At 64.5% G+C, this 55836-nt stretch carries 54 protein-coding genes, 2 tRNA genes and 3 pseudogenes (2 of these 59 only partly in view); 28 read left to right on the plus strand and 31 right to left on the minus strand.

Going from position 1 to position 55836, the window contains the following annotated elements; genetic code table 11:
* Positions 1 to 579, plus strand: the end of a protein-coding gene (locus tag ACZI8Q_RS06420) for a DEAD/DEAH box helicase (protein ID WP_463372678.1). 1185 nt of this gene lie to the left of the window's left edge; 579 of the gene's 1764 nt are visible here — the last part of the coding sequence; the start codon falls outside the window, past its left edge; it ends in the stop codon at positions 577 to 579.
* Between the two features lie 71 nt (positions 580 to 650).
* Here ACZI8Q_RS06420 and ACZI8Q_RS06425 read toward each other — a convergent pair whose 3' ends face one another.
* From ACZI8Q_RS06425 to ACZI8Q_RS06440, 4 genes are all read right to left on the minus strand, one after another.
* Positions 651 to 1280, minus strand: a complete 630-nt coding sequence (locus ACZI8Q_RS06425; protein WP_463372679.1) for a hypothetical protein — start codon at positions 1278 to 1280, stop codon at positions 651 to 653.
* A 94-nt stretch (positions 1281 to 1374) separates the two neighbouring features.
* The gene (locus ACZI8Q_RS06430) at positions 1375 to 3351 is read right to left on the minus strand and encodes an ABC transporter ATP-binding protein (RefSeq protein ID WP_463372680.1); all 1977 of its coding nucleotides are present in this window, start codon (positions 3349 to 3351) and stop codon (positions 1375 to 1377) included.
* Positions 3352 to 3435: 84 nt separating this feature from the next.
* Positions 3436 to 4020 carry an AMIN-like domain-containing (lipo)protein gene (locus tag ACZI8Q_RS06435; RefSeq protein ID WP_463372845.1) on the minus strand — a complete coding sequence of 195 codons (585 nt, stop codon included), beginning with the start codon at positions 4018 to 4020 and terminating at the stop codon, positions 3436 to 3438.
* Between the two features lie 176 nt (positions 4021 to 4196).
* Entirely contained in the window at positions 4197 to 7436 is a 3240-nt protein-coding gene (locus tag ACZI8Q_RS06440; RefSeq protein WP_463372846.1) for an arabinosyltransferase domain-containing protein, read from the minus strand.
* A 120-nt stretch (positions 7437 to 7556) separates the two neighbouring features.
* Between ACZI8Q_RS06440 and ACZI8Q_RS06445 the strand changes: the two genes are divergently transcribed.
* A complete protein-coding gene (locus tag ACZI8Q_RS06445; RefSeq protein ID WP_463372681.1) occupies positions 7557 to 7898 on the plus strand; it encodes a hypothetical protein in 342 nt (113 codons plus the stop codon).
* Between the two features lie 24 nt (positions 7899 to 7922).
* On the opposite strand, the gene ACZI8Q_RS06450 is transcribed toward ACZI8Q_RS06445, so the two are convergent.
* Positions 7923 to 8156, minus strand: a complete 234-nt coding sequence (locus ACZI8Q_RS06450; RefSeq protein WP_463372682.1) for a hypothetical protein — start codon at positions 8154 to 8156, stop codon at positions 7923 to 7925.
* On the opposite strand from ACZI8Q_RS06450, the gene ACZI8Q_RS06455 reads away from it, so the two are divergent.
* Positions 8155 to 8346 (plus strand): hypothetical protein, encoded by a 192-nt coding sequence (locus ACZI8Q_RS06455; RefSeq protein ID WP_463372683.1) that lies wholly within the window; start codon positions 8155 to 8157, stop codon positions 8344 to 8346. The genes ACZI8Q_RS06450 and ACZI8Q_RS06455 overlap by 2 nt on opposite strands.
* A gap of 32 nt (positions 8347 to 8378) precedes the next feature.
* On the opposite strand, the gene ACZI8Q_RS06460 is transcribed toward ACZI8Q_RS06455, so the two are convergent.
* Together ACZI8Q_RS06460 and ACZI8Q_RS06465 are read right to left on the minus strand one after the other, a co-directional pair.
* Positions 8379 to 8765: a YchJ family protein gene (locus ACZI8Q_RS06460; RefSeq protein ID WP_463372684.1), complete on the minus strand. Its 387-nt coding sequence runs from the start codon at positions 8763 to 8765 to the stop codon at positions 8379 to 8381.
* Positions 8762 to 9577 (minus strand): DUF3159 domain-containing protein, encoded by an 816-nt coding sequence (locus ACZI8Q_RS06465; protein WP_463372685.1) that lies wholly within the window; start codon positions 9575 to 9577, stop codon positions 8762 to 8764. The genes ACZI8Q_RS06460 and ACZI8Q_RS06465 overlap by 4 nt, the downstream gene beginning before the upstream one ends.
* A 143-nt stretch (positions 9578 to 9720) precedes the next feature.
* Here ACZI8Q_RS06465 and ACZI8Q_RS06470 point away from each other — a divergent pair, with 143 nt between their 5' ends.
* The 5 genes from ACZI8Q_RS06470 (at position 9721) to ACZI8Q_RS06490 (ending at position 15955) form a co-directional block, all read left to right on the plus strand.
* The gene (locus ACZI8Q_RS06470) at positions 9721 to 10488 is read left to right on the plus strand and encodes an ABC transporter ATP-binding protein (protein ID WP_463372686.1); all 768 of its coding nucleotides are present in this window, start codon (positions 9721 to 9723) and stop codon (positions 10486 to 10488) included.
* Positions 10489 to 10491: 3 nt separating this feature from the next.
* Positions 10492 to 13014, plus strand: coding sequence for an ABC transporter permease (locus tag ACZI8Q_RS06475; RefSeq protein ID WP_463372687.1), 2523 nt, complete (start codon positions 10492 to 10494; stop codon positions 13012 to 13014).
* Positions 13015 to 13232: 218 nt separating this feature from the next.
* On the plus strand, positions 13233 to 14408 hold the full coding sequence (locus ACZI8Q_RS06480; RefSeq protein ID WP_463372688.1) for an acyl-CoA dehydrogenase family protein: 1176 nt from the start codon (positions 13233 to 13235) through the stop codon (positions 14406 to 14408).
* Positions 14409 to 14417: 9 nt separating this feature from the next.
* Positions 14418 to 15560, plus strand: coding sequence for an acyl-CoA dehydrogenase family protein (locus ACZI8Q_RS06485; RefSeq protein ID WP_463372689.1), 1143 nt, complete (start codon positions 14418 to 14420; stop codon positions 15558 to 15560).
* Positions 15561 to 15730: 170 nt separating this feature from the next.
* Positions 15731 to 15955 (plus strand): hypothetical protein, encoded by a 225-nt coding sequence (locus tag ACZI8Q_RS06490; protein WP_463372690.1) that lies wholly within the window; start codon positions 15731 to 15733, stop codon positions 15953 to 15955.
* Here the strand turns inward: ACZI8Q_RS06490 and ACZI8Q_RS06495 are convergent.
* The gene (locus tag ACZI8Q_RS06495; protein ID WP_463372691.1) at positions 15942 to 17279 is read right to left on the minus strand and encodes a DUF5691 domain-containing protein; all 1338 of its coding nucleotides are present in this window, start codon (positions 17277 to 17279) and stop codon (positions 15942 to 15944) included. The genes ACZI8Q_RS06490 and ACZI8Q_RS06495 overlap by 14 nt on opposite strands.
* 24 nt (positions 17280 to 17303) lie before the next feature.
* Positions 17304 to 17852 carry a GNAT family N-acetyltransferase gene (locus tag ACZI8Q_RS06500; RefSeq protein WP_463372692.1) on the minus strand — a complete coding sequence of 183 codons (549 nt, stop codon included), beginning with the start codon at positions 17850 to 17852 and terminating at the stop codon, positions 17304 to 17306.
* 222 nt (positions 17853 to 18074) lie between these two features.
* On the opposite strand from ACZI8Q_RS06500, the gene ACZI8Q_RS06505 reads away from it, so the two are divergent.
* Positions 18075 to 19874, plus strand: a complete 1800-nt coding sequence (locus ACZI8Q_RS06505; RefSeq protein WP_463372693.1) for an AMP-dependent synthetase/ligase — start codon at positions 18075 to 18077, stop codon at positions 19872 to 19874.
* A 56-nt stretch (positions 19875 to 19930) separates the two neighbouring features.
* Here ACZI8Q_RS06505 and ACZI8Q_RS06510 read toward each other — a convergent pair whose 3' ends face one another.
* Complete coding sequence (locus ACZI8Q_RS06510; protein WP_463372694.1) at positions 19931 to 20704, minus strand: deoxyribonuclease IV; 774 nt, start codon at positions 20702 to 20704, stop codon at positions 19931 to 19933.
* A gap of 99 nt (positions 20705 to 20803) precedes the next feature.
* On the opposite strand from ACZI8Q_RS06510, the gene ACZI8Q_RS06515 reads away from it, so the two are divergent.
* The 4 genes from ACZI8Q_RS06515 to ACZI8Q_RS06530 all read left to right on the plus strand — a co-directional run bounded on the left by ACZI8Q_RS06515 (position 20804) and on the right by ACZI8Q_RS06530 (position 25454).
* A complete protein-coding gene (locus ACZI8Q_RS06515) occupies positions 20804 to 22009 on the plus strand; it encodes a hypothetical protein (RefSeq protein WP_463372695.1) in 1206 nt (401 codons plus the stop codon).
* Between the two features lie 143 nt (positions 22010 to 22152).
* Complete coding sequence (dhaL, locus tag ACZI8Q_RS06520; protein WP_463372696.1) at positions 22153 to 23892, plus strand: dihydroxyacetone kinase subunit DhaL; 1740 nt, start codon at positions 22153 to 22155, stop codon at positions 23890 to 23892.
* A complete protein-coding gene (locus tag ACZI8Q_RS06525; RefSeq protein ID WP_463372697.1) occupies positions 23892 to 25013 on the plus strand; it encodes a GIY-YIG nuclease family protein in 1122 nt (373 codons plus the stop codon). The genes dhaL and ACZI8Q_RS06525 overlap by 1 nt, the downstream gene beginning before the upstream one ends.
* Positions 25014 to 25100: 87 nt before the next feature.
* Positions 25101 to 25454 carry a hypothetical protein gene (locus ACZI8Q_RS06530; protein WP_463372847.1) on the plus strand — a complete coding sequence of 118 codons (354 nt, stop codon included), beginning with the start codon at positions 25101 to 25103 and terminating at the stop codon, positions 25452 to 25454.
* Between the two features lie 3 nt (positions 25455 to 25457).
* On the opposite strand, the gene ACZI8Q_RS06535 is transcribed toward ACZI8Q_RS06530, so the two are convergent.
* On the minus strand, positions 25458 to 26405 hold the full coding sequence (locus ACZI8Q_RS06535) for an esterase/lipase family protein (RefSeq protein WP_463372698.1): 948 nt from the start codon (positions 26403 to 26405) through the stop codon (positions 25458 to 25460).
* Positions 26406 to 26623: 218 nt separating this feature from the next.
* Between ACZI8Q_RS06535 and ACZI8Q_RS06540 the strand changes: the two genes are divergently transcribed.
* Entirely contained in the window at positions 26624 to 26968 is a 345-nt protein-coding gene (locus tag ACZI8Q_RS06540) for a hypothetical protein (protein WP_463372699.1), read from the plus strand.
* A gap of 57 nt (positions 26969 to 27025) precedes the next feature.
* Here ACZI8Q_RS06540 and ACZI8Q_RS06545 read toward each other — a convergent pair whose 3' ends face one another.
* Together ACZI8Q_RS06545 and ACZI8Q_RS06550 are read right to left on the minus strand one after the other, a co-directional pair.
* Complete coding sequence (locus ACZI8Q_RS06545) at positions 27026 to 28762, minus strand: patatin-like phospholipase family protein (RefSeq protein WP_463372700.1); 1737 nt, start codon at positions 28760 to 28762, stop codon at positions 27026 to 27028.
* Between the two features lie 52 nt (positions 28763 to 28814).
* A complete protein-coding gene (locus ACZI8Q_RS06550; RefSeq protein WP_463372848.1) occupies positions 28815 to 29465 on the minus strand; it encodes an NUDIX hydrolase in 651 nt (216 codons plus the stop codon).
* Between the two features lie 93 nt (positions 29466 to 29558).
* Between ACZI8Q_RS06550 and ACZI8Q_RS06555 the strand changes: the two genes are divergently transcribed.
* From ACZI8Q_RS06555 to ACZI8Q_RS06575, 5 genes are all read left to right on the plus strand, one after another.
* Complete coding sequence (locus tag ACZI8Q_RS06555) at positions 29559 to 30539, plus strand: ADP-ribosylglycohydrolase family protein (protein ID WP_463372701.1); 981 nt, start codon at positions 29559 to 29561, stop codon at positions 30537 to 30539.
* The gene (locus ACZI8Q_RS06560; protein ID WP_463372702.1) at positions 30536 to 31042 is read left to right on the plus strand and encodes an O-acetyl-ADP-ribose deacetylase; all 507 of its coding nucleotides are present in this window, start codon (positions 30536 to 30538) and stop codon (positions 31040 to 31042) included. Before ACZI8Q_RS06555 ends, ACZI8Q_RS06560 begins: the two co-directional genes overlap by 4 nt.
* Positions 31043 to 31089: 47 nt before the next feature.
* On the plus strand, positions 31090 to 31788 hold the full coding sequence (locus tag ACZI8Q_RS06565; RefSeq protein ID WP_463372703.1) for an alpha/beta fold hydrolase: 699 nt from the start codon (positions 31090 to 31092) through the stop codon (positions 31786 to 31788).
* A gap of 8 nt (positions 31789 to 31796) precedes the next feature.
* Positions 31797 to 33647 (plus strand): Na+/H+ antiporter NhaA, encoded by a 1851-nt coding sequence (gene nhaA, locus ACZI8Q_RS06570; RefSeq protein ID WP_463372704.1) that lies wholly within the window; start codon positions 31797 to 31799, stop codon positions 33645 to 33647.
* Positions 33648 to 33865: 218 nt separating this feature from the next.
* Positions 33866 to 33994, plus strand: a complete 129-nt coding sequence (locus ACZI8Q_RS06575) for a hypothetical protein (protein WP_463372705.1) — start codon at positions 33866 to 33868, stop codon at positions 33992 to 33994.
* Positions 33995 to 34069: 75 nt separating this feature from the next.
* Here the strand turns inward: ACZI8Q_RS06575 and ACZI8Q_RS06580 are convergent, their stop codons facing one another.
* From ACZI8Q_RS06580 to ACZI8Q_RS06590, 3 genes are all read right to left on the minus strand, one after another.
* Positions 34070 to 34609, minus strand: a complete 540-nt coding sequence (locus ACZI8Q_RS06580) for a pentapeptide repeat-containing protein (RefSeq protein ID WP_463372706.1) — start codon at positions 34607 to 34609, stop codon at positions 34070 to 34072.
* 58 nt (positions 34610 to 34667) lie between these two features.
* Positions 34668 to 35678, minus strand: a complete 1011-nt coding sequence (locus ACZI8Q_RS06585; protein ID WP_463372707.1) for an MBL fold metallo-hydrolase — start codon at positions 35676 to 35678, stop codon at positions 34668 to 34670.
* Between the two features lie 96 nt (positions 35679 to 35774).
* Positions 35775 to 36206 (minus strand): CoA-binding protein, encoded by a 432-nt coding sequence (locus ACZI8Q_RS06590; protein ID WP_463372708.1) that lies wholly within the window; start codon positions 36204 to 36206, stop codon positions 35775 to 35777.
* 81 nt (positions 36207 to 36287) lie between these two features.
* Here ACZI8Q_RS06590 and ACZI8Q_RS06595 point away from each other — a divergent pair, with 81 nt between their 5' ends.
* Positions 36288 to 36929: a hypothetical protein gene (locus ACZI8Q_RS06595; protein ID WP_463372709.1), complete on the plus strand. Its 642-nt coding sequence runs from the start codon at positions 36288 to 36290 to the stop codon at positions 36927 to 36929.
* Positions 36929 to 37162: a helix-turn-helix domain-containing protein gene (locus tag ACZI8Q_RS06600; RefSeq protein WP_463372710.1), complete on the plus strand. Its 234-nt coding sequence runs from the start codon at positions 36929 to 36931 to the stop codon at positions 37160 to 37162. Before ACZI8Q_RS06595 ends, ACZI8Q_RS06600 begins: the two co-directional genes overlap by 1 nt.
* An 88-nt stretch (positions 37163 to 37250) precedes the next feature.
* Here the strand turns inward: ACZI8Q_RS06600 and ACZI8Q_RS06605 are convergent, their stop codons facing one another.
* The 4 genes from ACZI8Q_RS06605 to ACZI8Q_RS06620 all read right to left on the minus strand — a co-directional run bounded on the left by ACZI8Q_RS06605 (position 37251) and on the right by ACZI8Q_RS06620 (position 43762).
* On the minus strand, positions 37251 to 38825 hold the full coding sequence (locus tag ACZI8Q_RS06605; protein ID WP_463372711.1) for a GMC family oxidoreductase: 1575 nt from the start codon (positions 38823 to 38825) through the stop codon (positions 37251 to 37253).
* Positions 38826 to 38836: 11 nt separating this feature from the next.
* Positions 38837 to 40330 carry an aldehyde dehydrogenase family protein gene (locus tag ACZI8Q_RS06610; protein WP_463372712.1) on the minus strand — a complete coding sequence of 498 codons (1494 nt, stop codon included), beginning with the start codon at positions 40328 to 40330 and terminating at the stop codon, positions 38837 to 38839.
* Positions 40327 to 42486: a choline BCCT transporter BetT gene (betT, locus tag ACZI8Q_RS06615; RefSeq protein ID WP_463372713.1), complete on the minus strand. Its 2160-nt coding sequence runs from the start codon at positions 42484 to 42486 to the stop codon at positions 40327 to 40329. Before betT ends, ACZI8Q_RS06610 begins: the two co-directional genes overlap by 4 nt.
* Positions 42487 to 42688: 202 nt before the next feature.
* Complete coding sequence (locus ACZI8Q_RS06620) at positions 42689 to 43762, minus strand: TY-Chap domain-containing protein (RefSeq protein ID WP_463372714.1); 1074 nt, start codon at positions 43760 to 43762, stop codon at positions 42689 to 42691.
* A gap of 169 nt (positions 43763 to 43931) precedes the next feature.
* Between ACZI8Q_RS06620 and ACZI8Q_RS06625 the strand changes: the two genes are divergently transcribed.
* From ACZI8Q_RS06625 to ACZI8Q_RS06645, 5 genes are read left to right on the plus strand one after another with little or no spacing between them, the layout of a single operon-like run.
* Complete coding sequence (locus ACZI8Q_RS06625) at positions 43932 to 44384, plus strand: YbaB/EbfC family nucleoid-associated protein (RefSeq protein WP_463372715.1); 453 nt, start codon at positions 43932 to 43934, stop codon at positions 44382 to 44384.
* On the plus strand, positions 44381 to 44740 hold the full coding sequence (locus ACZI8Q_RS06630; protein ID WP_463372716.1) for a type VII secretion target: 360 nt from the start codon (positions 44381 to 44383) through the stop codon (positions 44738 to 44740). Before ACZI8Q_RS06625 ends, ACZI8Q_RS06630 begins: the two co-directional genes overlap by 4 nt.
* Complete coding sequence (locus ACZI8Q_RS06635; protein WP_463372717.1) at positions 44740 to 45579, plus strand: hypothetical protein; 840 nt, start codon at positions 44740 to 44742, stop codon at positions 45577 to 45579. Before ACZI8Q_RS06630 ends, ACZI8Q_RS06635 begins: the two co-directional genes overlap by 1 nt.
* A gap of 12 nt (positions 45580 to 45591) precedes the next feature.
* The gene (locus ACZI8Q_RS06640; RefSeq protein ID WP_463372718.1) at positions 45592 to 46515 is read left to right on the plus strand and encodes a hypothetical protein; all 924 of its coding nucleotides are present in this window, start codon (positions 45592 to 45594) and stop codon (positions 46513 to 46515) included.
* Positions 46516 to 46520: 5 nt separating this feature from the next.
* On the plus strand, positions 46521 to 47438 hold the full coding sequence (locus ACZI8Q_RS06645) for a hypothetical protein (protein WP_463372719.1): 918 nt from the start codon (positions 46521 to 46523) through the stop codon (positions 47436 to 47438).
* Between the two features lie 9 nt (positions 47439 to 47447).
* Here the strand turns inward: ACZI8Q_RS06645 and ACZI8Q_RS06650 are convergent, their stop codons facing one another.
* Positions 47448 to 47777, minus strand: a complete 330-nt coding sequence (locus ACZI8Q_RS06650) for a TraR/DksA family transcriptional regulator (RefSeq protein WP_463372720.1) — start codon at positions 47775 to 47777, stop codon at positions 47448 to 47450.
* Between the two features lie 89 nt (positions 47778 to 47866).
* Between ACZI8Q_RS06650 and ACZI8Q_RS06655 the strand changes: the two genes are divergently transcribed.
* Positions 47867 to 49516, plus strand: a complete 1650-nt coding sequence (locus ACZI8Q_RS06655; RefSeq protein WP_463372721.1) for a nuclease-related domain-containing DEAD/DEAH box helicase — start codon at positions 47867 to 47869, stop codon at positions 49514 to 49516.
* A gap of 102 nt (positions 49517 to 49618) precedes the next feature.
* Here ACZI8Q_RS06655 and ACZI8Q_RS06660 read toward each other — a convergent pair.
* The 6 genes and pseudogenes from ACZI8Q_RS06660 to ACZI8Q_RS06685 form a co-directional block, all read right to left on the minus strand.
* Positions 49619 to 50356, minus strand: a pseudogene (locus ACZI8Q_RS06660) (M15 family metallopeptidase); the annotation flags it as partial.
* Positions 50357 to 50386: 30 nt separating this feature from the next.
* Positions 50387 to 50458, minus strand: a tRNA-Trp gene (locus ACZI8Q_RS06665).
* 50 nt (positions 50459 to 50508) lie between these two features.
* A tRNA-Gln gene (locus ACZI8Q_RS06670) sits at positions 50509 to 50579 on the minus strand.
* Between the two features lie 6 nt (positions 50580 to 50585).
* A pseudogene (locus tag ACZI8Q_RS06675) lies at positions 50586 to 51041 on the minus strand (phage terminase small subunit).
* Positions 51042 to 51077: 36 nt separating this feature from the next.
* Positions 51078 to 51275, minus strand: coding sequence for an HNH endonuclease (locus ACZI8Q_RS06680; RefSeq protein WP_463372849.1), 198 nt, complete (start codon positions 51273 to 51275; stop codon positions 51078 to 51080).
* Positions 51276 to 51369: 94 nt separating this feature from the next.
* The gene (locus ACZI8Q_RS06685; protein ID WP_463372722.1) at positions 51370 to 51687 is read right to left on the minus strand and encodes a hypothetical protein; all 318 of its coding nucleotides are present in this window, start codon (positions 51685 to 51687) and stop codon (positions 51370 to 51372) included.
* Between the two features lie 115 nt (positions 51688 to 51802).
* Here ACZI8Q_RS06685 and ACZI8Q_RS06690 point away from each other — a divergent pair.
* Positions 51803 to 52533, plus strand: a pseudogene (locus ACZI8Q_RS06690) (IS3 family transposase); the annotation flags it as partial.
* Here ACZI8Q_RS06690 and ACZI8Q_RS06695 read toward each other — a convergent pair.
* The 4 genes from ACZI8Q_RS06695 to ACZI8Q_RS06710 form a co-directional block, all read right to left on the minus strand.
* The gene (locus ACZI8Q_RS06695) at positions 52502 to 52822 is read right to left on the minus strand and encodes an IS3 family transposase (RefSeq protein ID WP_463372723.1); all 321 of its coding nucleotides are present in this window, start codon (positions 52820 to 52822) and stop codon (positions 52502 to 52504) included. The pseudogene ACZI8Q_RS06690 and the gene ACZI8Q_RS06695 sit on opposite strands and share 32 nt — an antisense overlap.
* Positions 52823 to 52977: 155 nt before the next feature.
* A complete protein-coding gene (locus ACZI8Q_RS06700; RefSeq protein WP_378580586.1) occupies positions 52978 to 53283 on the minus strand; it encodes a transposase in 306 nt (101 codons plus the stop codon).
* 71 nt (positions 53284 to 53354) lie between these two features.
* Complete coding sequence (locus ACZI8Q_RS06705; RefSeq protein ID WP_463372724.1) at positions 53355 to 53696, minus strand: hypothetical protein; 342 nt, start codon at positions 53694 to 53696, stop codon at positions 53355 to 53357.
* Positions 53697 to 53807: 111 nt separating this feature from the next.
* On the minus strand, positions 53808 to 55836 hold the 3' portion of the coding sequence (locus ACZI8Q_RS06710; protein ID WP_463372725.1) for a GmrSD restriction endonuclease domain-containing protein. It continues 125 nt past the right edge of the window; 2029 of the gene's 2154 nt are visible here — the last part of the coding sequence; its start codon lies beyond the right edge, outside the window — the gene reads right to left on this strand; its stop codon occupies positions 53808 to 53810.

Below are 55836 nucleotides of genomic sequence, written 5' to 3' on the forward strand. Positions count from 1 at the left end.
ATCACCGAGAGCCTCACTTCGGACAACCTGGCGTTGTTCCGCAAGATGATCGAGGACTACGAGCGTGAGCACGATGTCCCGCTCGCGGATATCGCTGCGGCTCTGGCCGTGCAGTCTCTCGACGGCGACGCGTTCTTGATGGATCCCGAGCCGCCGCCTCCACCGCGCCGTGAACGCGAGTCCCGTGAGCGTCCGGCACGCCGGTTCGACGAGGGACCGCGGAAGCGCTCGCGTGGGCCGGGGGAGCAGGAACTGTCGACGTACCGCATCGCGGTCGGTAAACGGCATCGTGTCGTCCCAGGCGCCATCGTCGGAGCGATCGCGAACGAGGGTGGACTGCGTCGCAGCGACTTCGGGCACATCAGTATCCGGCCCGACCACAGTCTCGTGGAACTGCCGGCCGACCTGCCACGCGAAACCCTCGAGGCGTTGCGTCGCACCCGCATCTCGGGCGTCCTGATTCAGCTTCAACCCGATCAGGGTCCGCCCAGCGGCCGACCGGGTCGTGCTGGGCGTGACGACCGCGGCGGGGGGCGTTTCAAACGTGATCGCGACGGAAAGCGCAAGCCGCGCAATTAGTTCGGTAGTTCGGTTCGACTCGCGGTTCCGCGGTGTGGAATGTCGCGGTTCCGCGGTGTCGACGTCGGCTGCTATTTCCGTGCTGCGACTTCGGCCGGTAGCGGACCGTCCTCGGGAACGAAGAACGATCCCACTGTCGGGAGCACGTGACATGCGGCCGTGGCGTAATTGACCGTGCCGAAGAGGACCGCTACCACCGTGCCCGAACCGGTGTGCACTGTCGTGGACAGTGACGGGTAGCCACCTGCGGTGGTCTCGTCGAGCGCGTCGATTCCGCCGGCCCCCGTGGTGGTGTTGATCCACGCAACGCTCAGCAGGGACGTCGTCACGACGCCGGGGTACGCGGACAGCGCCTGAAAGCTGACCTTGTCCCCGTGAACCACAGGGTCGGTGTTCGGGGCCATCGTCACGGTGACGGGCGCGCTCGGTCCGCAGCCGAGAGTGGGCGCGGTGTAGAAGAACGGTGTGTGCTCGTCCGCTACGTCGGCGAGTTCCGGTGAGGTCGTGAGGGCCTGCAGTGCCGAGTGAGCCGCCGCGCCTTCGGCCTTGTCGTGGATGGTCCCCACGCCCGGTGGATCGGGGATACCCGACAGGTCGGGAGTGAAGGGACTGGCCGATGCCTGACCTGGCGGGGCAAGTGGGACTGCGATCGCTACTGCGCCAGTGGCGAGCATGCGCAGTATCCGACCCTCGACGTGCACGTGTTACTCCTCATTGCCCCCACCTGGGGCCGGTCCCGACTCGTGGCCGTCCCCGACATCGAACGCCCGCGGAGAACTTACCCGAACGTCAGGATCAGGTGCGTGACCGGGCCAACATCGCGTCCCGCTCGGTGTCGGAGCTCGCGTCCCGCTCGGTGTCGGAGCTCGCGTCCCGCTCGGTGTCGGAGCTCGCGTCCCGCTCGGTGCCGGCCCCCTCGTCGAACTGCGTGCGATAGAGCTGTTCGTAGCGTCCGCGGCGTGCCAGGAGCTGGTCGTGCGTTCCGCGTTCGACGATTCGGCCCGCTTCGATCACCAGAATCAGATCTGCGGCACGCACGGTGGACAGTCGGTGTGCGATCACGATGGAGGTTCGCCCCACCAGAGCCTCGCCGAGCGCCTCCTGGACTGCCGCTTCGGAGGTGGAATCGAGGTGTGCGGTCGCCTCGTCCAGGATGACGACGCGGGGGTGGGCCAGGAGAAGTCGCGCGATGGTCAACCGTTGTCGTTCGCCACCCGACAGTCGATAGCCGCGCTCGCCGACGACGGTGTCGAGTCCGGCCGGCAACGATGCGACGAGGTCGGTGAGTCGTGCCCGCTCGAGCACGTCGGCGAATTGGTCGTCCGTGGCTTCCGGATAGGCCAGGAGAAGATTGGCCCGAACCGTGTCGTGGAACAGGTGGCCGTCCTGTGTGACCATGCCGACGGTGGCTCGCAGCGAATCGGTTGTGACGTCGCGGACGTCGACTCCTGCGATCTCGATCGAACCGTGGTCGACATCGTAGAGTCGCGGGACGAGCTGTGCGATGGTGGACTTTCCTGCGCCGGACGAACCGACGAGCGCGACCATCTGCCCCGGCTCGGCCCGGAACGAGAGGCCGTGCAGCACCTCGACGCCGCCGCGCGTGTCCAGCGACGCGACTTCCTCGAGCGAAGCCAGCGACACTCGCTCGGCGGAAGGATAGGCGAACTCGACGTTCTCGAATTCGACCGAGGCAGGTCCGGCCGGAACGGGGACCGCGGTGTCCTTCTCCTGGATCAGGGGCTCGAGGTCGAGAATCTCGAAGACTCTCTCGAAGCTGACGAGGGCACTCATCACATCCATGCGTGCACTGGCCAACGACGTGAGAGGTGAATAGAGGCGGGTCAGCAGCATGGCCATCGCCACGACCGCGCCGGCGTCCAGGACCTGGCGCAGGGCATAGAACCCTCCCAGTCCGTAGACGAGTGCGAGTGCCAGCGCGGAGACGAGAGTGAGTGCCGTGACGAATACCGCCTGCAACATGGCGGTCCGGACCCCGATGTTGCGTACCCGGCGAGCACGGACCGCGAACTCGGTCGACTCCTCGGACGGTCGGCCGAACAATTTCACCAGCGTCGCGCCCGGTGCCGAGAATCGTTCGGTCATCTGCGTACTCATCACCGAATTGTGGTTGGCGGCCTCGCGATTGAGCTGCGCGAGCCGGGCACCCATGTGACGGGCGGGCAGCACGAAGATGGGAAGCAGAAGGAGCGCGAACAGCGTGATCTGCCACGAGATTCCCATCATCACGACCAGCGTGATGATCAGCGTGACGATGTTGCTGACGACGCCGGACAGGGTGTCGCTGAACGCTCGTTGAGCGCCGATCACATCATTGTTGAGGCGGCTCACCAGCGCGCCGGTGCGCGTGCGGGTGAAGAACGCGACCGGCATACGTTGAACGTGATCGAAGACTGCGGTGCGCAGGTCGAGGATGAGATCCTCGCCGATCCTCGAGGAGAACCAGCGCGTCACCAGCGCGAGAACGGCTTCGAGCAGTGCGATACCCGCGATCGACATGGCGAGGCGAACCACCAGACCCACGTCGTCACCGTCGACGATGGCGTTGACGACCCGTCCGGCGAGTACCGGTGTGGCAACAGCGAGTGCCGCCGTGGCCACACTGAGCAGTAGAAACCAGATGAGACTACGGCGGTGCGGTGAAGCGAACCTTCCGATTCGGCGCAGTGTTGCCCGCGAGAAAGGACGTCGGTCCTCCTGTGCATGCATCGCGTTGTACATCGCGTTCCACGCGGTGACTTCCATGCTCATGCCGGTGCTCCTCATCGCTCGTCTCCCACGCTAGGGGAGGGCTCTGACACCGACCGTAGAACCTGAAGTGAACTTCAGGTCAAGTCACGTGGCGATGTCGACCACCACGCGGGCCGGGCTGGTAAGTGCGTGAACCGAGAACGGTCGTCCCTTTTCGGAGACTCCGATGAACGATTGAGTGACGCCCTCGAACACCAGAGCGCCGTTGACATCGGTGACCACGCCGCCCGGAATGCCGGCGACCGGGTCCGGTCCGGAGTACGGTTCGACCTTGCTGTCGAAGGGGTAGGCGGAACCGGTGATCCGCACCTGAAGAATCGCCTGTCCGCCGACGTCGATGGGACGGCCGCTGCCGTCCTGAGTGGCGACGTCGACGTACTCGACGTTCCATCCGGGGGTTCCGGTGCCACCGAGTTCGTACACGACACGGTTGAATCCCTCGTGCTCACCGACGCGGATGTCGGTGACCGACAGAGCGGCATCGGGAGAACTCTGCGACTCCTTCGGTGAGGTGTCGGTGGGGGCCGTGTCGTTCGCGGCAGTGGTGGTCGGCAGCACGGACGATGCCGCGGTGGTGGCAGATTCGTTCTCGGCACAACCGCCGAGCACGAGCGCGCACGCGGCTATCGCTGCGAGTGGGGCAAGGCGCCTGGGTGTCGTCCGAGTCATCATCCGATCGTAAGCCCGCAGGGGTCGCAAGTGATCGACCGACGTGCGCTCGGGTTGTTGTCACCAGGTGATGTCGATCGGTGCGTGCGTCACCAGGTGACGTCGATCGGTGCGTGCGTCACCAGGTGACGTCGATCGGTGCGTGCGTCACCAGGTGACGTCGATCGGTGCGTGCGTCACCAGGTGACGTCGATCGGTGGAGGACTCCACAACCCCGAGCGGGTGACGGTGGTGGTATCGATGTCCGCGGGAACGGTATCGGGATCGAGGGGTTCGTATTGTTCGAGGGATCCCCAGTCTCGGCCGAAGTCGTTGCTCAGATACGTCGGAACGGTCCGTGCTTGCGTGGTCATGTTGATCCAGCCCAGTGGACCGCCGCCGTCGTGTCCTTGCCAGAGATTGGTCATGGTGACGGCGGGCCGATCCGGCAGGATCCGGTACTCGGGGATTTCGGCGACACCGTTGCGGTGATCGAATGGCCGTTGGCACGGAAACTGGAGTGCGACAGACCAGTCGATCATCGCGGGTGTGTCGCTTCCGACAACATCGTCGAGTGTCCGAGTATGCGGCACTCTGGGCGGGGTGAGTGCCACCCAACCCTTCGCTCCGGTGTCGGTGTCTTTCGCGACCAGTCGTATCGCGTCGGTGCCTTCGGGTGCCTGGTCCAGTGGAACACGGAGGTTTCGCCACGACGGGGTGGGTCCGATATCGAGGGGCCGCGCCGAGCCGAGCGTGTCGACGGTTGCGTCGTCCCCTCGCTTTCCGAACTCGACTGTGACTTGCGAGCCCGGTGTCACCACACCGTCCGAGTCGACCGACCGGACGCTGCCGGCCGCAGCGATCGTGATCAACTCTCCCCGGTCGGGTAGCGAGTACCACTCGGAGGTCAGTGTGGCCGGGCCGGGCGCGCCGAAGCTGCCGAGTACGGGTGTGGTGGCGGGGTCGAGTCCGAACGGCAGTGCGACCTCGCTTCCGTTGATTCCCACCGCGCCGGTTCCGCCGCCGGTTCCGGCGCCCGGCCGTGTCGAATTGGTATCGGTTTCCTCGGTGAGGGTGCTCGAGATGCTCTCGTCCGACGTCGCCTCGTCGTCGGCGGTCAGATCGGTTGCGACTCCGTTCGGAGTGAATCCGGTGTTCTGGGCTGCGAGGGCTTCGCCTGGTGGTGCGGTGATCGGTTGCAGGACGGATCGATTGGGGTCGGTTTCGACGAGGACGTCCTCGGCCACGCCACAGCTGTTCCCGGCGAGGGCTCCGATGTTGGACTTCGCCAGTGAGAACGCGGGGTACTGGTCGATGGCGCCTTTCGCCAGGGACAGCACGCTGACCGCGACCATCGCGGCGGCGGCGATCGTCAAGGGTGGCGCGGACAACAGGAAGCCCGGCCTTCTCGGCTGCTTGTGGAAGGGTTCGCGCAGGTAGAACCACCCCGCGACTGCGAGTGCGAGTACGGTCGCGCCGAGCAGCATCGTGCTGACACCGAGGCCGGCGACGCTGACCGGTTTGTCCCACCACGGAACACCCCACGCCGAGACGTACCACCAGGAATTGCTTCCGGTGAAGCACACGGCGAGGACAAACAGTACGGCTGCGACGAGAAGTGCGCGGTTGCGTGCCGATCGCACCACTGCCGGGCCCACGGCCACGGCCGTCAGAACTGCCAGTGCACCCGCCAAGCCGGCGAAAACGCCGAACTGGTGGGTCCATTTGGTGGGTGTGAACGTCATCAGTGCCACGGCGGCGATGCTGATTCCGACAAGTCGGTGCCCCGGGCCGAGCGCGACGCCGGGAATGCGCCCACCACGACGCATCATCACCGCGAGCGTTGCACCGATCGACAACAGCATGGCGAACACAGCGAACCGCCGCGTCAACGATCCGTCGGCGCCCATGTTGAGCAACCAGTCGTACCGCTTGTATTCGTGGAACCACGGCTCGGACGGGGGTACCGCGTGTACGCGCTGCATTTCCATGACCGCGGCCAGGGTTTGGTCCGAGAAGCAGGCGACGAGGACAACCAGACCTGCCGCCACCAAAGGTCCCAGCAGGGCGAGGTAGCCGACCTGCTTGGCCCGGGCGGCGATGATCTGCTGGATCGGGCGGGCTCCGGCGATCAACGCGCCGAAGCAGATGATCCCGGATGGGCCCGAGGTGAGCGTGAAGGCCGCGACCAGCAGTGCCACCGCCGCCGGCAACAGACGGCGGGTCGCGATGGCACGTTCCACGCAGCACCACGTCAGGAGGGCGCCGATGGCGATCGCGGGCTCGGGGCGCAGTCCGTTGTTGTACGGCAGCCAGAACGCCAGGAAGATCAGCCCGCCGGTCCACAGTGCCACCCGATTTCGTCCGACGGCGACGCCCAGCCGCGGCACCACTTCCCGGCTGATCACGAGCCATCCCACGATTCCCAGAATCAGGGCTGGCAATCGCACCCACGGACTTGCCGTCGAAATCGATGCGAGCAGTCCGAACAGGTCGTAGTACGGCGTGCCGAACGGGGCCTCGGGAACACCGAACCACCGGAAGTAGTTCGCCATGTAGCCCGATTCGATCGACGACCGGGCCATCGTGAACTGGTAACCGTCATCGGAGGTGGTGGCACCGATGAAGTGCCACAGCACCAGCGTCCCGATCACGACGGCGTCGGTGATGCCGAATCGCCACCACGTCGAGGGAAGGAATCGGCGGGCGGATCGTCCGTCGAGTGTGTCTATGCGGTGTAGTGCGAACAGGGCGATCGCCACCGAGAGGACCGCAAGAACCATCGCTGCGAGTTTCAGGGTGCTCGGCGTCGAGGAGAATCGTGAATCGATGTCCGCATGAACCGACAACCCGGCCGGAGCCGGCCCCGACAGGTCGGTGAACACGCCGACCATTTGTGGTCGCAGGTCGCCGGAGACCACGATGGCGTCGTCGAGCCACGACGGGCTCACCGTCGTTTCGGTCGCGGTTGCCGCTACCGAGACGGTTCCTCGTGCGGCCTGGGCCGCAGGTGCGGAGAGCAGCACTCGGTTGCGCTGAACGATCTCGAACAGTGACCCCTGTTCGTCGGGTACGACGCGGGCGAAGAACCCGTACTGCTGCGCACCCTTCCCGTCGGTGGGCGCCGACGATACGACCACACCTCCCGTGTCTGTCAGGGCGCCGATGGCGTCACCCGGGATCTGTACGTCGAAGGTCAATGGCGCGTACGAGACCAGCGGTGCGTCCACACTGGTGAGTTCTCCACCGGACGGCCACGACATGCTTGCCGCGTCCTGCTCGACGGGGAGGAAGGGCACCGCCATCGCGCACAGCGCACCGATCAGGGAGCTGATGATTGCGATCCGGCGGGTGATATGCCGGTCACGGCGGGAGGGCCGCCGTTCGGTTACCTCAGGTGCGCTGGAATCAATGCTGGACGCACGCGTCCCCGCCATACTGTCGACCACAGGGTGCCACTGTATCGACAGCGCGGGCATCCGGCATTCTCACGTACGTCCGCGCTGGAGGCGTTAGATTGGTGCCCGCCGGATATACAGCAGCGACGGGAGTGCCGAATGAAGCGTGTGGCCGCGGCCCTGGCTGCGACTGCAATGTGGTCGCTGACCGCGTTGTCCCTCGCTGCGTGCGGCGGCGACGACGGGAATCAGGCGCCCGCTACCGATGAACGCCCGTCCGCATCGGTTGCGGACACGGATTCGCCGTTCTCCGGCCGGAACGACTCACTCGACCCCAACGATCCCAACAGTCTGTGTTTCGGGGCTTCGCCCGATATCCCGAGTCCATACGAGGGCTGCCCCGGTTACAGCCCGGCGCAGGAGAGTCTGGTGAGGAACTTTCCGGCTCCGTCCCCGAGTGTCAGTGCTTCGAATACCCCCGAGAACGCTCCACCCGAATGATCAAGTCGGCACGCTCGCCGATTCCTACTGATGTGAGGACATTCCGATGAAGAAGTACTCGTTGATTCTTGCCGCTGCGGCGATGCTCTTCTTGCCGGCGTGCAGCGACGACGGCTCCGACACCACCACCACCACGACTACGACCACGAGTGCGACGACCACGGACGAGACGACCACGAGTGGGGCAGCGCCGACGTCCAGCTCTGCCGGCGTTCCGGGGCGCTCGCCTGCTCGGAATGTTCCTGCTCCTTCGTCCATGCCGAATCCGAACGGTGACGGGTCGATGGTGCCGTGTGAGGGGACGATCTGCACCAATCCGAATCACGGCGCGGGTACCGATCCGGAGGAGAACGGTGGGGCGGTGATGCCCAATCCGAACGGTGACGGGTCAGAGGTGCCGTGTGAGGGGACGATCTGCACCAACCCGAATCACGGCGCCGGGAACTGATCCCGCGGAGAACGGTGAAGGGTGTTCGGACGTCAGTTGTTCGGAAACGTACCGTCCAGGTACAGCCATTCGCCGTTCTCTTTCACGAACCGGCTTCTTTCGTGCAGCGAACCTCGTGTGCCGTCGTGGCGAAAGTGGGCCCGGAATTCGACGGTGCCCGCGTCGTCCATGAGGCCGCCGCGGTCGGTGGCCAGAATGTCCAGGCGTATCCACTGCTGGTCCGGATCGAGGTCGACGGTCTTCGGTCTCGTTCGGGGGTGCCATGTCCGCACGAGGTAGTCGGCGTCGCCGACTGCGAACGCCGTGAAACGTGACCGCATGAGACGTTCGGCGGTCGGGGGCGTGGTCTCGCCGCTGTGGAAGCGGCCGCAGCACAGGTCGTAGGGCTCACCGAGCCGGCAGGGGCAGGTAGTTCTCACCGTTCCAGTATCGCGGAGTCCGGCTTGCCCGAGTACTGGCGCATCGCGAGGCCGCTTACACCCCCGATCACGATCAGAAGGATCGCGACCCAGTCGGGGTCGTTGTCCGTCACGAGCATGGCGATGCCGACGGCTGTCACGAACGGTGGCAGAAAGTCGATCAACCCTGTCCACGGCGGTCCCGGTTCCGACGTGTCGCCGGCGGCAGCAGCTTCGCGTGCGCTGATGTAGTCCGGATACCACTCGGTGAATGCCACGGCGAACAGCAAGGTGCCGAGCGGGATGATCCATCCGGTCCAGAAGCCGTTCGGCTGTTCGAGAACGGCGTCCGCGAACAGACCGACCAGAGCGTTGACGGTGAACGCAGCGCCCCAGACCAGGGTGATGTTGCGGTTGACGCGATAGAAGATGGGCGTGTCCCACAACTCTTCCGGAGCTTGCTCGCGGGCGTATTGCAGTGTGAACGGGTTGCGGATCAGGATCGACCCGAATGCGAACACGACGAGGGCGATGCTGGTCATCTCTCCCGCCCACTGCTCCAACCAGTTGATGAGACCATCGGAGGCGACCAGCCCGATCACAGCCAACGTGCCGAAGTAGGCGAGGTCGAACAGTTCGAGCAGCTTGAACGACGTTCCCCGTTTGTGGCCCAGGAACGTGAACAGCAAGGAGAGGCCGAGAGCTGTGCAGACCGCGATCTCGAAGCGATCCGGTCCCACGAGGACCGCCATCGCGATCCAGGGCAGGAGTCCGGCCAGCGGGGACTCGAGGAACGTCTCGAGTAGGCGGGGTTTCGATTGCAGGTTGACCACGGAGTCTCCTTCACATCGGCCTTCTCGAATTCTTGCAGTTCGTGCGCCGAACCGTCCGGGGAATCGCCTGGTCTACCCGACTTCCGAGATCTCAGGGTGATACCTGATGGCGGCGTGTCCAGATTTCGATAAGGATGGTGCGCATGAGCACGCACGCCGCAGCCGCCCGCGCAATCGATCTGTCCAAGACCTACGGGGAGGGCGATACCACCGTCCGTGCCCTCGCAGGCGTATCCGCAGACTTCGCGCGAGGTGAGTTCACGGCGATCATGGGTCCGTCCGGATCCGGGAAGTCGACGCTGATGCACTGCCTGGCCGGACTCGATGTCGCGTCGTCGGGTTCGGTCCTGATCGGGGACACCGAGTTGACGACCCTGTCGGACCAGGACATGACCGCGCTGCGACGGGACCGGATCGGGTTCGTGTTCCAAGCGTTCAACCTCGTTCCGACGTTGACGGCTCTCGAGAACATCACGCTGCCGTTGGACATCGCGGGGCGGACCCCGGATGCGTCCTGGCTCGACAATGTCCTGACCCGGCTGGGATTGAACGATCGGCTCGATCACCGTCCCGGGGAGCTCTCCGGTGGCCAACAGCAGCGTGTGGCGTGCGCCCGCGCACTGGCCGGGCAGCCCGAGATCATCTTCGGCGACGAGCCCACCGGAAATCTCGATTCGAAGTCTTCCGGTGAGGTGCTTGCGATTTTGCGTGCGGCAGTGGACGAATTCGGGCAGACAGTGGTGATCGTGACCCACGATCCGCGCGCCGCTGCGTACGCCGACCGTGTCGTGTTTCTCGCGGACGGTCGGATCGTCGACGAACTGCGTGAGCCCACCGCTGATTCGGTGCTGGACACGATGAAGCGCCTGGACGAGCCTGCGTCAGACGCCGGCGTCAATGCGGTGGTCTGATCCATGGCTGATTCGCCCATGCGCAGGGTGTCGTTGAGGAACCTGGCAGCGCACAAGGTTCGGCTGGCTCTCACCGTGCTGTCGGTGGTGCTCGGTACTGCTTTCGTGGCCGGTTCGTTCGTGTTCACCGACACTCTGGCGCGCACGTTCGATTCGATTTTCGACGACACCGCGCAGGGGGTGGACGTCCGGGTCTCCACCGAAGGGCAGACCTCGCGGGGCGTTCCGAACGCCGAGATCGACAAGATCGAGGCCATCGACGGGGTGCGGGCAGTCGCCCCCTTCTCGAGCGGCCAGGTCGTGCTCCTGAACTCGGAGGGCGCTGCCGTGCAGACGGGTGGCGCTCCGACGGTGGGTGTGTCGTATCTGCCGCCGGACCGCGCCCTGTCGGAGCCCGATCCCATCGTGGCGGGGACCGCGCCGGTCCAGCCGGGAGAGGTGGCGATCAACACGAGCGCTGCCGAACGGGCCGAACTGTCGGTGGGCGATGCCACCGAGATTCTCGTGCCGGCGCGCGGAATGGTGGATGTGACGGTGACCGGCATCTACGACACCGGCAACGACACCGGTGGGTTCATCGGGGTGTCCTTCGTCGACTCTCAGGCGCGGGAACTGTTCACCGACGGCAAGCACGTCGAATACGTCGACGTGGCGGGCAGTGGTGTGTCCCCGACGGAATTGAAGAACAGTATCGCCGCGGCGTTGCCGGACTACCAGGTGCAGACCGGTGACGAGGTGCGGGAGGAGATGCAGTCGCAGATCTCCGAGGCGCTGAGCTTCGTCAACTACTTCCTTCTCGCGTTCGGTGCTATTGCTCTGCTGGTCGGCACGTTCATCATCTACAACACCTTCTCCATGCTTGTCGCTCAGCGGCTGAAGGAACTTGCCCTGCTGCGGGCCGTCGGGGCGAGCCGGCAGCAGATCGGCCGATCGGTGGTGTTCGAAGCGCTGGTGGTCGGTGTCATCGGTAGTGCCCTGGGCATCGTCGCCGGCATCGGGTTGGCCTACGGACTGCGCGGGTTGCTCAACGCGTTCGACCTGGGTCTGCCCGAAGGGTCGCTGCAGGTCGGGCCGCGCACGATCGTCATCGCGCTCGTCGTCGGCGTGCTCGTTACGACGGTCAGCGCCTACGCGCCGGCTCGCCGCGCCTCGAAGGTGCCGCCGGTCGCTGCCATGCGGGAAGAGTTCGCGTCCACGGGCGATTCACTGCGGACCCGCACCTTCTTCGGTATCGGTCTCGGCGCGCTCGGTGTGGTCGGCCTGGTGGTGGGGTCGCAGGGAACCGGCAAGGGTGCTGCCGCGCTGGTTGGCGTTGCCGCGTTCGCGTTGATTGTTGCGGTTCTGTTGGGCGCACCCGCGTTGTCGCGGCCGATTGTCGGGGCGCTCGGTTCGGTACTGACGAAACCCTTCGGGTCGATCGGAAAGCTGGCTCGCACCAACGCAGTCCGCAACCCCCGCAGAACCGCGGCCACCGCGTTCGCGCTCACGCTGGGTCTGATGCTCGTGTCCGTGATCGGGGTGTTCGGCTCGTCCGCGAAAGCCAGCATCAACGCGCTTGTCGACGTGGGAGTGTCGGCCGACTACGTCCTCACCGGCCCGGACATGATGGGCGTCCCGACGGGTGCGGCACCGGCCGTGGAGAAACTCGACGCTGTGCGCAGCGCGGTGGCGCTGCACCGTGTGTCGGTGAAGATCGACGACGAAGACCAGTTCGGGGCCTCGTACGACGGACCCCTGGACGGGGTGCTCGACTTCACGATGGTCGACGGCACAGCCGATATCAGTGGTACCGACATGTTGGTGTCCCAGACGACGGCCGACGAGAAGGGCTGGCAGGTGGGGTCCACCGTCGACCTGGTCGACGGCGACGAGCAGACGGTCACCACCACGATCACCGGGATCTACGAGGACACCCCACTGTTGGGCGCGTGGTTGGTTTCGGACGAGGTCTACCGCGACGTCATGCCGGCGTTCTCGATGCCCGACATGCTCGTGCTCGTCGACGCGGCGGAGGGTGCAGATCTTGCGCAGTTGCGTAGCGAACTCGAGCAGGCCACCGAGCAGTTCGTGGTGGTGCAGGTGATGGACCCGGAGCAGTTCAAAGGTGTTCAGGCACAGCAGATCGACATGCTGCTCGCCATCTTGTACGGACTGCTCGCCCTGGCTGTGGTGATTGCCGTGCTCGGGATTGTGAACACACTGGCGCTGTCGGTGGTGGAGCGGCGACGGGAGATCGGCATGCTGCGGGCAGTGGGTATGCAGCGTGTTCAGATGCGCCGCACCATCTACCTCGAGTCGGTGCTGATCGCGGTGTTCGGCGCGGCTGTCGGTGTGGTGCTGGGTGTGGCGTTCGGCTGGGGATTCGTCAGCACCCTCGCCGATCAGGGCATCGACCGAATCGCAGTCCCGTGGGGGCAGATCGTGGCGATGCTCGTCGGCTCCGGGGTGGTGGGAGTGCTGGCAGCCCTGTGGCCGGCGAACCGGGCGGCACGAACACGGCCGCTGGAGGCGATCGCGGACCTGTAGCGGTGGGCGCATCGCGCGTGCAGCACCAAAAAGGGGCGCTGTGAAGCCCGTGGTGCCCTGGCCGGATCGGCTGTCTCGATTCGCTCCGGATCTGCGCGTGAAGATGGAAATCGACAGGTGGGCGGTGGCGCTCTCGCGGTGCTGACGCCGGTATGAGGAGAACGCCTGCGCGGGTTCGGCGGATACGGTTTCATGGACGCGAGAGGGGATGGTGCACGATGAATCTGAACCTGACGGACGAGGAACGCGCGTTTCGCGACGAGATGCGGGTGTTCTTCACGACGCAGATACCTCACGAGATTCGCACGCGATACGCGAGCGGCGAAGCATTGGGCCGGGACGCGATGATCGAGTCGCAGCGGACCCTCAACGCGCACGGTTTGGCCGTTCCGCATTGGCCGGTCGAGTGGGGCGGCAAGGATTGGACGCCGATCCAGCATCACATCTGGCTCGACGAATTGCAGTTGGCGTCCGTGCCGGAACCTCTCGCCTTCAACGCGAACATGGTCGGTCCTGTGATCGCGGCCTTCGGTTCGCAGGAGCAGAAGGAGAAGTTTCTGCCTCCCACGGCGAACCTCGACATCTGGTGGTGCCAGGGATTTTCCGAGCCGGAGGCGGGCTCGGACCTGGCGTCGCTGAAGACTCGTGCGGTACGTGACGGCGATTCCTACGTCATCAACGGGCAGAAGACGTGGACGACACTCGGGCAGTATGCGGACTGGATTTTCTGCCTCGTCCGTACCGACCCCGATGCGCCCAAGAAACAGGCCGGTATCTCGTTCGTTCTGGTGGACATGTCGACACCGGGCGTCACGGTGCGTCCGATCAAGCTGATCGACGGGGGATACGAGGTCAACGAGATCTTCTTCGAGGACGTCCGGATTCCGGCAGAGAACCTCGTCGGCGAGGAGAACCAGGGGTGGAGCTACGCAAAGTTCCTGCTCGGCAACGAGCGCACCGGTGTGACCCGTCTCGGATTCACCAAGGTGCGCCTTGCCCAAGCACGGGAACGTGCCGCGCAGATCGACGTCGACGGTGGGACACTGCTGGAAGACCCGCTGTTTGCGGCTCGTCTGGCGGAACTGGAGAACGAGATTCTCGCACTCGAGCTCACACAATTGCGGGTGGTCGCGAGTTCAGCGGACGGCAAACCGAACCCGGCGTCGTCTCTTCTCAAACTGCGCGGTTCCGAACTGCAACAGGACACTCTGGAGTTGCTCGCAGACATCGCGGGCCAGGACTCGTTACCGTTCTCGGCGGGTGCCGATTGTGCCTCGCCCGTGTGGGCTCAGCGCACCGCGCCCACCTATCTGAACTACCGGAAGGTCTCCATCTACAGCGGGTCGAGCGAGGTGCAGCGCACCATCATCGCCTCCTCGATTCTCGGATTGTGAGGGTCGGGTATGGACTTCGAACTCGACGACGAACAGAAGTTGCTGCGCGACACCACCCGCGACGTGCTGGCGCGGGCCTACTTCCCGGAGAGGCGCAACGAGGTGATCGCCACTGATCGTGGCTGGGACCCGAAGGTGTGGCGCCAATTGGCGGAACTCGGGCTGCTGGGGCTTCCTTTCGCAGAGGAGGACGGCGGCATGGGTGCCGGCGCCGTCGAGATCGACGCCGTGATGACGGAGATGGGACGCAGGCTCGCACCCGAACCGATTCTGGACGCTGTCCTCGTCCCCGGCGGCCTCGTCGCCGACGCCGGGAGCGCCGATCAGCGGGCGAACATTCTGCCGGCCTTGGCTTCCGGTGAGAAGCTCATGGCATTCGCGCACAGCGAGCCCGGCGTGCGGTGGCCGTCTACGAAGATCTCCACGGTTGCAACAGGCTCTACGGTTGCCGGCGCCAGGGAATCGGGATGGACGCTCACGGGCGTGAAGAACCCGGTACTGCACGGTGGTGACGCAGCCACGTTCGTCGTCAGCGCGGTTCTGCCGGACGGCGGCGTGGGATTGTTCCTCGTGGAGGCAGAGGCAGATGGAGTCACGGTGCACTCGTATGCGACGCACGACGGCCTGCGGGGTGCGCAGGTTGCCCTGCAGGATGCGCCGGCCGAGCAGCTCGGCGACGGCGGTGACGCGAGCGGTCATATCGAGGTGTGCGAAATCCGTACTCACGCCGCCCTGTGTGCCGAAGCAGTCGGTGTCATGGAAGAAGCGCTACGGCTCACCACCGCGTACCTGAAGACGCGCAAACAGTTCGGTGTTCCGATTGCCAAATTCCAGACGTTGACCCACCGCGCCGCGGATATGTACGTGCTGCACGAGCTCGCGCGAAGTATGAGCCTGTATGCGACGTTGTCGCTTGCTGCGGGGAAGAAGGACCGCGTTGTGGCCTCCCGTGCGCGTCTGCAGATCAGCCGCTCGGCCCGAAAGATCGGTCAGGAGGCCATTCAGATGCATGGTGGGATCGGGATGACCGCCGAGTATCCGGTGGGGCACTACGTGAGCCGATTGACCGCGATCGAGCACACCCTGGGAGGCGGTGACGATCATTTGAGGGTGCTCTCGTCAGTGGTTGCGGAACCCGCCCAGCTGCTCTGAACTGCGATTTCAGGGAAGGACCTGTCCGTAAAGGTCTCGAATTGGTATCGGACTGGGCAATTCGGACGTGTCGTGCACGGGACTGGTGTTGCGCGTGATTAACGTCGCATGCGCAACACAACCCAGAACGAATGGGGGAACGTTCGCACACCGTACGAAGGAGTACCGCTATGCGGTTCGCCATTGTCAAAGCAGTCGTCTGGACTCTGTTCGCCATCGGATCGATCGGTGCCGGTATCGGTATAGCCGAGCTGCACGTCGAATGGATTGTCGCTTCACTGATCGTCGCGTCCGTTTCCGGGCTCGTCCTTCTCCGCATACGTGCCGACGCGCACCCCGAGGTGCGGGTGGGTATCGATCTCGAGCAGACCTCTCACCGGGTCAGCGCAGGCTGACGGTGCCACCCACGGCAGACCGTGGGATCTCGAGCTCCCGCAATGATGCTCGTCGGCGCTCGATGGTGGCCGCTGCGGAGGTGAATGCGTTCCGCCATTCCGGGTCGGCAGCGCTCTGCGCAGCGTCGGTCAGCAATCCGGCCGCCGACAGCGGGAAATGCGTCTCGGCCGACCGGAGCATCGTGTGATGGTTCTGCGGGGAGTACGCGCCAAGTGGACGGCCGGACCGGGCCTGTCGCGCCGCAACCTGCTCGAGCTGTGCAACCACTCGACGGGCAACACGCAGTGGCCACGGGTGGCCCAGCCCCTCCAGGAGGGCGAGGCCGTCGACGCCCAGCAGGTAGCGATCAGCAGCGCCGGTACTCACATAGGCGTCGAGCGCCTTGCGTGGGACCAGCGAAGTGATGCGGCGATTCAACTGCCTGCCCTCACGCGCGAGGAACGCTTCCGCCCAACCGTTGTTGCGCTGTGCGACAGTTGCACCACGCCATGCCTCGATGATCACGGAGCGCCAGCGTTGCTCGATCGGCATCTCGAGTGCAGCGGCTGCCGAGCCGGTCATCTCTTCCCACACGGTCAACGGTGTGGCAGCAACGACCATTCGAAGCCACCACCCGCGTATTCCGTCGTTCTTGAAATGTACGTTCTCGATACCGTCGCGGCGCGCCGAACTGTCCAGTGATCCTGGGATGCGGATGACCAACCGTCTTCGCAACGGCTTGGTCTCGACGCGAATCCAGGTGCGGGCACGGTCGGCCATGCGTCTGGCGTACCGGGAATCCGGGAGGCGGCGCAGCAACTGAACCGCGCGCTCGCGTACACCCTTGTTGGGATCGTCGAGTGCGTGCTCGAGAAGATTCTCGTCGGCCGGTCCCGTGCCGAAGTTCAATGCAGTGAGGAAGTCGGCGCGGTGCTCTCCGGTCTCCGAATCCCACACACGTTCGAGCTGCCCGAGTGCGGCCACCGGATCGAGCGTCCGTGCGATCCTGAGCCACTCCAGTCGCTCGCGATGGGTGCCGTGACGCCACGCGTCGTTGCCCGCGTCCAGTTCTGCGCACAGGATGGCCCACTCGGGGTTGTGTACGGCCAGCTGTTGCCCATGCGCCCCGGCGAGGGTGAGCAGATTCGCGCGATGTGTTCGGTCGGTCATCGCTGCGTCCAGAAGTTGAGGTACGACCTCGTCGGGTGCGTGGTAGGACGCGGACGTCGCGGCGGTCAGCCATTCCTCCAACATCCACGACTTCGATTCGAGGAGATGTAGTAGATCGTCGACAGCGGAGCGGGAGAGAACCCGCCCACCGTCGTCGAACCGGACTGTCGTCACATCCACGACATTAGGGCAGGCGGTTCACAAGGAGTAGAAGGGCTCCGCGTATCGGAATCTGCCCTTCATATCGGGCCTCCACCTGGCGAGTCGGCGCACCTGAAAATGCGAGGCCCAGGAGGGTTCGTCAGGTTCGATACCTACCGAGTGGGCCGCCACGAAACCGAACCGTGGGTAGTAGTCCAGGTGGCCGAGCAATGCCACCAGCGGTGCATTCATCGCGTCGGCGCCGCCGAGTGCGGCGTGCATCAACGCCGCCCCCACGCCGGAACCTTGCTGTGTCGGGAGCACGCCGATCGGTCCGAGGGCCAGAACCGGCAGCCCGTCGAGGTGTGCGCGTGTGAGGCAGACGTGACCGACCACTGCTGTGCCGGGTTCCGTGGTGTCCGGTTGTCTGGTGTCCGATGGTGCCGAGTTGAGTTCTGCGACGAGTGACAGTTCCGGAATCCATGACGGGTCGCTCCGCAGGGTGTCGACCAGTGCCACTTCGGCAGGCTCGTCTCCAGCGAAGGCGTGGCGATGGACGTGGGCGATCGCCACGGTGTCTGTGCTGATTTCCCGTCGAATGATCACCGGACGAAATGTTTCATGTGCGACGTCCCGGCGCAAGGAAATTGCGGGCTGGGGAGTTCAGAGCTGCTGGGCGGTAGCTGGTTGCCGTTCGTCAGAGGCGAATTCGGGGTGTGTGTCGGGGGTGAAGAACCCGAAGGAACTAGTGGATTACCGGTTAGAGTGGCGGTGCATATCCATTTGCGCGACATTCGCTGGTTACCCGAGGGAATGGAGACACCTTTCGTGCGTGAATACACCAGCCCGAAAACCTTCACCGTGGCAGACAGAGAAAATGCAGTACTCACGGTCTTCGCACAGGCGGAGAGCAATCCGGACCGGGTGATGTACTCGCGTCCGGAGAACAGCGGATGGGTCGACGTCGATGCGCAGGATTTTGCTGCGTTGGTGCTGGGCGTCGCCAAAGGGTTCATCGCGAACGGGGTGGAGTCGGGGGATCGCATTGCACTGCTCTCTGCCACGAGATTCGAATGGTCGCTCCTCGACTACGCAATCTGGGCGGCCGGCGGCGCCTCGGTCCCCATCTACGATTCTTCGTCTCCCGATCAGATTCGGTGGATCATCGAGGATTCGGGCGCGGTGGCGGCCGTAGTCGAAACGGCCGAGCATGCGAAGAGCTTCGAAGGGGACGGCACCCCGTACACGTTGAAACGCACGCTCGTCATCGACCAGGATGCAGTCGGCACATTGATCAAGGAGGGGTTGGCGATCGACGACTCCGAGGTGTTCAAGCGGGTGGTGGCGCTCACGGCGGCAGATCTCGCGTCCCTCGTCTACACATCGGGTACCACCGGCCGTCCCAAGGGATGTGTGCTGACGCATCGCAACTTTCTGTCCGAGATACGTGCGCTGCTCGCCGCACCGATCGGTGATGTCGCGCGGCCCGGAAATCGGGCGCTGACCTTCCTGCCGCTCGCGCACGTGCTGGCGCGATCGGTGTCGCTTGCCATGTTCGAGGGCGGCGCCACCCAGGCGCACTGGTCCGATTTCGGCAGCGTCACCGGTCAGTTCGAACGGTTCGCACCGAACACGATTCTCGGTGTTCCACGGGTGTTCGAGAAGGTGCGGGACGGGGCGGCGGCGAAAGCAGCCAAGGGAGGAAAACTGCAGAAGACGATCTTCGACTTCGCCGAATCCACCGCCGTCGCCTACAGCGAGGCACAGGACAATGGTGGCCCCTCGGCCGTGCTGAAAGCGAAGCGCGTGGTCGCGGACAAACTGGTCTATGCGAAGCTTCGCGCCGCGCTCGGTGACGACTGCTGGTGGGCGATATCCGGTGGCGGCGCGCTCACGCCGAGACTCGGTCACTTCTTTCGTGGGATGGGCGTTCCTGTGTACGAAGGGTACGGGCTCACCGAATCGACTGCGGCGCACTGCGTCAACGTGCCGGGGGAGCAGAAGATCGGAACGGTCGGGAAGCCACTCGGCGGCCAAGGCGTGCGGGTGAGCGATGACGGTGAACTCGAACTGCGTGGTGATGTCGTCTTCGACGGTTACTGGAGAAACGAGAAGGCAACCGCAGAATCGTTGAACGACGGATGGTTTCGCACCGGTGACCTCGGCAGGATCGACGACGAGGGGTACGTCACGATCACCGGCCGGACGAAGGATCTGCTCGTCACCGCGGGCGGTAAGAACGTCTCACCAGGCCCACTCGAAGACCGTCTCCGTGCGCATCCTCTCGTATCGCAAGCGGTGGTGGTCGGTGACGGCCGCCCGTTCATCGGCGTGCTGCTCACCCTCGACGAGGCGGAGTTCGGCAAGTGGAAGTCTGCACACGGAAAGTCCGCCGATGCCACACCTGCCGATCTGCAAGACGACGAGCAACTGCGCGTCGAGGTCCGAAAGGCCGTCGACGACGCGAACACGACGGTGTCTCACACGGAGTCCGTCAAGAAGTTCGTGCTGCTCGGCCGTGACCTGAGCGAGGAGGGCGGCGAACTGACCGCGACCCTCAAGGTCAAACGTAACGTCGTCACCGAACGGTTCGCCGACGAGATCGACGGGATGTACCGGAAGGGCTGACGGTGCGATCGGTTCGCGCCTGGGTCGGTTCGCGCCTGGGTCGGTTCGCGCCTGGGTCAGTTCGCGATGGCCGCACGGAGGTAGGCCAGGTCCTCCGCCATGCCGTCGGCCGGCGTTTCGAGGATCACCGGAGCCCGTGCCGTTCGTGCCACCTCTGCGAGCACTTCGGGGTCGATGGTGCCGTCCGACAGGTTGGCGTGCCGGTCGCGTGCGGACGCGAACCCGTCGCGTGAATTGTTGAGGTGAACGAGGTCGATGCAGCCGGTGATGGCCTTGATGCGTTCCACGGCTCCGACGAGATCCTCGCCCGCCGCCCACGCGTGGCAGGTGTCGAGGCAGAAGCCGGCTCCGTAGTCGCCGACCGCGTCCCACAGCCGCGCGATGTCGTCGAAGTACCGGGTCATCGCGGCGTTGCCGCCCGCGGTGTTCTCGATCAGGATGGGGACCGGGAACCCGCCCTTGTCCTCCTGGCGGGTGAACAGCTTGCGCCAGTTGGTCACACCATCGGCGACGTCCTCACCCGCGCGAACGTGCCCACCGTGAACGACGAGTCCGATGGCGCCGATGTCGGCGGCTGCCTGCGCCTGCTGTGCCACGGCGTTGCGGGAGGGTATCCGCAGCCGGTTGTTCAGGCTGGCGACGTTGATGACGTACGACGAGTGGACCACCACGTCGATCGGGCTGGCCAGGATCTGCTCCGTCCGCGGGTGCGGCGCCGGTTTGTTCCACTTCTGCGGATCGGTGACGAACAGTTGGACGATGTCTACGCCCAGTTCCTCACCGTGACCGATCGGGTCGTCGTCCTGGCGTACGTGTGCCCCTATGCGCATGTAGTCAGGGTAGGTCCGCTGAGAGCAGGTGGTCACAGGTCGCGGCGAATGTTCGAACTTTCTGGAACAGTGGAGTGCGGAGAATTTCTAGGAGGCCCGATGTCGGACACCCCGCGAGACCCGTCCGATTTCGAGGCGGTGGAAGAACGCCGCGCTCGCGTGTCCGCCCAGGTGCGGTCCTGGTGTGAGAACGCTCGCATCGACGGCCACCACGATCAGCTGTCCGACGAAGCGGCGGTGCTCATCGCGAGCGGCCACCTGGACGAGGCGACGCGAGATGTTCTCGCGAACCGTCGCCGGGCGGGGAGGCAGATCCCGTCGATCGGCGGGTTCGCGGCGTTGCGCGCATTGACGGACGAGTACTACGACGTTGCGCGCAGGGCCGACTCGATGAAACCTGGACCGGCTCAACTGGTGTTCAAGTACCGAGCAGGTGACGTGGGCAAAAAGCTGAAAAGCATGCGTACGACCGTGGTCAACTCGACAACGCACTACGCCACCGGCGTCCGGCAGATCCGCCGCGACCGCCGCGAGGGGCTGCACCTCGACCCTGCCCAGCGGGACGCGTTGTTCGCGGCCTTGCAACAGACGCCGGCACCGAGCACCGGGAACTGGTTGTCCGATGCTGGAAAGGTCGCGCGGAACACCACCGTCGACAGGCTTTCGGAGTTGTCCGGGACCGGCACTGTTGCGGGCCTCGGACGCAGGGTGGCGGATGTCATCGGCCGCGCGGCCGATCCCGAGCACGACGAGTTCGCCGACCCCTACGACGCTCTGCTGTTCCTGGCAGGGATGCTCTACGACCGCATCAACGGTTCTGCGACCTGGCATTCGGAGCATTTCGCGATTCAGCGTCACCAACTCGATCTCGGTGTGGAGTTGACGCAGATTGCCGTCGACGCCATCGCGTTGCGCGGGATCACGGGTGAACTGGCACAGGCTTTGCGGGGCACCTACGGCGACGTGGCGCGTGAGCAGATCCGGTCGCGGCAGCAGGCGCTGGGTCCGGTGTGGGGGCAGTTGGTCGAGCGGGTCGCGGCATTGGCTCGTATCGGCGATCTCGTGGTTCAGGCGGAGGTGGCACTGCGGTCGGTGCTGGCGGTGCGCCACACGATGAGCCTGGACAGCCGGATAGACGAGTTGATCGCCAGGTCCGGGAATCGGGAACTCTCGGCCGAGAACACGCACTTCGTCGGCGACCAATTCGCCGGTGTCGACGAGCTGATGGGCACGTATCAGAGCGCGTTGTACGGCGATATTGCTGCCCTGACCGCATGGTCCGATGCGGGCGGCGCGGGACGATAGGACTCGGACCGCGAATACTTCGGTGTCCTAAGGATCTGACCTGCCCCCTTGATCCCGGCGAATGTCACACACGTTCAGCTCAGGCATACGGGTGTGACATTCGCCGGGGAGGGGTGGGGTGAGATCGGGGATAGCCTGGGGTCATGGCGTCTCCACAGTTCCTGAACTCGCCCAAGACCTTCGTCGTCGACGCCCTCCGAGGTGCCCTCGCCTCCACGGACGACCTCCGATGGCATAGCGAACCCGGTTACCTGACGCGACGAGAATCGTTACCCCGTGGCCAGGTGGCGCTGCTGTCCGGCGGTGGCTCGGGGCATGAACCTTTGCATGCCGGATTCATCGGGCAAGGAATGCTGACGGGGGCGTGCCCGGGGCTGATCTTCACCTCACCCAACGCGTTGCAAGTGCGTGCGGCCACCGAAGCGGTCGACTCCGGCGCCGGCGTGGTCCACATCGTCAAGAACTACACCGGAGATGTCCTCAACTTCACCATCGCCGAGAAGTTGGTGGCCGAGAACGGTATTGCGGTCGAACAGGTTCTCGTGGACGACGACGTGGCCTCCGAAAGCGACGACGGCCCGGGGCGACGCGGAACGGCCGCGACGGTGGCCGTCGAGAAGATCTGCGGAGCGTCCGCAGAGCGTGGCGACAGCCTCGAGACCGTCGCCGAATTCGGTCGCCGCACGGCCCACGATGCACGAAGCATGGCCGTAGCGCTGCGGGCGTGCACACTGCCCGGCGCGGACTCTCCGTCGTTCGACCTTCCCGAAGGTGAGATCGAACTGGGAATCGGCATTCACGGTGAGCGTGGAACCGAGCGAGTCCCGGGCATGGCCGCGTCGGAGTTGGTGCGGCGGTTGATCGATCCGATCCTGGCGTCGCTCGGGCTCGGCGGCGGCGAGCGGGTGGTCCTGATCGTGAACGGTTTGGGCGCAGCGCACCCGCTGTCGCTGAATCTCCTGTTCGCCGAAGCCGCAACGTATCTCGTCGAGAAGGGTGTGACGGTCGCGCGGTCACTCGTCGGGAGTTTCGTGACCGCACTGGACATGGACGGGGCGTCGATCACCCTTGTGCGAGCAGACGACGACCTGCTCGAGTTGTGGGATGCACCTACGGCCGCACCGGGCTGGCCCAATGCGCCGGGCCGCAGCTTTCACGGTGTGCCGGACGGAATCGAGTTCCGGGCGCCGATCGCGGACGCGGAGAGCACCGATCCGATTCCTGACTCCGACGACGTGTTGGGCCGTCCGGCCGTCGGTCGCTGGATCGCAGATTTCGCCGAGAAGGTGCTGACGGAAGAGCCATATCTCACGGATCTGGACCGGAAGGCGGGCGACGGAGATTTCGGCACCAACATGGTGGCTGCACTCGAGCACGTGGACGTCGCCAGAATTCGTGACGGATTTGCCTTGCCGACCGTCTTCGAGTCCGTGTCGGACGCATACCTGGGCCATGCGGGCGGCACGTCCGGCGCCCTGTTCGGTATCTGGTTTCGGCAGTTCTATCGCGTTGCCGTCGACAACCCGGACGGACTCGACCGTGCTGCGCTGACAGCGGCCGCACGCGGCGGCATGGCGGCGATCATGGAGTTGGGCGGCGCGCGACGTGGCGACAAGACGATGATCGACGCGATCGCCCCTGCGGTCACCGCGCTCGAGAGTGCCACCGACACCAGTGTCGACGACGCGTTGCATCAGGCGGCCGCGGCGGCCGCGGACGGCGCCGAGTCGACCCGGGAGATCACGGCGAAGCGTGGACGTGCCAGCTATGTGGGGGAGGCATCGCGCGGCGTCGTCGATCCCGGCGCGTTGGTGCTGTCGTGGTTCTTCGAATTCCTGCGGTCAGCGCATGGAGCCGGCGGCGGACCGCATAGAGTCGGGTGATGGCTACAGTCTGGACAGTCCCACGCGACATTCTTTCCCGCTGGCTCGATTCTGCCGAGGTTCAGACATTCCTGTCGTCGAACGACCAGGCAGACGCCTCGGCTGATCCGAACGTGCGCATGGCACAGTTCGCCACGGTCACCGAGTCGTTGCAGCGGCATGTGGGTCAGACCTACACCTCGGTACAGTCGGCGTCCGCAGCACTCTTCGATGGCATAGACCGCGGTCTCGGTGTACCGGTCGGTTTGAAGCTTGCCGCACTGCGTCTCGTGGTCACCGCGGTGCACCAGACACGTCCTTCGCCGCAACCGCTCCCGAAGACTGTGACCGGTGAACTGGGCCGGTACGTTTTCGCGCTGCTCGATCCGCGCAGTCGTGCGGTCTTCTACGTCGGGTCGGGTACCGGAAACCGGGTGTTCGGCCATGTGTGGGCAGCGTTGGAAGAGAACGAGAAGCGCCAGGTTCTGACGGACCCCGAGACCGATTCCGCCGAGGTTCGTGACGCAGTGATCACCCGCATCCGTGACATCTACGACTCGGGTCACGAGGTCGAGCACTACGTCCTCGCACACGGAATCGAGCCCGCGGCAGACGACTCCGTGTCGGCGACGGATCGCCTGAATGCACTGGTTGCCGGGTTCGGGCTGGTCGAGTCTGGTGGCGATCGGCCGATGCTGACCAATCTCGTCGGTGCCGACGGCAAGAAGGCCGCGCGCATAGAGGATCTGGCGTTGCTGTATTCGGCGGAGCGGGTGCCGGCCCTTCCGGTTCCCTGCGTGTTGTTGGAGGTGAAACAGACGGCGGGTCGTGATACCACCACGGAGGAGATCTACGCCGCCTCTCGTCAGCCCTGGCCGGCGGGCACCGCAGTTCGCAACACCTCGGATCTTCCGTTGATCGTCTTTGCCGACGATATCGTTCGCGCGGTGTACCGGGCGGAGTCCTGGGAGATCGCTTCTCGGTCAGCCGACGTGGCGCAGTGGCGGTTCACCGGTGAGGTCGATGCGGACTTGGAAGCGCAGTTCGTGCACAAGCGAGTCACTCCCGATCGGGTCGGGCTGAAGCGTTGGCCCGCCCATGGGTGGGTGCCGCATCTGACCAGTGCGCGCCCCGGACTGTGAGCTTTTGGTTTCGTTGCGCTGATTGTGGGTACAGCCGGACGGGCAGAGCAATCACACGTGGAGGCAGTCATGAAGGCGAGCGCACGGATGAGGGCCAGAACGCGGCTGGGGGCCGTCGGTGTGGTAGCGGCAGCGTTCGGCGTGCTGTTATCCGGCGCCGCCTCGGCGGATGTCCTCGACTCTTCGACAGGGCATGTCCGCGCGCCTGACGTCGTGCAGCCGATGCCACCAGGGTTTCCGCCGTACGGTCCCGCCGGTTGCGACGACTGGGCGGAACCGTACGAGCCGAACGTCCCGGAGTGGGGGATGGACCCGTACAACCAGTACGACCAGTGGTGCGACGGTCCGGAAGACGGTTACCCATACCCGGCGACGTACAGCGGCGACGAGGGTGGAGACGATTCGGGCAACGACGGCGACGATTCGGGCAACGAGCCCTGACCTTCAGTCGAGTTCCGGGGGCACCGGGAAACAGGGCACCGGTCGCGGGTGCTGCGGATCCAGTGCGTTGAGCACGTGGACCCCGGCGATCGGGTCGTCCACGATGTCTCCGTGTTCGATGAGGTCGGCCGGGCACTGTTCTTGCAGGACGATGTTGGTGGCGTTCGGCGCCTCGAGGATTCCGCTCGTGTACGGCACCACGACGGTGTCGTACTTGGTGACGATGTTGGTGTAGTGGACGCTGTCGGCGTACGGACCGACCGCACTCAGTTTTCTGAACCAGGGCGAGTCCGCAATGAGTTGCGGGCAGGAACCACAGCCGAGCCCTCGTATTGCTCGTTCGAGTTGCTTGCGCATGCCGAGTCGATCCGCTGCCTGCACGATCTGCTCGTACGGTGGGCGGTGGCTGCCCGCCCACATCGGGGCCAGCGAGACGTACTTGTCCACTGTGGTGTCTCCGCCGAGAAAACGGACGTAGTGGGCGGGCATGATGGCCCCTTGGGAGTGCCCGACGAGATCTACCCGGTCGGCGCCGGTTGCGGCCAGCACACGGTCCACGAATGCTGCCAGATCTTTCGCGCTGTCTTCCATCGGCCGAATTCCTCCCACAGCGTTCAACGGCCACGGCATCTTCGGGAAGTTCCCGAAGGTCGGTGCGAATACGCAGTACCCTTCGCTTTTCAGAACGGGGGAGAGGGTTTTCCAGTCGTTCTGCCGGTTTTGTGAGGTGCCGTGCAGTAATACGACGGGGTTGGGGTGCGCGGGGGTCGGCGCACAATTCCAATCGTTCGACCCTGCGGCGTGGCCGTTCGGCGTCCCTATGAGGCTCACTATCGGTGCCGGCAACGGAATTGCGGCGTGGGCCGGGCTTCCCAGGATCGACGCGACGGCCGCGATGATGCCGACCATTGCAACTCGGGTGCGGTGCGAACGAAGATTGATTGTGCCCATTGGTTACCCCTCAGCAATCTGCATCTCCTACGAACGATACAACCGGTCGGTTTACTTCCAGGGGATTCGGAGCATCCGCGGGATTACGGTGTCGTCACGAAATGACAAACGAAGGCGACCGTGGAAGCGCTGGTCCGATTGACCGGGACTGCCCAGGCGTTCGAGAATGAGTACGCGCCGACCCGCAAACACGCAGTTCGTCGGCGTGGAGGCACGAAATGAACATCGACAAACGATTGATGGTGCTGGCAGCCGTCCCCTCGGCGTTCGGACTCATGATGCCGGCCGTTGCCCAGGGTCAGGAAGCGGTTCCAGCAGCTGTGGTTCAGCAGGTCCAACAGCCCGGTCCGGGCTACCCGTTCGGAGTTCCGGGTTGCAACGACTACATCGACCCGTGGGAGGATTCGGTGCCCGAGGGCGGGCAACCGCATTACGACCGGCTCGACCAATGGTGTGAAAATTGGCAAGGTGACGACGATCCGGGCGAGGGTGACCTCGGCGACGTACCGGAGGACGGTGTCCAACCCGACGACGATGGTGGGGGCACGATCTACATGAACTGACCTGTGAATGCGGTCTTCGGGGCTTGGCTCGGCCCGGCGCATGCTCGTGCGCCCGCGTCAGTTGTCCTTGTGCTGCCGAACGGGCTTGCGGCGGCGTGCACGCATGGTTGCGATGCGGACACGGTCTCGTGCGCGCCGGAGTACCTGCCGCATGGGCCGGACGCGGGGAGTGGGATCGCGCTCCTCGACAGGGATTTCGAATTTCTCGACGCGCGGCGGCCCGTCGCCTTCCCACCAGAAGGGTTCGACCAGATGCTCGATCATCGGAAGTGATTCCTCGACCGAATTCTGCCCCCAGCGCACCGCCCGGTCCATCGCCCGCGGCGACGGCGCCAGGTTCAGGGCGGACAAGGTGGGCCGGAACCGGACGATGCGGTCCGCGAACGGTGCGTTGCGCACCATCTGAATGCGGACTGCCTGCGTGATCGGCTGCAGGAAAAGGTGTTTCGGTCCCCACTGCGGGTGAAAGCAGTCCCACGCGTAATAGCAGGCGTTGCGCGTGCCGAGCCGGCCGTCCTGGACACGGCGCCACGCCATTTCGACGGGGACGTTGCCGGCGGCGAAGCCGTCGAACAGTGCGGCGATGTCCTTCTGTTCGAACAGTTCGTCGAGTATGGGGACCATGTTCGGGTCGTTGGTCTCGTGGTGCAGTACACCGGGGATGGATGCGGAGAAGCTTGCCGCGTCGACCACGTTGAGGTGGGAGGTGAGCTCGTCGGACCCGAGGATGATGGGCTTGACCAGTTGGCGGTCGAGGAAGGCGGAGGCCTGCCAGATCCCGAGCCCCACCTGGCGGCCGAGACCGGCTCCGGTCTTCGGGAGTGCCCGCATCCGCGACGACGCGTTCTCTTGGCTCCGTAGCCGTGCGGGTAGGCGGTCGAAGGATTGATTGCGCACACCGGCGACGACGGTTTCGAACGGAATCGACAGATCCGCGAGCGTCATCGGGGAGCCGTCTTCGCAGCGGAAGAGGTCGTCGGCGAAGTCGTCGAACGTCAGGGAGAAGACTCCGCCCAGCCCGTGCCGTCGGCTGCCGATCCGTGCCGGGCCGAGAATGCCGCCGAAGTTGACCGTCTTCGCCCATTGGATGTATTCGTCCACCGGGACGGGGAGGGTGCGGGCGGTGACGCTGCCGACCACCGCGCCGATCGACGTGGTGAGGATGTAGGCGGGCGTCATCCCCTTGTCGAGGAGGCTCTTCATGCCACCGAGGTACACGTAACCGGCCCCGCCGCCACCACCGAGTGAGCAGACCAGCGCCTTGTAGCACACCTCGGAGTCGAGTTCGACCAGCGAGAAGTCGGAGCCGTGGCGTTCGCTGACCGCGCGACGCTCTTCTTCCAGCGGTTCCACGAGGTGGGGAAGGATCGCCTTTGCCGCAACGAGTCGTTTCTCGAGGTCCTTTTCACCTCGAAGTGGGTCGTGGAGCTCGTCCACCACTCGTTGCCGGAATCCCGCGATTTCGCGTTCGATATCGATGTCGCCGCGGCCCCTGCTGCCGTCCGGACCTGCGGCGCCCGGCTCGAAGACGGTGAGGCGGGCGAAGCTGATGATGTAGCGCAGTCGGCGGTACTCCTCGCGGCTCAGCACCTCAGGATGGGCGAGATCGGCCCTGACCAGTGCGGATTCCATGCGTTGGAGTGCGAGGACCTCGTCCCGGTCGGCCAGTTCCGACAGGTCGACGTGGCCCTGGTCGGCCAGTTCCTGTTCGAACTCGGCATCCAGGTCTGCGGACTCCAGGTCGAGGTCGACCTCGAGGAGATCCTGAGTGTCGTCGTACGAATGTGCCTTCACGGTGACAGTCTGCCGCACAGTGATGCTCGCGACGACCTCCGGGTGACCTCGCTCACTCCACGAAAAGTGCTACGGCGCTTCGTGGAATGTCGGTGTCGTGACGTCGACGGAACATTTCTGCAGGTCGTCCGCTGCCGGCGGTCGAGAGTTCTCCGGTCGGCTCGAGGGTGCCCATCATCTGCCTGCGGAACGAATCCTTGGGCAGCGGGCGTCCGTACACGGTTTCGTAGAGGCGCCGGAGTTCGAGGACGGTGAAGGTTTCGCCGAGGAGGTGGTCGGGGTCCGGATGCCGCCCGTAGCGTTCACGCAGCTCGTCGACGGCGAGGGTCACCATGTCGTAGTGGTCGAATGCCAGGTTCTTCACGTCAGGGCCGTCGCAGGGCAAGAGCATCGTGTTCGTGGGGAGTTGGTCTGACGGGACGGTCGTTCCGTGTGCCATCGACACCACCCAACCTCGGTCGTCCCGGTGCGGATCGTCGAACATGTGCAGTTGATGCAGGGCAGCGCCTTCCACGCCTGCCTTGTCGCGCAGTGCGCGGGTCGCGGCGTCGGTCAGGTTTTCGCCCTGGTGCAGAAAGGTGCCGGGCAGTGCGGGTTTCCCTGATCGGTGGGGGACTGCCAGCACTTTCAGTGTTTCGTCGTCCACCGTCAGCACCGCCACATCGACCGCGACGGAGGGGCGAGGGTAGTCGGTCAGGCGCATTCCGTTCGAGTTCGTCCACGTCACTCTTGCATATTAGCGCGATATTGATCTAATGTTTAGCGCAGAAACGATCTAACGAAAATCGGAGGGGCTATGAGATTGACGCGGCAGCAGACTGCGCGCGCGGCAGGAGTTCTGCTCGCCACCGCGGCAGGGGATGCGCTCGGTGCGGGCTACGAATTCACCCACCCCACGCCGGAGACGGTCATCGACATGATCGGCGGCGGTCCCTTCCATTTCGCTCCGGGAGAATGGACCGACGACACGTCCATGGCGGTAGCGATCGCTGAGGTTGCCGCAGAGGGTGTGGATCTCCGGTCGACGGAGGGACTCGACGCCGTGGCCGCCCAGTTTCTGCGGTGGTACGACTCGCAACCGAACGACATCGGCAACCAGACGCGTGCGGTGTTGTCGGCGCGCTGCGCTACCGGTGCGCAGATGCAGGAACAGGCGCGCAGTCTCACCGGGCGCAAGGGCGGCAACGGTTCGTTGATGCGCACGGCTCCGGTGGCGTTGGGTTACCTCGACGACGAGCAGGGATGTATCGACGCCGCCATCGCGATCGGCGCACTCACGCACGACGACACTCGGGCCGCTCAGGCGTGCGCACTGTGGTCGTACGCCATCCGGCATGCCGTGCTGCACGGAAACTTCGACGGAGTGCGCCGCTACCTCGAGATCGCCGGGGACGATGCGGCCGCCTTCTGGGGACCTCTGCTCGATCAGGCAGAAACCGGAACGCCCGCGGACTTCGCGAACAACGGCTGGGTGGTGCACGCATTGCAGACCGCGTGGTGGGCGATCACCGGCGCGGACGACGGCGGCCCCGAGCATTTGCCTGCCGCACTCGAACGCGCCGTTCGTGCCGGACACGACACCGATACGACGGCCGCCATCGCGGGCGGATTGTTGGGCGCCTGCTGGGGTGTCTCGGCGGTGCCTGCGCAATGGCAACGAAAGCTGCACGGGTGGCCCGGACTCGGCGCCCGTGACCTGCTCCGGCTCGCTGTTCGGTCGGCGGGTGGCGACGAGACGGATATCGGCAATGGGAATGTGATGGGAGAGCGGTCATGATCATCGACGTAGTGGAAGGTGACATCACGCGTGTGCGCGCCGATGCCATCGTCAACGCTGCCAACTCGAGCTTGCTCGGTGGCGGGGGAGTCGACGGTGCGATTCACCGTGTGGGCGGGCCGGACATCTTGGCCGAGTGCAAGACACTGCGCGCGACGTCGCTGCCGCACGGCTTGGCAGAGGGTGCGGCCGTGGCAACGACGGCGGGTCGACTGCCGGCGCGGTGGGTGATTCACACCGTCGGACCGAAGTTCTCCAGTCGTGAGGACCGGTCGGCGATTCTGCGGTCGGCGTACACCTCGAGCTTGGCGGTGGCGGACTCTGTGGGCGCGACGACGGTCGCGTTCCCACTGGTGTCCGGTGGTGCCTTCGGCTGGCCGGTCGGCACCGCAGTTCAGGTGGCGGTTGCCGCACTGAAGAGTGCATCCACGCGGGTGCAGGTGGTCACGTTGGTGGCGTTCGATCACAGTGTCGCGCAGATGATGCGGCGAGAGGCGGGTTAGACAGGCCGTCCCGCGCTACGGTGAGTTGGACCGAAGGAGACCACAGCATGGCCACTTTTGTTCTGCTTCCCGGCGCGGGCTCGGATTCGTTCTACTGGCACCGGGTGACTCCGATGTTGTCGAACAACGGGCACAGCGTGGTGACGGTGGATCTGCCCTACTCACAGAAGGGCGTCGGGCAGTACGAGTTCGCCGATCTCGTCGTCACGGCCGTGGCCGGCGCCGCGCAGCCGCTGGTGCTGGTTGCTCAGTCGATGTCCGCCTTCACGGCCGCGATCGTGTGCGAGAAGGTTCATGTGGATCTACTGGTTCTCGTCGCACCGATGTTGCCGGCTCCCGGGGAATCTCCCGGGCAGTGGTGGGAGAACACCGGTCAAACGGAGGCGCGGCGCGCTGCCGACATCGAGGAAGGGCGCGACCCCGACGCACCGATGGACCCGCGTCCGCTGTTCTTCCACGATGTACCCGAGGACATCATCGGGGAGATCTTCCGACGCGAAGAGGTCGCCATGTCGGATACGTCATTCGAGACGGTCTGGATGGCGGAGCAGTGGCCCGACGTGCCGATCCGTGTCGTTGCAGGCCAGTTCGACCGACTCTTTCCGCTCGGGTTCTTACAAGCCTTGTCCCGGGAGCGCATCGGGGTGGAACCGGATGTGGTGGAGGCAGGTCACCTGATCGCATTGTCCCGCCCGGAGCAGTTGGCCTCCCTCCTCGAGGAATACGTCATCGAGCTGCCGGGTTGATCGACCCGATGACTGCGACGGAAACCCCGACACGAGCCGGCCGAATAGCTCTGCGCATTGCCAATTTTCGGGAGGCATCGGACGACGACAAATTGTCGGCGGGATTTCTGCTCGCTGCCACCCTCGTCGCTCTGGTGTGGGCGAACGTGGGTGATTCGTACCTGTCCTTCTGGCACACGCCGCTCACCGTTTCTGTCGGCGACTACAGCATCGCGCTCGACCTGAAACATTGGGTCAACGACGCGCTGATGACATTGTTCTTCTTCGTCGTCGGACTCGAGGTGAAGCGTGAGCTCACCCTCGGCGAACTCACCGACAGGTCCCGGGCCGCTGTTCCCCTCGTCGCGGCTATCGCCGGCCTCGCGGTTCCGGCGGGGTTGTTTCTGTTGCTCAACCCCACCGGGGAGGAAGCCGGTGCCTGGGGCGTCGTGGTCTCCACGGACACCGCATTCGTGTTGGGTGCGTTGGCGCTGGTCGGCCCACGCTGCTCCGCGCGTGTGCGGGTGTTCCTGCTGACCCTTGCCGTCGCGGACGACATCGGGGCGCTTGCGATCATCGCCGTGTTCTACACCGACGATCTGCGGCTCGGGCCGCTGCTGCTGGGCGCCGTCGGCCTGCTGCTGATCGTGCAGTTGCGGCGGCTGCAGGTATGGCGCGGTGTCGGGTATTTCGTGGTGGCGGTGGGGACGTGGCTGGCGTTCTACGAGTCGGGAGTGCACCCGACGCTTGCCGGTGTGCTGATCGCACTTCTTCTTCCGGTGTATCCACCGCGTCGCAGCGACGTCGAGCGTGTCGATGAACTGACCCGTGCGTTCCGTCAATCACCAAACTCCGATTACGCGCGGGCGGCGCAATTGGGGGTTCTGCGTGCGGTGTCGGTCAACGAACGACTGCTGCGGCTCTATCAGCCGTACACGGCGTTTCTGGTGGTTCCGATCTTCGCGCTGGCCAACGCGGGTGTGGTGATCACCCCGGATGCGCTTGCGAATGCGGCCACGTCCACGCTGGCCTGGGGTGTGGTGCTCGGCCTGGTGGTGGGCAAGCTGGTCGGTATCACCGGCGCGACGGCGCTGTTCACGCGGTTTCGTCCGGGCAGCCTGCCACCGGGCTTCACGCTCTCGCAGGTAGCCGGGGGTGGGGCCCTGGCCGGCATCGGGTTCACCATTTCGCTGTTCATCGTCGACCTCGCGGTCGAGTCGCCCGAACTTGCCAACGAGGCGCGGGTGGGTGTGTTGGTGGCTGCCGTGATCGCGACCGCGCTCGGGTGGGTGCTGTTCCGAGTCTCCGAGCGGATGCATCCGCCGACCGAGCAGGTGGGTACGCGGCTGCTGCGTCCGGTCGACCCAGATCGTGACCACATCCGCGGGCACCGCGATGCGCCACTGACCCTCGTCGAATACAGCGACTTCGAGTGCCCCTTCTGCAGCAAGGCGACCGGCAGCATCCGCGACGTTCACGCCCATTTCGGTGACGAGTTGCGCTACGTGTTCCGGCACCTGCCGCTCGACGAGGTGCACCCGCACGCCCGGCTTGCTGCACAGGCCAGTGAGGCCGCGCACGAACAAGGGCGCTTCTGGGACATGCACGATCACCTGTTCGGGAACAGTGAGGCTCTGTCCGAAGCCGAAATCTACGGTCACGCGGCACGGTTGGGCCTGGACATGGACCGATTCGAGGAAGCGATGCGTGTGGGTGTGCATCATCACCGGATAGAGGACGACGAACTGGATGCGCAGGCCAGCGAGTTTCGTGGAACCCCCACTTTCTACCTGGGTGCGAGCGGATCGGACCTGGTGCGCCACGTCGGCCCGCACGATGCTGCCACGCTGATTCGCACGTTGGAAGCCGCGCGCGAGTAGCAGCTTTCGAGGGGCGCATCGTGCCGGCAGGCCGAACAGCATCGTGCCGGCTGGCCGAACAATGGTGTCGTCGTTCGTCTCGCTGGGTCCAAATTCGTTCTCGTGGATCTCGCGCCGCTAACTCACGGGTACGCCTGGTCGATGAACGGTCAGGCAGCTGTCTCAGCCAGTACGGCGGATTGCAGCCCTATCGATCGACGCAAACCGGAGGTACCGACATGGAACTGACAGCGCTCCTCGAGATGGTGATCGCACTACTCGAGGTTATGGGCCCGATGATGGGCGAAGGCGGCAGCATGGGCGGTGGCATGGGTGGCGGCATGGGCTCGCTCGGCGGCCTGTCGTAACCCACCCCCCTGCGCGAATGGGACATCCGTCCGTACTGACGGGACGGATGTTCCATTCGTGCGGTGTGAGAGGGGTCAGCGGACGGGCATCGGGGCGGGGATCGGTGGACTCGGCGGCGGTTGGGCAGGTGGTCGTGGAGTCGGCGACGGGGGCGCAGTCTGCACGTTCGGGACCACGGCGGTCGGCTGTTCGTTGCCGGTGGTGATGTTGAAGTCGCCGACGACCACTCCGCCGAAGTCGAAACTTGTCCGGTAGACGACGACAAGAGTGCCGTCGGCACCCGTGAAAATCGTGTTGTCCGCGACCACATTGCTGAGGTCGGCGCGGCGAAGGTGCGCGTCGGTGAAATCGGCGCCGGAGATGTCGGAGCCGTGGAAGTTGGCGCGCTCGAGGTTGGCGTAGCGCAGGTTCGCCCCACGCAGATCGCGGTAGCGCAGGTCTGCGCCCGGGCAACTGGTGTGCTCGGCCGGTGTGGGGTTCGGAACGATCTCACAGCCGTTGACGACCCGCAGCCCGACGTCCTCCGGCGGGGTGGCGAAAGCGGTGCCTGCACCGGTCAGGCCGAGTGCCGCAACAGACGTTGCCATCAGAACACCACGAAATGCTGGCCTCATGCCAACATGATGGCGGAAATGCCCGAAATCCGTGCTGATTCGGCGAATTCGTCGAACGTCAGCGAGATCCCGGCACGCTCGCGAACACCGCCGGGTCGCGGCCCGGAACCTGGGCGACCTGCTTGCGGGTGACGAGGTGCCGCAGATGTGCGGCAGCTTCCGCGAGGGCCATGTGCTTGCCGAGCGGAGAGATCTCGTTCCACGGTTTGTACCACTTCATCCGCTCGGCGACCTGCCACACGGTCAACTCGTCGTCGCCGAACGCGCTGTGCAGGTGCGCAAGTCGGTCTTCGTGGTGTCCGATGAGTTCGGTGGCACGCGCAGGTATGTCGTCGATGGGAATTCCGTGGGCACCCAAACCTCGCGTGACACCCATCTTCTGCACGAGGCGCAGGGAGTCGAGGAATTCGGCGAGACCGTCGCGTTCCTCCAGCGGGTAGGTGAAGGCGCCGACGTGCGGGGTGGTCTTCTGCAGCACGTGGTCGCCGGTGAACATCACGTCCGCGGCTTCGAGGTAGAAGCACACGTGGCCCGGCGTGTGGCCGGGGGTGTGGACGACGCGCAGATCACGGCCGGTCAACGTGACGCGCTGATCGTCGGTAAGGATGCGATCGGGCTTCGACGCCGTGGTGGTCGGCGACTGCGGTGCGTCCACCCGCTCGTACGCCGCGACGTCGGATGTTCCGGCGCCGGCATTGGTGAGGTTCTGTCGATGAAAGTGCCAGAACGCCTCGTCACGTGCTGTCGTCATCTCGTCGAACTGGGAGAAGTCGTCTTCGTGCATGGCGATCCAGGCGCCGGAAGCTTCGCGTACTCGTCCACAGAGGCCCACGTGATCTGGGTGGAAGTGGGTGAGCACCACGCCCTCGACGTCCTGCACCGAATAGCCGATCTCGTTCAAACCGGTGGTGAGTCCGCCCCAGGCGTTGTCGTCGTCCCACCCGGCGTCGACCAGCACCAATCCCTTGGGGGATTCCATGGCGTAGACGAGGGTGTGACCCAGCGGGTTGTCGGTGATCGGGACGGGAATCTGAAATATGCCGTCGCCGATCGGTGCCGCACCGTTCATCCGTTTACCTCATTCACCCGTTATTAGAACGTATTCTATTTCTATCATGGGTACTCCGGCGCGGACGAAATGTCGAGTTCCGGCGGCGGCGCGATGTCACGGGATGTCGTTGCGCTTGCCCCATTCGATGGCGGGGCAGGTGTCCATCACCATGGCGAGTCCGGCGTCGGTGGTGCGGCGGAACGCGTCCTCGTCGATCACTCCGAGTTGGAACCAGACGGCCTTGGCGCCGGTTGCGACCGCCTGATCTGCGAACTCCCCAGCGGCGTCCGACTGGCGGAACACGTCGACCACGTCGACCGGAAACGGGACGTCTGCAAGGGTGGCGTATCCAGGCTCGCCGAGAACTGTCGGCGCGCTCGGGTGAATGGGCACGATGCGCTTTCCGCGCTGCTGTAGTAGGGCCGCTATCTCGTATGCGGTGCGGTCCGGGTTTCCGGACAGGCCCACCACGGCCCAGGTCTTGCAGTCGTCGAGCATGAGGTTGATCGCGTCCAGGTTCTGCCAGTCCTGCTTGCTGGTGCTCATGTGCTCGAACCTACTCCTTGTGAAACGTATCGATAATCGATAGCCTATCGATTATCGATACGTTCTACGGGAGGGTTCGAGATGTTCGGTTCGGCTGACAAGGCATCGACCGTCGTCGATGTGAGCGCAAAGGATCGTCGTGATCTGTGGGCATCGATCGTGGTCTTCGCCGGGCTGGCCGCCGTGGTGATCGTTCGATACGTCTGGATGCTGTCCGAGCAATTGGGAAGCGGAACCATCTCCGCACGTCTGCAGATGTCCGGTAACAGTGTTCAGGCCATCACCTCGCCCAGCGGGGCGGAAATGCAGGTGGGGTCGGTGGTGTCCCTGGAGATACCTACCGCCGATCTTTCGTCGGCGACCGTGGCGTACCTGCGGGTCGCTGATCTTCTGGAAGCTCTTGGTTACCTTGCGGTGCTGGTACTTCTGACGATGCTGGTGGTGCGGTTCATGCGGGGCGGCATCTTCGAATCGCGCTCGGCGAAACTGGTCAATGCGGCCGCGCTCGGCGCCTTGCTGGCGATCCTCGTCCCCGCGCTACCCCGCACCATCGGTGGCAACCTGGTGGTTCGCGACCTGGGGTGGGATCCCAGCGATGTGGATGCGGCAGCGCTCAGTGCCGAATTCTGGCCGATCTACGTGTTCTGCATGGCGTTCTCGGCGGTGGCCGTGATCGTGAAGATCGGCGGACGCATGGCCCGCGACCAGGAGGGTCTCGTCTGATGCCTCCCGAGGAAGTGGGCGATCACGCCGTGCGGTGTCACCTCGACGAGCTGCTTTCGGACCGTGGCATGACGCTGGCGCGCCTGTCGGAGCTGGTCGGCGTGAGCGTCGCGAACCTGTCGGTGCTCAAGAACGGTCGGGCACGAGCGGTGCGGTTCTCCACGCTGACCGCACTGTGCCGAGTGCTCGAATGCGACGTCGGAGACCTGTTCAGCGTCGTCGGTCATCCGTGACTCGGGCCCGCACCCCGGCGAATGTCACATCCGTTCGCGCGAGCTGAACGTGTGTGACATTCGCCGAGGAGGGGGGAGGGGGAGGAGATCAGGGGCGGTCGGCCTTGATGAAGTCGGCGCAGCGTTCGCCGACCATCATTACGGTGATGTTGGGGTTCACCGTGGTGTGTTCGGGGAATACGGAAGCGTCGGCGACGCGCAGTCCTTCCACGCCCTTCACCCGCAGCTGTGGGTCGAGGGGCGACATGTTGTCCGTGGTCGAACCCATCCGGCAGGTGCCGACGGGGTGGTAAACGGTGTTGTGGGTGTTGCTGATGTATTCGGCGAGCTCTTCCTCGGTCTGCACATCCTTTCCGGGGAACAGTTCTTCGCCCGCCCACTCGGCCATCGCCGGCTGCGACACGATGTCACGCGCACGGCGGATACCCGCGATCATGATGCGCATGTCGTAACCGTCGGGGTCGGTGAAGTACCGCGGATCGACGCGCGGCTTGTCGCGGAAATCCCTCGAACGCAGCGACACCGAGCCGCGTGACTTGGCGTGGGTGACGTTGGGGGTGAGGCAGAACGAGTTCTCGTCGGTGGGGTAGCCCTGTCGCATGGTGTGCATGTCGAACGGCACGGAGCCGTAGTGCATCATCAGGTCGGGCCGGTCGAGTCCGTCGTCGATGGTGTCGAAGATGCCGATTTCCCACCACTGGGTGGAAGTTTCGACCATCGGTTTCTTGGCCACCCACGAGATGACGCCCTCCGGATGATCCTGCAGATGGGCGCCGACGCCGGGGGAGTCGACGAGCACACCGATGCCGTGCTCACGTAGATGCACGGTCGGGCCGATGCCGGAGAGCATCAGCAGTTTCGGGGTGTCGATGGCGCCGGCGGACACGACGACCTCGCCCTTCGCACGGATCGTCTGGGTGCGGCCGAACTGGTTGTCCACCACGTCGACGCCCAGGCAGCGATTGCCGTCGAACACCAATTCCTTGGCGCGCAGACCGGTCAGCAAGGTGAAGTTCTCGCGTTCGGAAATCGGGTGAATGTACGACACGGACGACGACGAACGGGTGCCGTCGGCGCGGCGGTTGATCTGGAAGAAGTTGGCGCCGTTCTTGACCGTGTCACCGGTGTTGAACTTGGTGGTGGGCAGCCCCGCTTCGGCGCAGGCCTCGAGCAGCTTGACGCCGCACGGGTCGGCAGGGGGAATGTTCATCAGGTGAACGGGGCCGCTGTCGCCGTGGTGCGGGGCGTTCGGCCCGGCGTCCTCGTTGGTTTCGAGGCGTTTGACCACCGGCCACACGGTGTCCTTGTTCCAGCCCTCGGCGCCGTGTTCGGATTCCCAGCCGTTCATGTCCTCGGCGGGCGGCCAGAACGCGATGCAGGAGTTGTGCGACGAGCAGCCGCCCATCACCTTGGCGCGCGCGTGTCTCATGAAGGAGTTGCCGTTCTCCTGCGGCTCGATGGGATAGTCCCAGTCGTAACCGGATTCGAGCAGTTCCATCCAGCGCGCGAGTTCGAGCACCTCGGGGATGCCGCGGTCGTCGGGTCCGGCCTCGATCAGCGCGACGGTGATGGATGGATCCTCGGAGAGCCGTGCGGCGCAGGCAGCACCCGCTGACCCGCCGCCGATCACCACATAGTCGAAGGTGCGGTCGTCGGTACTCATCGGGTGTCCTCCTACGTGTCGTTGCTGAACCAGCCGGTGACTGCGGGCGCGATGTTCTGGTAGACGTGCTTGGATTCGCGGTATTCGTCCAGGCCGGTGGGGCCGAGCTCGCGGCCCACGCCGGACTGGCCGTACCCACCCCATTCTGCCTGGGGAAGGTACGGGTGGAAATCGTTGATCCAGATGGTTCCGTGCCGCAGCCGGTTCGCCACCCGTTGCGCCTTACCTGCGTCCTGGGTCCACACCGCGCCGGCCAATCCGTAGGTGGTGTCGTTGGCGATGCGGACGGCGTCGTCCTCGTCGGTGAAGGTTTCGATGGTGACGGTGGGGCCGAACGCCTCGTCGATCACGACGGACATGCCCTGACGCACCTGATCGAGGATCGTCGGCTTGTAGTAGTAGCCCTGGTCCAGGTCGGTGGAGCCGGATGTGCCGGTGGCGAACTCGCCGCCCGTGCGAAGGCGGGCCCCTTCGGCGACCCCCGCCTTGACGTAGGCGTGCACCTTGTCGCGGTGTGCAGCGGAGATCAGGGGACCGGTCTCGGCGTTGTCGTCGAACGGGCCGCCGATGCGGATCTTCTCGGCGCGGGCCACGAGTGCGTCGGTGAACTTGTCGGCGATGCTGTCCTGCACCACGATGCGGGCGCCCGCCGAACACACCTGGCCGGAGTGGACGAACGCACCGTTGAGGGCGTTGTCGACGGCGGCGTCGAAGTCTGCGTCGGCGAAGATGACGTTGGGGTTCTTCCCACCGAGTTCGAGGGCCACCTTCTTGACGGTCGCGGCGGCGGCTGTGGCCACCACCTTGCCGGTGACGAGTCCACCGGTGAAGGACACCAGGTCGACGTCCGGGTGTTCGGACAGGGGGGCGCCTGCCTCGGGACCCGATCCGGTGACGAGGTTCGCCACCCCGGCCGGCAGACCGAGTTCGTCGAGTACCTGCATGACGAGGATCGCGGTGTGCGGGGTGAGCTCGGCCGGTTTCAGGACGAATGTGCAGCCCGCGGCCAGCGCGGGCCCGATCTTCCAGGCGGCTTGCAGCAGCGGGTAGTTCCAGGGGGTGATCATCCCGCACACACCCACCGGCTCGTACTGGATGCGGCTGACCACGGTGTCCGTGCCGGCGTCGACGAGTCGGCCGGCGTCCTGTGCGGCAGCACGGCCGAAGTATTCGAAGCAGGCGATGATGTCGTCCATGTCGATCTCGGATTCGACGAGACGCTTACCGGTGTCGAGGGATTCGGCGCGGGCGAATTCGGCTTTGCGTGCACGCACTTGGTCGGCCAGCTTCAGCAGCAGGGCGCCACGGTCGGCGGCGGGGACGAAGGACCAGCGTCCGTCGTCGAACGCCGTCCGGGCTGCGGCGATCGCCCGTTCGGTGTCAGCGCGGGTGGCCTCACTGACCGTGCCGACTCTCTCCCGGTCGGCAGGGCATTCGATGTCGCGCGTGCCGCCGTCTGCGGCCGCGTGCCAGGTGCCGTCGATGAACAGGGTTTGTGCGGTCATGCTTCCTCTTTTCCGGAGTTGCTGCCGGCTGGGGTGCTTCCGTTGCCGCCGATGGCCTCGAAGTCGTGCGACCAGTCGATGGTCGGTGCGGTGTTCACTGCGGTGGAGTCGGCATCCTTGCTGCGGTGCAAGAACTCGAGGTGGCGTTCGTAGTGGTCGAGGATGTTGCTGATGAGCTGTTCCTTGGTGAAGCCGAACACATCGAAACCGTTGCTGCCGTCGGCGGAGAACACCTCGAGCCGGAAGAATTTGGCCTCGGTTGTCTGTGCGCCTTGGCCGTAGCTCGGGGTGTGATGCCCGGTCGGATACACCTGATAGTGGAACGGGCGCTCGCCGTCGAACGGAACATCGAGGTGGTAGCTGTGGATGCCGCAGGATTCGACGAGCTGCTCGCCCACCGTGGCGACACGACCTGCGCTGCTCAGTTCGTCGGCGACCTCGCGCAGCGCGGGCCCGACCACCGTCGTGGCGTATCGGTCTGTGCCGTGGGCGCTGGGGAAGCGCACGGATCGTTCGATGCGTTGGCGCCAATGCAAGGTGGTGCCGCCCGAGGCGCGGTTGGACAGGGCGTTCGGCAGCGACCGTCGCAGCGAATCCGCCCAGTTCCGTTCCACTTGCAAGGCTTTGAACAGGCCGAGCATGAGGAACACGATGACCACCGCGAACGGCAGACCCATGATGATGGTGGCGTTCTGCAGGGTGCTGATACCGCCGATCATCAGCATCGCCAGGGTCAGCAGGCCGGTGGCGACCGCCCAGAAGATGCGTACCCAGGTGGCGCCGTCCGATTCGTTGTCGCTCATCTTGGAGCTGAAATGCGACATGACGAGCGCACCGGAGTCGGCGCTGGTGACGTAGAACAGCAGTCCGGTGAAGGTGGCGATCACGGCCAGCGCCGGTGCCCCCGGGTATTGCTCGAGCAGGGCGTAGAAGGCGCGTTCCGGGGAGGAGACGGCGGTCTCCCCGAATTCGGAGTTGCCGCCGCGCACCACGTCGATGGCGCTGTTACCGAAGATCGAGATCCACACCAGGATGAACAGGAACGGCACGGTCAAGGTGCCGACGACGAACTGGCGGATGGTGCGCCCGCGGGAGATGCGGGCCAGGAACAGACCCACGAACGGTGCCCACGCGATCCACCAGGCCCAGAAGAACAGCGTCCACGCGGACATCCACTCGTCGGGGCGGTCGTAGGCGAAGGTGTGCAGCGTCATTTCGGGGAAGCGGCTGCCGAAGTCGCCCAGGTTCTGCACCATGGCATCCATCAGGAAGGCCGTGGAGCCGGCGATGAGTATGAACAGCATCAGCCCGATCGCGAGGATGACGTTGAGTTCGGACAGGCGGCGCACACCCTTGTCGACACCGGATACGGCCGAGGCCATGGCGATGATCACGGCGATCGCGATCAGGCCGGCTTGCGCTGCCGTCCCTTCGGGGATCCCGATGAGGTCGCTCAGACCCACGTTGAGCTGGGCGACACCGATGCCCAGACTGGTGGCGAGACCGAATATCGCGCCGAGGAGGGCGGCGATGTCCACGGCGTTGCCGAGCGGCCCGTCCACTTTCTTCCCGAATACGGGGTACAGCGCGGATCGGATGCTCAGTGGCAGGTTGTGCCGGTAGGCGAAGTATCCCAGCGCCATGCCCATCAGGGCGTACAGTGCCCAGCCGATGATGCCGTAATGGAACAGGGTCCACACCAGCGCCTGCCGGGCGGCCTCGGTGTTGCTGCCGTCGCCGGCCGGGGGCTGCAAGTATTGGGTGACCGGTTCGGCGACCGAGAAGAACATGAGGTCGATGCCGATGCCGGCAGCGAAGAGCATTGCCGTCCAGGAGAACAGTCCGAACACCGGTTTGGAGTGATCCGGGCCGAGTTTCACCTTGCCGACGCTGGACAACGCTGCCCACACGACGAACCCGAGCACCACGGTGACGAGGAGGATGTAGAACCAGCCGAGGTCTCGTGCGATCCAGGTGACCGCGGATCCGATCACCCGGTCGGCGCCGTCCTGGTCGAGGAACGCCCACACGATGATTCCGATGATCCCGACGCTCGAACCGATGAACACCGGCCAATTGACCGAAGCCGAGGGCGCGGGCTTGGCATCGAGGCTCTGTTCTGGGGTGGTGTTCGGTTCTCTCGATTTCGGTTCCATGCACATCCTCGGTCGATCATCGATCTTTCAGCCAATTGACACTATCACCGCAAATGCATCGCGAGGCCGTACCGGAGAATTGGACATCCCACCAGATGGTGCAGGTCAAAGGTGTGTTAACGAGGGTGGGGTTTCGCCATCGACGCGGCACGATCCGTCGTGGGCGGACTCACACAGCGAGGTGTCGTTGCCGGTCGGGTCCTTACTGATCGGGGAGATCGTCGAACAGGTTCGGCTCCTCGTCGGCCTCGAACAATGTCGGTTGCGGTGGCGGCAGCCGACGTTTGACGACGTCGGCCGGTGGGGCAGCCGGGCGTCTACTGCTCGGCTGCTTCGTCTCCTTGGGAAAGGCACCGCCGAGACTTCGTGGGAAGTCCTTGTCGGCGCCGAGGATGATTCGAATGAGCCACTGGGTGGCGTCGTTGAGATGCTGCGGTACGAACGGATCTGCGGGCAGGTCACAGGTGGCGTCGAGGCGATCGCCAGTGACAGTGGCCCGAAAGTACGGCCAGCGCCCGTTCAGATCCGCTGCGATCTCTGCAGCACGGGTGCGGTTGGTGATGTCGCGTACCAGCGGAACATGGATGCGGATGCCGGGCTGCTGGGAGTCCGCCCAGAAGTGAGCGTCGGTGAATTCCAGGTGCATCACCACGTCGCCGTCGTCGTCCCGGGAGTAGTAGGCCTCGAAGTTGTCTTCGAGGGTCTGCTCGATCAAGTCCTGCAGGTGCGCGACGTCGCGTGGGGCGATCGGGGCACGCATGTCGGGTGTCGGTGACTCCAACGGCGGGCATACCGTCGGCAGCTCGAGGTCGTCTGCGTCGAAGGATGGGGCGGTGTACGTCAGGAACGTGGGGTGCGGAACGCCCCACACCTCACGGAACACGCCGACACTCATGACGGCCAGTCGGTCCGCCCACGAGACAGGCAGGTCCACCCAGAACGCGGGTGATCCGAGGCTGAGATCGTCTTCCGGGGTGCACGTGGGACGATTCCAGCCCAGGTCGACCAGGTGTAATTCGTCGGTGTCGGTGAGTGCTCGAGGGCCCGTTAGATAGTGATTGGACGGCACCTCACAACGCACCATGTCTGAGTCCCAGGCGAGGAACTGCACGCCCCGTGGCGGCAGATCGTCTGCGGCATCGGTCTCGAAGGTCGAGTCGACGGTCAGCAGATCACCCTCGTGCATGTCGGCGACGTGATCGGCCAACAGCGTTCGGAACTGATCCCAGGCGCGGTCGACGCTGCGGTCGTACTCGAATGCGTCCTCGGCGGACATGGTGTACCCCCAATGGTGATGGAGCCGGAAACCCCGATCCGGCCGCTGCTTCGCGTGGTGACTGCAACATAGCGGCCGGTACCGACAGGAATGCTGTATTGCGCGGTGTTATCGTGTCTCGGTCTCTCGGGGCGGGTTTGGGAGGAAGCGAAATTCGGAGGGGGAATTCATGCTCGATCAGGATCCGCGGCGCGCGGCGCAGCAACTCGAAGACTGGGCAACCGGTCTCGAGGCGAAAGCGCAGAAGTATCAGATCCTGCACACGCAGATGGCATCGACAAACGTCACCCTTACGTCCCGCGACGGGCACGTGACGGTGACCATCGACGGCAATGGCGTGCCTACCGATATCCGACTCGAGAGCAGCTCGCGAGGGGTCGAGCCGAGCGTGCTGTCGAGTGAGGTGATGGCGTGCCTGCGTCAGGCGCAGGCGATACTGAGTCAGAAGGTGACCGGTCTCGTGCAGGACACGGTCGGTGACGACCAAGCGGGCAAAGATATTGCCGACCAGTATGCGCAGCGGTTCCCGGACCTGGACGCCGAGCCTGTCGGGGAACCTCAAAGTGACGACGAGTACTTCGAGAACGGTTCGTTCCTGCGTCCAGACGAGGGCCGGCGATGAGGGCCGGCGGTGAGAGCCTCGAGGTCAACGTCGAGGAGATCCGTTCGCATGCAAAGTGTGTCGACGACATCGGCTCCCGCGTCGGACAGGCCGCAGATGCTGCGGCGCACGTCGCATCCCTCGACGATGCGTACGGAGTCTTCTGCCAGTCTTTCGGGGCAATGCTGAAGGAACCTCAGCAGAGGGGTGTGGAGGCTATTCGGTCCAGTCACACTGCGTTGCAGTCGATGAGCGACAAGCTCGGGTCGTGCAGTGACGCCTACGAAAAGGCCGACGAAGCGTTCAGTGCCTCGCTCCAGGGCATCCTCGAACAGGTTGATGCTATGACGGCGGTGCGTCAGGGTGGTGGTCGCTGATGAGTATTGATGCGGTCACGACGAATCCCCTTGTGGAGCAAGGTAGCGACAAGCGCAACAACTACGAGGATGGCCTTCTCAATGACAGTAACCTCGGTCTGCCGGGCGAAGGCGGTACCGGCGCTCTAGCAGGTATCACCGCGTTCGAGGCCGGGTGGCAGTTGGGGAACGGAATCGCAGAGGGTGATTTCGGGGCGGCCGCCTCCGGCGCGCTCGGTGCGGGACTCGACATAGCGATGGTGGCCTCGGATCCGATTGGTTACGTTGCTGGGCAGTGCATCACGTGGATGCTCGACCACATCGAACCCGCGCGAGAGGCGTTGGACAGTGTTGCCGGAAACCCGGCAATGGTGAAGGCGTATGCGCAGTCCTGGACCAACGTCGAGGAAGCCTTGATGGCCGTCCATGGCGACATGACAGCGGCGGTTAGTTCCGGAACTCCTGGCTGGTCTGGTGCTGCTTCCGATGCCTACCGCGCACACGCGGCGCGCGTTGCTGATATCACCGGCGGTGCTGCTGGTGCTGCCCACGGAATCGCGAAACTGACCGACGGGATGTCCGAGATCGTCGGTGGTGTCAGGACCGCGATTCGAGATCTGCTGGCGATGATTGCTGGAGCCCTGGTGTCGTGGACTGCGAAGATTCTCTTTACGGCAGGTGTGGGCACACCTTTGGTTGTCGCCGACGCGGTAGCACGCATCGCTCAGGTTGTCCGGACTGCGGGGCGTCACCTCGACGACTTGGCTGACAAACTCTTCGATGCCAAAAACTTCATGGTTCTGCTGCGCGACCTCTTCGACGGCCTGTACAGAGCGAACCAAGAACTACAGGCAGAATGAGAGTCTGACTCGATGTCCCTACTTCCACTCGACCCACCCGGAGTCGACGAGCCGGCTGCCGTGCCCGAGGTGCAGGTGGCATGGTCGCGAGTGAGGCGTCTGCTCATGGCTGCGTTCGTGTGGTGCCCCGCGATTGTCGTCATGCTGTCGGCTGTTGCCGTCGTTCCTGTCTGGGCGGGTAATGGTGCGACAGAGTGGTCCTGGGTGCCGGCGGTTGGCGCTGCGGCCATCGCGGCAGTGGGAGCCCTGTGGATCAGGCGAAACGGCACAATGAACCCGGGCCGGTGGCCGACCACGTCTTTTCTGGTGATGGTTGTGCAAGCCATGTTCGGGCTGATCGGTGCAACTGCCGTAGTCGCTGCCAGCAGCGACGACAAGGGGTTGACCTGGATTCTGGGTGCCGCATTTCTGGGCGCAGCGGCAGCAGTTCTGACTGGTTCGGCCCTTGCCTTCTCTGCGATGCGCACGATTCGACCGCCAAGAATCTCGGCATGGGGGGAAACCAGTTTCGAGGTCGACTTCGGAGTTCGGTACTCGGGTAGGCCGGCGCGCCGGCCGATGGGTACAGGTAGCGCAGGAATTCAGGTGCTGATCATGTCCGTGTCAACTGAGTCGATCGGTCTGTCGGTAACGAGTCCTGGATATGTGGGTGCACTCACGGGCCCGGACGAGGGCACGTACAGGGACTTCCCGCTCCGCGATATTCGCGATTGCCGATCGGTGATGCTGGGCGAAGAAGTGTTGTCGCAGCCTTGGATCACCCTTCGATCCGGTACGCCGATTTGGGCGGTGCCGGGGGAGGCGATTTGGATTCAAGGCCAGGGCGGAGAATTCGTCATCCCGGTGGAGAACGCGGAAATGGTCGCCGATTTGATCAGACGACGGGTTCGTCGCGCAGCGCGCGCACAACCAAGCCATCAGCGTGACATGAGGTGAAATTGATGGCGCTGTTTTCTGTCACTGGGCTCGGCGTCCGCGACTCGGCAACCGTGCCCGAGTTGGCGCGGGAGTGGAGTTCTATACGACTTCGGCTGATGATCGCGTTCGTGTGGTGCCCGGTTGTCCTCGGGGTGTTGGCGGTCGGTGCGGTCGTACCGATTTGGCTGGGCGACGGAGCCGCAACGTGGTCGTGGGTCCCGTTGGCTCTGGTGGCGGCCATTGCGCTTCCTATTGCACGGGGTGTGAGCCGGAGTGGTATCGACGGTGCAGTTCGGTGGCGTCGTAGTGCGTTCTACTCGTCGACGTTGCAGGTCGTTGTCGGGCCTGCCGGTGCCTTGATATTGATGATGTTTGGCGTCGACAGGGACGCACCCACCTGGATGATTCGGGTGGCATATACCTCGGCGCTGGTGGTGCCGTTGGTGGCGATGGTTGCTGCCTATTCAGCCTCGAACAGGCTGCGCCCACCGAGAACTGGTGAATGGGGCGAAGTCGACATCGACTTCCCGTTCGAACTTCGCTACCTGGGTGACCCGGCTGGCCACGTCGGGCATTCGAAGTACAAGAGCCTGGAACAGATTCTGTCCATGACGGTTTCGGCCGATGCGATTGTGCTTGCCGTCGGAAGCCCGAGAAGTAGCCTCGAGCTCGATTTTCCCGACACGGGGCAGTACTCACGGATTCCACTCGGTGATGTTGTCGAATGGCGGCCGATCATGTTGGGTCAGGACGCACTCTCGGCACCGTGGATGATTCTTCGGTCCGGTACTCAGATCTGGGCGTCTCCGGGTGAGGCTGTGTGGATCAGGGCGCAAGCAGGAGAGTTCATCGTCCCGGTCGACAATGCAGGTGCGGTAGCCGACCTGATCGGGCGACGAGTACGGCGGGCATCGCAGCGCGGCCCCACCGAGTACGTGTAGGCCGCTCCTTCACGCGCAGTCGATGCACTTCGTCGCGGTGGGCAGGGCGTCCAGACGTTCGGGACCGATGCCGCGTCCGCACTGGGTGCAGATGCCGTAACTTCCGTCGTCGAGTCGCGCTTCGGCTGCGGCTAGATTTTCGAGTTCGTGTCGTTCGTCGGCGAGCAGCGCCTGCACCTGAGAACGCTCGAACGCGATGGTGGAGCCTTCGGGGTCGTGTTCGTCGTCATCGGTGGTGAATTCCGATCCTGCGACGATGGCTTCGAACCGTTCGGTGAGGGACACGATGCGCCGTTCTGCGTGCTCGCGCGCGTCGGTGATGCGGGATCGATGGGTCATGATCTCAGTACACCGCACACCGCGGCGATAACCATTCTGGTCTGGCGATTCTGTGTAACCCAGGCCGTGTGGTCAGCGATGCTGAGGGCATGGCACTACGCATCCCCGAGAACCCTCGTACCGCCAATCAGGCGGAGCGTGATGTGTGGGAGGCGTTGGTCGGCCAGCTCGGTGAGAACGATCTGGTGGTGGCGAACTTGCGGGTCACCGATCACAAGAAGGACCACGAGATCGACTTCCTGGTGGCGATGGTGGGGTACGGCATCGTGTGCCTCGAGGTGAAGGCGGGCCTGATCTGGCACGAGAACGGTGCCTGGCATCAGGCGCAGCGTTCGGGGGACAACGCGATCTATCCGGTGCGGCAGGCGCGGGACGCCTGTTATGCGATCCGGAGTTTTGTGGAGCGGGACTCGGCGTGGACGCAGGGGCGGCTGCGGTGGGACCACGTGGTGGTGTTTCCGAACAGCGAGATCTCCCAGGACTTCGCCGTCCCGGATTGTCCGCGCTGGAAGGTGATGGATCGCGACGATCTCGCCCAACTGGTGCCGCGTGTGCAGCACGTGCTGGCGGCGCAGGAACTGGATCGCCCTGCGTTGACGGAGGACGGTGTCGACCAGCTCATCGAGGCGCTGAACGGGAGAGGGCTGCCGCAGAAGGACGTCGTGGCGCGGGCCATCGCGAACGAGGACGCTGCGGATGCGCTCACCGCCCAGCAGGCGGCGATCCTCGGCGCGATTCAATTACTGAACCGGGTGGAGGTGCGCGGCGGCGCCGGTAGCGGCAAGACCTACCTGGCGCTGGAACAGGCCCGGCGGCTGACGAAGTCGGGTAAGCGGGTTGCGCTGGTGTGCTATTCGCACGGACTGGCGTCGTATTTGAATCGCCTGACCGCCCGGTGGAATCGGAAGGAGCGGCCGGACTATGTGGGTGAGTTCCACCGGTTGGGGCGAAAGTGGGGAGCGCCGGAGGGGCCGGACGAGAGCCTGCGAACTGCCGAAACCGTGCGGTTCTGGGAGGAGGATTTGCCTCACCGGATGGCGGAGTTGGCAGCCGAGTTGCCCATGAAACAGCGGTTCGACGCCGTGGTGGTGGACGAGGCGCAGGATTTCGCGGACGGCTGGTGGGAGCCGTTGCTGGCGTCGCTGCGTGACGAGGAGGACGGCGGGATCTTCGTGTTCAGCGACGAAGGTCAGCGGGTGTTCGACCGGCAGGGCGTGCCGCCGGTGCAGTTGGTGCCGCTGGTGCTGGACCACAATCTGCGCAACACCCGTCAGATCGCGGAGACGTTCACGCCGTTGGTGGGGCAGCGGATGCGGCTGCTGGGCGGGGACGGCCCGGAGGTGCATTTCGTGGAGTGTGCGTCGGAGAATGCACTGTCGGTCGCGGATGACCAGGTGGACGCGTTGATGGACCACGGTTGGCGCCCGGAAGACCTCGCCCTGTTGGCGACGGGAAGCCGGCATCCCGAGCAGGTGGAACGGCAGGCCGAAGGCAACGCTGCCTACTGGGACAGCTTCTGGGACACCGAGCAGGTGTTCTACGGGCACGTCCTCGGGTTCAAGGGTCTCGAGCGTCGGGCAGTGGTGTTGGCCGTCAACGAACGTGAGCCGCAGGAACGTTCACGAGAGCGACTGTATGTGGGACTTTCACGGGCCCGCGATCAACTCGTCGTGTGTGGGGATCCGGAGTTCATCCGACACGTTGGGGGAGGGGAGATGGTGAGGCGGCTAGGGCTGTGAGGGTGGTGTCGGTCCAGTTGTTCGCCTCGGACGGTTGCAGAGGTCTTGGCGCCCGATGTGTCCGTCATGCGGGCCGGTGTCGTGGTTGAGCAGCCGGCCATCCCCGTCGACCTGCGGGGTGTTCCCGAGGTCGGTGCGGGTGTCGTACGCATCGCCCGAGGCGATCTCTTCCGTGTACACGAACGAGGCCGACTCGTGGCCGACCCGTGCCAGCCACATCGTGATCCTGTTGACGTTGACAGCGTCGGACTGTTTGAGGCCCGCCTGCACTGCAGGGAGGATCTCCGCTGCACGCGCTATGTTCAACCCGGTGGCCTCGGACAGCACCTTGGCCGGGTCGGCTGCAGCGGGTGTGGTGCCTCGTCGGAACGTCGAGAACCCGTCCGGGCGGATCTTCCGTTTGATGAAGTCCCCGGTGTGCGGGTTGTTGTACGTCTCGTAGCCCATCTGGAAGTGCATCGCATCCTTGGGATACGTCCAGTCGTTGGCCCAGAAGACCGTGTTTTCGTAGAACGCGAGCATCTCGCGGAGCGTGGCGATCTTCTCTGGGGAGAAGCCGGCATCGGCCACCTTGAACGGCTGGAGCTGCCAGTTGAGATCCATCGCGGTGCCGCTGAGGTGGTTGGACGTCGCGACCGAGTTGGTCGGCCTCCAGCACGCGGAATCGTGATCTCGGAGTGGTTCGACGTACGCGTGGAAGTCAGCGGCCCATGCTCGCAGGATCGCGAGCGGCCAGCCCTTCTGAATCTGCAGGGTGACGTGATTGGCACCTGGGATCTTGGTCCACAAGCAGTCGCCGACACCTGCCTGGTACCAGTTGTTTTCTGTGCGTAGCGCCATGTGCCTCCTTTCGTAGGGGGTTTCAAGGAGCAGGTCAGGATGGATTCGAACCACCGACTCACGGCTTTGGAGACGGTTGCTCTACCGCTGAGCTACTGACCCTTGGAGCGGGAGGGGATTCCCTGTGGGGTAGGGAACCGCACCTCCCGTCGCTTCCCGACATGGATTCGAACCGCGATTTCCAGGTTCAGAGTCTGGCGTCCTGCCGTTGGACGATTGGGAAAAGTTGTCAGCCCATGCCGAGGCGCTGGGCGACCATGTCGGCTACCTGGAGTACGTTGCCTTCGCTGGCTTCTCCGGGTGCCCGTTCGATTTCGACGCGGGCTCGCCGGCGGTCGCCCTCGGTGAGCAGGAGCGCCGACATCATCTGATTGATCGCGGTCAGCTTCATCGCGCCCACCGGCTTGCCGTTGACCTGCTCTGAGATCAGCTCCTGGTTGAGCGTGTACAGCATCAGCCTGGCGAACTGCCAGTCTGTCGGTTCGTAGAACTGCACCGCTGCTTACTGCTTGATCGACTCGTAAATGTCCACGATCAGCGAATACGTCTCGCCGTTGTGCCTCATGTCGCCGAGTTCTGGGATCTCTACCGTGCCGATCGCTGTGATCGTTGCGGTCGGATCTTCCGGCTTGTTCGTGCGGACGCGCTTGTCGTCGCGCTTACCGATTGGGCCTCTCGTACCCACTGGTCACCTCCTGGGTGGAGCATCCACCTGGTCTGCTTATCGGAGCCCAGGATGTCGGGCAGTGGGACGCCTCCTCTGGGTCTTGTACTTCGCCTTGGCAGTGTTGCCTTCGGCTGATGATTTCTTGTTGTGGCAGGTCGAGCACACCGCACGCAGGTTCTCCCTGGTGTGATCGTCACCCCGCCGGATGTGGTCGACGTCCGAGGCGGTGCCTCGGCAGCCGGGGCCTTGAATCTGACATACCCATCCGTCACGAGAAGGGACCGGGAGCCTCTAGTTCAGCTCCAGTCCCTTGGTAGTCGTTGCCGGCGGGTGGACCCGCCCCAACTCACTCGTCGACCACTTCCACTCTGTTTGGAATCCAGAACAGACCTGGCGATCCGTCCGGGTAATGCAGTGTTACCTCGCCGGTCGACTTGGACACCGAGACGCGAGGGGTGTCGAAGTACATCAGCTTGCGAGCCGCCAAGTCTCGGGGAGTTCCGTCTCGGTAATACGGATACAACTGCACGTACGGCCCCACTTCGACCTGGTAGTCCGTGTCGTTTTCCCACCCGACAGGGTCGGATGTGAAGTCGCACTCCGGGGGGTATCCGACCTCGGCGGCTGCAACAGCCAGTGCTCGTGCCTCTGCGAACGTGATCAATCCGGCCTCCTAGCCCACTTCAGGCCTTCATTGTAGTAATGCTTTTGGGCCTTGTTCCACTCGTTGAATCACTCCGGTGTGTCCGGAGACTTCGTTCTTTGGGAAGGATGGAGTCATGTCGTCAGGATCGCGAAAGAGGTACCCACCCGAGCTGCGTGAGCGGGCGGTGCGGATGGTTGCCGAAGTCCGGCACGAACACGTCTCGGAGTGGGCGGCGATCGAGTCGGTTGCGGCCAAGCTCGGGATCGGCACGGCGCAGACGCTGCACAACTGGATCCGCAGGATGCAGACCGATGCCGGTGAGCGTCCGGGTGTGACTACCGAGATGGCGGCGGAGATGCGCAAGCTCCGCGCTGAGAACCGAGAACTCAAACGTGCCAACGACATTCTGAAGTCGGCATCGGTTTTCTTCGCGGCGGAGCGAGGTCGCAACAACAAGTGATCGTCGACTACATCGAGAAGAACAAACAGGAGTACGGCGTCGAGCCGATCTGCAGGGTGCTCACCGAGCACGGTTGCCCGATCGCGCCGTCCACCTACTACGAGGCCCGCAACCGGGTGCCATCGAAACGGGCCGTGCGGGACGTGCACCTCAAAACCGAGATCAGCCGTGTCCACGCCGAGAACTACTCGGTCTACGGCGCCCGTAAAGTCTGGTTGCAGATGCGACGGGAGGGTATCGACGTGGCCCGCTGCACAGTCGAACGACTGATGAACACTCTCGGGCTCGAAGGGGCACGGCGAGGCAGCAAGAAGCGCACCACCATCGCCGATCCGCAAGGCCAGCGGGCGGACGATCTGGTGCAACGCAGATTCAACCCTGCTGCTCCGAACACGTTGTGGGTAGTCCGAGGTCCAGGCCGGGTCGAGTCGGCCCTGATCGAACAGTCGACGCACCAGATCGTCGGGGAACGAGGCGAACGGATCGATCACAGTGGTCCGCACTTTGAAGGTGCGCGGGCGGGGGTACCTCCCTGCACGCAGTGCTTGGGGGCATCCCGACGACACCGAGTGAGCGCATGATCTTCGCGACCGTCTTCTCGGTGATGATCTCGCCGCGAGCGCGTAGTTCGGCGGTGATCCGAGGCGCCCCGTAGACCCCGTTGGACTCCTTGTGGATGTCGATGATCTTCACTTCCAGATCAGCTCTGCGTTGCGCACGTTCCGCCAGTCGCGTTGTTGTCGAATGGTTTCAGTGCTTGTAGTAACCGGACGTCGACACCTCGAGCAGCCGAGCCATCCGCTGGACTGGGTAGGTCGCGTACTCGGCGGCCATCAACAAGTAGCGTTCTACTTTTGTTGATTCGCCGCAAAGTACGCCGACGCTTTTTTCAGGAACGCGATGTCTTTCTCCTGCTCGGAGACCTGCTTGCGCAGGCGCGCCAACTCAGTGCGTTCGGCGGCGGTCAACGGTTCCTCACCGCTGACTGCCGCGGCTTCGATACGACGGCGCTCCTCCGCCGTCCACCGGCCCAGCAGGGCCTCGTTGACGCCCACTTCGCGGGCGACCTCGGCGATGGTGCGGCCGGAATCGATCACCCGGTGGGCGGCCTCGACCTTGTACTCGGTCGTGAACGACCTGCGCTTGCGAGACATGAGGACATCCTTCCAGCGGAACCTTCGATCCCGCTATGTCGGTGTCCACCACCCGGGGGGGGGGGGGGGCCTCAGTCGATGCTGAATGCCTGGAGAGTATTCCCGAGGGATTCGGGTATCAGGTGGTACCCGAATGTTCGCACGGTCGGGTCGGCTGACAACTTGCGTGCAACGTCGGCTTGACGTCGTTCGAAGTCGCGCCTGGCCGGAGCTTCGTTCTTGCTGGCGTAAGTGAGGGGTGGGACCTTCGCAGCGATGCCATCGGTTACGAGTTCGGCGTGATACCGAGGCGCGATGACGTCCTTCTGGTCGACAGGGTCGAATCCGAGCTGATGGAGCCCGTTGTTCAACCCGTCAAGCCACTCCATCTCGGGATCGCCATCACCGATTCCGTGTAAGAAGATGACCCGCATGTTCCCTCCCGAGGTCCCGGCGCGGCAGACGGCCGCGTGGATTCGTGACAACTTCTAGCACACCATCCCGACGATTGAGCGTGGACGAAGCCCATTTGTCGGCGCGGGGCATCACCCTGTGTAATCGAACTGTTGGAGACGGCGACGTGCAGCTTCGAGCTCTTCATCGCTGAACAAGGACGCGAACCGAGGGTCGAGCACTTGCGCTTCCACTGTGAGGTCGAGGCGTCCCCGCTCCCACAGGTCCGCGAACCCATCCGAGACGGTGGGGGAGGCGAGCAGCTTCTTTGCGGTGGCTAGCGGTCCGATATCGGCGAGCATGCTGCGGAAGTACGTGGCGTTGTACCGGGCTTCGCGTCGTGCCCGTTCGTATCCGTCGAGCAACTGTCGACCCAACTCGGACACGAGCGCGTTCTCGTCGGCAGGCTCGTCGACAACGGATACCGAAGGTTCGGTGCCGGAGGCTTCGTCGCTGCGGCGAGCCACGTAACCGAGCAGTGCGTCAACCGAGGTGAACACCTCGTAGCCGAGTTCCTCGAGCCGAGGGAGGTCGGCGTCCTCGGAATCGAGTTCGAGCACAACTGGATTCCCTTGACCCACCTGCAGACCACCCGGCCAGAATGCTTCCGCGATGGCGAGTTCGCGTCCGCTCACCGGATCGGCGATCTCGGCGTCGGTGAGCGGCTCGGCATAGCCCAGGCGCCCAAGCTCGCCGATCAACTCACGAATCTGAACGGCGCGGGGATCGTCGGCCTCTTCTGCGATGACCGTCACCGGTTGCAGCTCGGCACCGACGGTGGTCTCTGCGCCCTCCCGGAGTCCGTCGAGGAAGGACTGTGCTGCATCGGCGAGCAGCTCTCGGCGCGCCTCCAGAAAATCGAGGTATCGGTCGACCTTCCACAGGTCGGGATCAGTGGGGATCCACTGGGAGGCGAGGACTCCGGGGTGGTTTGCCTCGACCTCGGCCAGGTACTCCTCTGGGAGACGCTTGCCGATCTGTAAGTTCGTGTTCTGGGTGAGGAAGCAGAAGTTTGCGAGGGCGTTCACCTCGCCCCGGTCGAATTTGTCTCGCAGTTGTGCCTTCGGGAATATGTGGTGGACCTGCAATGATGACAGTTTGCCGAGGAGCTCGGCCTTGAGTTCTAGCCCACTGCCGAAGTCACGCGCGCCGCGTACGCGGGTGAGTAGGTAGAGCAGCGGGTAGAAACGGGAACCCCTCGTCGAGCCCTCGAAATCGGCGGCGCGGACCTCGAGTTTGCCGCCACGAATACGCTCGAGCGCAGCGATCAGGCCGTCGACCCCGCCACGATTGACAGTCTCGTAGTCCTGCTGCAGATAGGTCTCGGTAGACCCGCTGAACCGTCCCCACAAAGCGGAGTGGACGTACCAATACAGGACCTTGTCGCGTTCTCGACTGTCGGCGAACTGGCCACCGTTCTGAGCGAGAAGGTACGACACAACGGGAACTGCATATCGGCCCATCAATACCCGGTCGTGATCGAGCCCGAGGCGACCGGAGGCTGCGTCGAGGAACGTTCCGACGTGATGGGTAGACGCTGCCAGCGCTTGCTCGAACTCGTTGGCCGAGACTTTGTCCAGTGCGGAGAACAGCGCCCGACCAGTCGCCACCGCGGTGGCATTGCGCAGCAACCAGTCGAGACTGAAGGCGAAGCCCGACTTCTCCCAGTGGAGGAGGTTGTCGCGCATTTCTTGCCGCGCCTCGGGCCACTGGGCACACAACTTCGCCAACGCGAGATCGCCCTTGGAGAGCTTGGTGCCACCGGAGTTGACCTTGTTGAAAATGTCCACGACCTCGTCGACGGCTTTGTCCGCGCCAGTGATCTTCTCCTGATTGAATTCGCGTTCCTTGATCATGGCGAGTTGGTTCAGTCGCTGCATATAGCGCTCGGTGTCTTCCATAGGGAGCTCTTTGAGAGCAGAGAAGAATGCGAACGCACCCTTTTGGAACACCTCGGTGACCTTCACCCAGGTCGGGTCGCCCGCCATTTTGGTCGGACCGTAGAACTCGAACACCTCGGACTCGACGTTGAAATACAGACCGGTGAACGCACTCGCATCGCCTTCGAAGAAGGGCGGAGGCGTGCCTCGTACCACCCCGTACATGGAGGTGACGCGCTGC

It is taken from the genome of Rhodococcus quanlei (assembly GCF_055231015.1).

Bases quoted from the DNA above. Each gene is read 5' to 3' on its own strand.
- ACZI8Q_RS06485 (WP_463372689.1), top strand. From the start codon at position 14,418: ATGGACTTCGAACTCGACGACGAACAGAAGTTGCTGCGCGACACCACC.
- ACZI8Q_RS06610 (WP_463372712.1), bottom strand. From the start codon at position 40,330: ATGACCGCACAAACCCTGTTCATCGACGGCACCTGGCACGCGGCCGCA.
- ACZI8Q_RS06580 (WP_463372706.1), bottom strand. From the start codon at position 34,609: ATGAGGCCAGCATTTCGTGGTGTTCTGATGGCAACGTCTGTTGCGGCA.
- betT (WP_463372713.1), bottom strand. From the start codon at position 42,486: ATGGAACCGAAATCGAGAGAACCGAACACCACCCCAGAACAGAGCCTC.
- ACZI8Q_RS06510 (WP_463372694.1), bottom strand. From the start codon at position 20,704: ATGCGCATAGGGGCACACGTACGCCAGGACGACGACCCGATCGGTCAC.
- ACZI8Q_RS06525 (WP_463372697.1), top strand. From the start codon at position 23,892: ATGGCTACAGTCTGGACAGTCCCACGCGACATTCTTTCCCGCTGGCTC.
- ACZI8Q_RS06705 (WP_463372724.1), bottom strand. From the start codon at position 53,696: ATGCGGGTCATCTTCTTACACGGAATCGGTGATGGCGATCCCGAGATG.
- ACZI8Q_RS06430 (WP_463372680.1), bottom strand. From the start codon at position 3,351: ATGAGCATGGAAGTCACCGCGTGGAACGCGATGTACAACGCGATGCAT.
- ACZI8Q_RS06585 (WP_463372707.1), bottom strand. From the start codon at position 35,678: ATGAACGGTGCGGCACCGATCGGCGACGGCATATTTCAGATTCCCGTC.
- ACZI8Q_RS06455 (WP_463372683.1), top strand. From the start codon at position 8,155: ATGCCGAATCCGAACGGTGACGGGTCGATGGTGCCGTGTGAGGGGACG.
- ACZI8Q_RS06550 (WP_463372848.1), bottom strand. From the start codon at position 29,465: ATGCGCCTGACCGACTACCCTCGCCCCTCCGTCGCGGTCGATGTGGCG.
- ACZI8Q_RS06480 (WP_463372688.1), top strand. From the start codon at position 13,233: ATGAATCTGAACCTGACGGACGAGGAACGCGCGTTTCGCGACGAGATG.
- ACZI8Q_RS06595 (WP_463372709.1), top strand. From the start codon at position 36,288: ATGTTCGGTTCGGCTGACAAGGCATCGACCGTCGTCGATGTGAGCGCA.
- ACZI8Q_RS06540 (WP_463372699.1), top strand. From the start codon at position 26,624: ATGAACATCGACAAACGATTGATGGTGCTGGCAGCCGTCCCCTCGGCG.
- ACZI8Q_RS06475 (WP_463372687.1), top strand. From the start codon at position 10,492: ATGGCTGATTCGCCCATGCGCAGGGTGTCGTTGAGGAACCTGGCAGCG.
- ACZI8Q_RS06700 (WP_378580586.1), bottom strand. From the start codon at position 53,283: ATGTCTCGCAAGCGCAGGTCGTTCACGACCGAGTACAAGGTCGAGGCC.
- ACZI8Q_RS06490 (WP_463372690.1), top strand. From the start codon at position 15,731: ATGCGGTTCGCCATTGTCAAAGCAGTCGTCTGGACTCTGTTCGCCATC.
- ACZI8Q_RS06640 (WP_463372718.1), top strand. From the start codon at position 45,592: ATGTCCCTACTTCCACTCGACCCACCCGGAGTCGACGAGCCGGCTGCC.
- ACZI8Q_RS06450 (WP_463372682.1), bottom strand. From the start codon at position 8,156: ATGGACGAAGGAGCAGGAACATTCCGAGCAGGCGAGCGCCCCGGAACG.
- ACZI8Q_RS06435 (WP_463372845.1), bottom strand. From the start codon at position 4,020: ATGACTCGGACGACACCCAGGCGCCTTGCCCCACTCGCAGCGATAGCC.
- ACZI8Q_RS06555 (WP_463372701.1), top strand. From the start codon at position 29,559: ATGAGATTGACGCGGCAGCAGACTGCGCGCGCGGCAGGAGTTCTGCTC.
- ACZI8Q_RS06575 (WP_463372705.1), top strand. From the start codon at position 33,866: ATGGAACTGACAGCGCTCCTCGAGATGGTGATCGCACTACTCGAGGTT.
- ACZI8Q_RS06600 (WP_463372710.1), top strand. From the start codon at position 36,929: ATGCCTCCCGAGGAAGTGGGCGATCACGCCGTGCGGTGTCACCTCGAC.
- ACZI8Q_RS06645 (WP_463372719.1), top strand. From the start codon at position 46,521: ATGGCGCTGTTTTCTGTCACTGGGCTCGGCGTCCGCGACTCGGCAACC.
- ACZI8Q_RS06605 (WP_463372711.1), bottom strand. From the start codon at position 38,825: ATGAGTACCGACGACCGCACCTTCGACTATGTGGTGATCGGCGGCGGG.
- ACZI8Q_RS06445 (WP_463372681.1), top strand. From the start codon at position 7,557: ATGAAGCGTGTGGCCGCGGCCCTGGCTGCGACTGCAATGTGGTCGCTG.
- ACZI8Q_RS06590 (WP_463372708.1), bottom strand. From the start codon at position 36,206: ATGAGCACCAGCAAGCAGGACTGGCAGAACCTGGACGCGATCAACCTC.
- ACZI8Q_RS06650 (WP_463372720.1), bottom strand. From the start codon at position 47,777: ATGACCCATCGATCCCGCATCACCGACGCGCGCGAGCACGCAGAACGG.
- ACZI8Q_RS06530 (WP_463372847.1), top strand. From the start codon at position 25,101: ATGAGGGCCAGAACGCGGCTGGGGGCCGTCGGTGTGGTAGCGGCAGCG.
- ACZI8Q_RS06565 (WP_463372703.1), top strand. From the start codon at position 31,090: ATGGCCACTTTTGTTCTGCTTCCCGGCGCGGGCTCGGATTCGTTCTAC.
- nhaA (WP_463372704.1), top strand. From the start codon at position 31,797: ATGACTGCGACGGAAACCCCGACACGAGCCGGCCGAATAGCTCTGCGC.
- ACZI8Q_RS06560 (WP_463372702.1), top strand. From the start codon at position 30,536: ATGATCATCGACGTAGTGGAAGGTGACATCACGCGTGTGCGCGCCGAT.
- ACZI8Q_RS06440 (WP_463372846.1), bottom strand. From the start codon at position 7,436: ATGGCGGGGACGCGTGCGTCCAGCATTGATTCCAGCGCACCTGAGGTA.
- ACZI8Q_RS06620 (WP_463372714.1), bottom strand. From the start codon at position 43,762: ATGTCCGCCGAGGACGCATTCGAGTACGACCGCAGCGTCGACCGCGCC.
- ACZI8Q_RS06625 (WP_463372715.1), top strand. From the start codon at position 43,932: ATGCTCGATCAGGATCCGCGGCGCGCGGCGCAGCAACTCGAAGACTGG.
- ACZI8Q_RS06655 (WP_463372721.1), top strand. From the start codon at position 47,867: ATGGCACTACGCATCCCCGAGAACCCTCGTACCGCCAATCAGGCGGAG.
- ACZI8Q_RS06535 (WP_463372698.1), bottom strand. From the start codon at position 26,405: ATGGGCACAATCAATCTTCGTTCGCACCGCACCCGAGTTGCAATGGTC.
- ACZI8Q_RS06635 (WP_463372717.1), top strand. From the start codon at position 44,740: ATGAGTATTGATGCGGTCACGACGAATCCCCTTGTGGAGCAAGGTAGC.
- dhaL (WP_463372696.1), top strand. From the start codon at position 22,153: ATGGCGTCTCCACAGTTCCTGAACTCGCCCAAGACCTTCGTCGTCGAC.
- ACZI8Q_RS06470 (WP_463372686.1), top strand. From the start codon at position 9,721: ATGAGCACGCACGCCGCAGCCGCCCGCGCAATCGATCTGTCCAAGACC.
- ACZI8Q_RS06630 (WP_463372716.1), top strand. From the start codon at position 44,381: ATGAGGGCCGGCGGTGAGAGCCTCGAGGTCAACGTCGAGGAGATCCGT.
- ACZI8Q_RS06515 (WP_463372695.1), top strand. From the start codon at position 20,804: ATGTCGGACACCCCGCGAGACCCGTCCGATTTCGAGGCGGTGGAAGAA.